Origin of the sequence: Phyllobacterium sp. 22229 (assembly GCF_052056495.1) — a bacterium.
GTDB classification, from domain to species: Bacteria; Pseudomonadota; Alphaproteobacteria; order Rhizobiales; family Rhizobiaceae; genus Phyllobacterium; species Phyllobacterium myrsinacearum.
Genome location: NZ_JBQEPA010000006.1, coordinates 1 through 56,702 on the forward strand (window position 1 = coordinate 1; position 56,702 = coordinate 56,702).

56 protein-coding genes (1 of these 56 running past the window's edge) are annotated in these 56,702 nt (G+C 58.3%); 25 read left to right on the plus strand and 31 right to left on the minus strand.

Annotation, left to right across the window (positions count from 1 at the left end; translation table 11 throughout):
- From ACTJJ7_RS08670 to ACTJJ7_RS08725, 12 genes are all read right to left on the minus strand, one after another.
- Positions 1-206: FAD-dependent oxidoreductase (locus ACTJJ7_RS08670; protein ID WP_440966582.1), on the minus strand; the 206-nt coding region annotated here is incomplete at its 3' end.
- 33 nt (positions 207-239) lie between these two features.
- A complete protein-coding gene (locus tag ACTJJ7_RS08675; protein ID WP_440966584.1) occupies positions 240-770 on the minus strand; it encodes a hypothetical protein in 531 nt (176 codons plus the stop codon).
- An 8-nt stretch (positions 771-778) separates the two neighbouring features.
- Positions 779-1,429 (minus strand): LysE family translocator, encoded by a 651-nt coding sequence (locus ACTJJ7_RS08680; RefSeq protein ID WP_440966586.1) that lies wholly within the window; start codon positions 1,427-1,429, stop codon positions 779-781.
- Between the two features lie 2 nt (positions 1,430-1,431).
- Positions 1,432-1,881, minus strand: a complete 450-nt coding sequence (locus ACTJJ7_RS08685; RefSeq protein WP_105734205.1) for a VOC family protein — start codon at positions 1,879-1,881, stop codon at positions 1,432-1,434.
- Positions 1,882-2,000: 119 nt separating this feature from the next.
- On the minus strand, positions 2,001-3,281 hold the full coding sequence (odhB, locus tag ACTJJ7_RS08690) for a 2-oxoglutarate dehydrogenase complex dihydrolipoyllysine-residue succinyltransferase (protein ID WP_105734204.1): 1,281 nt from the start codon (positions 3,279-3,281) through the stop codon (positions 2,001-2,003).
- 47 nt (positions 3,282-3,328) lie between these two features.
- Positions 3,329-6,331, minus strand: coding sequence for a 2-oxoglutarate dehydrogenase E1 component (locus ACTJJ7_RS08695; RefSeq protein ID WP_105734203.1), 3,003 nt, complete (start codon positions 6,329-6,331; stop codon positions 3,329-3,331).
- Between the two features lie 182 nt (positions 6,332-6,513).
- A complete protein-coding gene (gene sucD / locus ACTJJ7_RS08700; RefSeq protein WP_105734202.1) occupies positions 6,514-7,428 on the minus strand; it encodes a succinate--CoA ligase subunit alpha in 915 nt (304 codons plus the stop codon).
- Positions 7,429-7,440: 12 nt separating this feature from the next.
- Positions 7,441-7,926, minus strand: coding sequence for a DUF1579 family protein (locus ACTJJ7_RS08705; protein WP_440966589.1), 486 nt, complete (start codon positions 7,924-7,926; stop codon positions 7,441-7,443).
- Between the two features lie 11 nt (positions 7,927-7,937).
- Positions 7,938-9,131, minus strand: coding sequence for an ADP-forming succinate--CoA ligase subunit beta (gene sucC, locus ACTJJ7_RS08710; RefSeq protein WP_105734200.1), 1,194 nt, complete (start codon positions 9,129-9,131; stop codon positions 7,938-7,940).
- 65 nt (positions 9,132-9,196) lie between these two features.
- Positions 9,197-10,159, minus strand: a complete 963-nt coding sequence (mdh, locus tag ACTJJ7_RS08715) for a malate dehydrogenase (protein ID WP_130271272.1) — start codon at positions 10,157-10,159, stop codon at positions 9,197-9,199.
- A gap of 293 nt (positions 10,160-10,452) precedes the next feature.
- A complete protein-coding gene (zapE, locus tag ACTJJ7_RS08720; protein ID WP_105734198.1) occupies positions 10,453-11,634 on the minus strand; it encodes a cell division protein ZapE in 1,182 nt (393 codons plus the stop codon).
- Between the two features lie 63 nt (positions 11,635-11,697).
- Positions 11,698-12,249 carry a protease inhibitor Inh/omp19 family protein gene (locus ACTJJ7_RS08725; protein ID WP_105734197.1) on the minus strand — a complete coding sequence of 184 codons (552 nt, stop codon included), beginning with the start codon at positions 12,247-12,249 and terminating at the stop codon, positions 11,698-11,700.
- Between the two features lie 336 nt (positions 12,250-12,585).
- Between ACTJJ7_RS08725 and ACTJJ7_RS08730 the strand changes: the two genes are divergently transcribed.
- The 6 genes from ACTJJ7_RS08730 (at position 12,586) to ACTJJ7_RS08755 (ending at position 18,922) form a co-directional block, all read left to right on the plus strand.
- Positions 12,586-13,392 (plus strand): siderophore-interacting protein, encoded by an 807-nt coding sequence (locus ACTJJ7_RS08730; protein ID WP_440966843.1) that lies wholly within the window; start codon positions 12,586-12,588, stop codon positions 13,390-13,392.
- 71 nt (positions 13,393-13,463) lie between these two features.
- The gene (locus tag ACTJJ7_RS08735) at positions 13,464-14,480 is read left to right on the plus strand and encodes an NADP-dependent oxidoreductase (protein WP_440966593.1); all 1,017 of its coding nucleotides are present in this window, start codon (positions 13,464-13,466) and stop codon (positions 14,478-14,480) included.
- A 122-nt stretch (positions 14,481-14,602) separates the two neighbouring features.
- Positions 14,603-15,496: a diaminopimelate epimerase gene (gene dapF, locus ACTJJ7_RS08740; protein ID WP_440966845.1), complete on the plus strand. Its 894-nt coding sequence runs from the start codon at positions 14,603-14,605 to the stop codon at positions 15,494-15,496.
- Complete coding sequence (mtaB, locus tag ACTJJ7_RS08745; protein ID WP_440966595.1) at positions 15,496-16,779, plus strand: tRNA (N(6)-L-threonylcarbamoyladenosine(37)-C(2))-methylthiotransferase MtaB; 1,284 nt, start codon at positions 15,496-15,498, stop codon at positions 16,777-16,779. The genes dapF and mtaB overlap by 1 nt, the downstream gene beginning before the upstream one ends.
- Positions 16,780-16,802: 23 nt before the next feature.
- A complete protein-coding gene (ftsY, locus tag ACTJJ7_RS08750) occupies positions 16,803-18,254 on the plus strand; it encodes a signal recognition particle-docking protein FtsY (RefSeq protein ID WP_440966597.1) in 1,452 nt (483 codons plus the stop codon).
- A complete protein-coding gene (locus tag ACTJJ7_RS08755; protein ID WP_440966599.1) occupies positions 18,254-18,922 on the plus strand; it encodes a septation protein A in 669 nt (222 codons plus the stop codon). Before ftsY ends, ACTJJ7_RS08755 begins: the two co-directional genes overlap by 1 nt.
- A 6-nt stretch (positions 18,923-18,928) precedes the next feature.
- On the opposite strand, the gene ACTJJ7_RS08760 is transcribed toward ACTJJ7_RS08755, so the two are convergent.
- The 5 genes from ACTJJ7_RS08760 to ccmA all read right to left on the minus strand — a co-directional run bounded on the left by ACTJJ7_RS08760 (position 18,929) and on the right by ccmA (position 21,827).
- Positions 18,929-19,525 carry a DsbE family thiol:disulfide interchange protein gene (locus ACTJJ7_RS08760; RefSeq protein WP_105734190.1) on the minus strand — a complete coding sequence of 199 codons (597 nt, stop codon included), beginning with the start codon at positions 19,523-19,525 and terminating at the stop codon, positions 18,929-18,931.
- Positions 19,522-19,692, minus strand: a complete 171-nt coding sequence (gene ccmD / locus ACTJJ7_RS08765; RefSeq protein ID WP_130271284.1) for a heme exporter protein CcmD — start codon at positions 19,690-19,692, stop codon at positions 19,522-19,524. Before ccmD ends, ACTJJ7_RS08760 begins: the two co-directional genes overlap by 4 nt.
- Complete coding sequence (locus ACTJJ7_RS08770; RefSeq protein ID WP_105734188.1) at positions 19,689-20,459, minus strand: heme ABC transporter permease; 771 nt, start codon at positions 20,457-20,459, stop codon at positions 19,689-19,691. The genes ccmD and ACTJJ7_RS08770 overlap by 4 nt, the downstream gene beginning before the upstream one ends.
- Before the next feature lie 91 nt (positions 20,460-20,550).
- Positions 20,551-21,216: a heme exporter protein CcmB gene (ccmB, locus tag ACTJJ7_RS08775; RefSeq protein WP_105734187.1), complete on the minus strand. Its 666-nt coding sequence runs from the start codon at positions 21,214-21,216 to the stop codon at positions 20,551-20,553.
- A complete protein-coding gene (gene ccmA / locus ACTJJ7_RS08780; RefSeq protein ID WP_440966601.1) occupies positions 21,216-21,827 on the minus strand; it encodes a heme ABC exporter ATP-binding protein CcmA in 612 nt (203 codons plus the stop codon). The genes ccmB and ccmA overlap by 1 nt, the downstream gene beginning before the upstream one ends.
- Before the next feature lie 299 nt (positions 21,828-22,126).
- Here ccmA and acnA point away from each other — a divergent pair, with 299 nt between their 5' ends.
- The 3 genes from acnA (at position 22,127) to ACTJJ7_RS08795 (ending at position 26,557) form a co-directional block, all read left to right on the plus strand.
- Entirely contained in the window at positions 22,127-24,814 is a 2,688-nt protein-coding gene (gene acnA, locus ACTJJ7_RS08785; protein WP_105734185.1) for an aconitate hydratase AcnA, read from the plus strand.
- Positions 24,815-25,021: 207 nt separating this feature from the next.
- On the plus strand, positions 25,022-25,792 hold the full coding sequence (locus ACTJJ7_RS08790; RefSeq protein ID WP_440966604.1) for a DUF1223 domain-containing protein: 771 nt from the start codon (positions 25,022-25,024) through the stop codon (positions 25,790-25,792).
- 393 nt (positions 25,793-26,185) lie between these two features.
- Complete coding sequence (locus tag ACTJJ7_RS08795) at positions 26,186-26,557, plus strand: DUF2794 domain-containing protein (protein WP_105734184.1); 372 nt, start codon at positions 26,186-26,188, stop codon at positions 26,555-26,557.
- 5 nt (positions 26,558-26,562) lie between these two features.
- On the opposite strand, the gene ACTJJ7_RS08800 is transcribed toward ACTJJ7_RS08795, so the two are convergent.
- The 4 genes from ACTJJ7_RS08800 to ACTJJ7_RS08815 all read right to left on the minus strand — a co-directional run bounded on the left by ACTJJ7_RS08800 (position 26,563) and on the right by ACTJJ7_RS08815 (position 31,443).
- The gene (locus ACTJJ7_RS08800; protein WP_130271288.1) at positions 26,563-27,111 is read right to left on the minus strand and encodes a GNAT family N-acetyltransferase; all 549 of its coding nucleotides are present in this window, start codon (positions 27,109-27,111) and stop codon (positions 26,563-26,565) included.
- Positions 27,112-27,210: 99 nt separating this feature from the next.
- Entirely contained in the window at positions 27,211-27,987 is a 777-nt protein-coding gene (locus ACTJJ7_RS08805; protein WP_440966606.1) for a Bax inhibitor-1/YccA family protein, read from the minus strand.
- Between the two features lie 190 nt (positions 27,988-28,177).
- Positions 28,178-30,742: an ABC transporter permease gene (locus tag ACTJJ7_RS08810; protein ID WP_440966608.1), complete on the minus strand. Its 2,565-nt coding sequence runs from the start codon at positions 30,740-30,742 to the stop codon at positions 28,178-28,180.
- The gene (locus ACTJJ7_RS08815) at positions 30,739-31,443 is read right to left on the minus strand and encodes an ABC transporter ATP-binding protein (protein ID WP_440966610.1); all 705 of its coding nucleotides are present in this window, start codon (positions 31,441-31,443) and stop codon (positions 30,739-30,741) included. The genes ACTJJ7_RS08810 and ACTJJ7_RS08815 overlap by 4 nt, the downstream gene beginning before the upstream one ends.
- 70 nt (positions 31,444-31,513) lie before the next feature.
- Here ACTJJ7_RS08815 and ACTJJ7_RS08820 point away from each other — a divergent pair, with 70 nt between their 5' ends.
- Entirely contained in the window at positions 31,514-32,194 is a 681-nt protein-coding gene (locus tag ACTJJ7_RS08820) for an arylesterase (RefSeq protein WP_105734180.1), read from the plus strand.
- A gap of 219 nt (positions 32,195-32,413) precedes the next feature.
- Entirely contained in the window at positions 32,414-33,007 is a 594-nt protein-coding gene (gene thpR / locus ACTJJ7_RS08825; protein ID WP_105734179.1) for an RNA 2',3'-cyclic phosphodiesterase, read from the plus strand.
- Here thpR and ACTJJ7_RS08830 read toward each other — a convergent pair.
- The gene (locus tag ACTJJ7_RS08830; protein ID WP_440966612.1) at positions 32,959-33,429 is read right to left on the minus strand and encodes a low molecular weight protein-tyrosine-phosphatase; all 471 of its coding nucleotides are present in this window, start codon (positions 33,427-33,429) and stop codon (positions 32,959-32,961) included. The two genes, thpR and ACTJJ7_RS08830, sit on opposite strands and share 49 nt — an antisense overlap.
- Before the next feature lie 108 nt (positions 33,430-33,537).
- On the opposite strand from ACTJJ7_RS08830, the gene ACTJJ7_RS08835 reads away from it, so the two are divergent.
- From ACTJJ7_RS08835 to ACTJJ7_RS08855, 5 genes are all read left to right on the plus strand, one after another.
- Entirely contained in the window at positions 33,538-33,834 is a 297-nt protein-coding gene (locus tag ACTJJ7_RS08835; protein ID WP_440966614.1) for a 4a-hydroxytetrahydrobiopterin dehydratase, read from the plus strand.
- Between the two features lie 78 nt (positions 33,835-33,912).
- Complete coding sequence (locus ACTJJ7_RS08840; protein ID WP_105734176.1) at positions 33,913-34,293, plus strand: YkvA family protein; 381 nt, start codon at positions 33,913-33,915, stop codon at positions 34,291-34,293.
- Between the two features lie 295 nt (positions 34,294-34,588).
- Positions 34,589-35,092, plus strand: coding sequence for an invasion associated locus B family protein (locus ACTJJ7_RS08845; protein ID WP_440966616.1), 504 nt, complete (start codon positions 34,589-34,591; stop codon positions 35,090-35,092).
- Between the two features lie 179 nt (positions 35,093-35,271).
- Positions 35,272-36,453 carry a 23S rRNA (adenine(2503)-C(2))-methyltransferase RlmN gene (gene rlmN, locus ACTJJ7_RS08850; RefSeq protein WP_245421107.1) on the plus strand — a complete coding sequence of 394 codons (1,182 nt, stop codon included), beginning with the start codon at positions 35,272-35,274 and terminating at the stop codon, positions 36,451-36,453.
- On the plus strand, positions 36,450-36,887 hold the full coding sequence (locus tag ACTJJ7_RS08855; protein WP_440966618.1) for a hypothetical protein: 438 nt from the start codon (positions 36,450-36,452) through the stop codon (positions 36,885-36,887). The genes rlmN and ACTJJ7_RS08855 overlap by 4 nt, the downstream gene beginning before the upstream one ends.
- Positions 36,888-36,893: 6 nt before the next feature.
- Here ACTJJ7_RS08855 and ACTJJ7_RS08860 read toward each other — a convergent pair whose 3' ends face one another.
- Both ACTJJ7_RS08860 and ACTJJ7_RS08865 read right to left on the minus strand, forming a co-directional pair.
- Positions 36,894-37,535, minus strand: coding sequence for a LysE family translocator (locus ACTJJ7_RS08860; protein WP_105734172.1), 642 nt, complete (start codon positions 37,533-37,535; stop codon positions 36,894-36,896).
- A gap of 71 nt (positions 37,536-37,606) precedes the next feature.
- A complete protein-coding gene (locus ACTJJ7_RS08865) occupies positions 37,607-38,557 on the minus strand; it encodes a LysR family transcriptional regulator (protein ID WP_440966619.1) in 951 nt (316 codons plus the stop codon).
- Positions 38,558-38,716: 159 nt separating this feature from the next.
- On the opposite strand from ACTJJ7_RS08865, the gene tam reads away from it, so the two are divergent.
- The 5 genes from tam (at position 38,717) to ACTJJ7_RS08890 (ending at position 45,852) form a co-directional block, all read left to right on the plus strand.
- Positions 38,717-39,487, plus strand: a complete 771-nt coding sequence (tam, locus tag ACTJJ7_RS08870) for a trans-aconitate 2-methyltransferase (RefSeq protein ID WP_440966621.1) — start codon at positions 38,717-38,719, stop codon at positions 39,485-39,487.
- A 148-nt stretch (positions 39,488-39,635) separates the two neighbouring features.
- Entirely contained in the window at positions 39,636-40,484 is an 849-nt protein-coding gene (locus ACTJJ7_RS08875) for a phosphatase PAP2 family protein (RefSeq protein WP_105734169.1), read from the plus strand.
- Positions 40,485-40,593: 109 nt separating this feature from the next.
- The gene (locus ACTJJ7_RS08880; RefSeq protein ID WP_440966623.1) at positions 40,594-42,294 is read left to right on the plus strand and encodes an ArnT family glycosyltransferase; all 1,701 of its coding nucleotides are present in this window, start codon (positions 40,594-40,596) and stop codon (positions 42,292-42,294) included.
- Positions 42,295-42,413: 119 nt separating this feature from the next.
- Positions 42,414-43,637, plus strand: a complete 1,224-nt coding sequence (locus ACTJJ7_RS08885) for an argininosuccinate synthase (protein WP_440966624.1) — start codon at positions 42,414-42,416, stop codon at positions 43,635-43,637.
- A 163-nt stretch (positions 43,638-43,800) separates the two neighbouring features.
- The gene (locus ACTJJ7_RS08890; RefSeq protein ID WP_440966626.1) at positions 43,801-45,852 is read left to right on the plus strand and encodes a M3 family metallopeptidase; all 2,052 of its coding nucleotides are present in this window, start codon (positions 43,801-43,803) and stop codon (positions 45,850-45,852) included.
- 51 nt (positions 45,853-45,903) lie between these two features.
- On the opposite strand, the gene ACTJJ7_RS08895 is transcribed toward ACTJJ7_RS08890, so the two are convergent.
- Together ACTJJ7_RS08895 and ACTJJ7_RS08900 are read right to left on the minus strand one after the other, a co-directional pair.
- Positions 45,904-46,725, minus strand: a complete 822-nt coding sequence (locus tag ACTJJ7_RS08895; protein WP_440966627.1) for an alpha/beta fold hydrolase — start codon at positions 46,723-46,725, stop codon at positions 45,904-45,906.
- Between the two features lie 77 nt (positions 46,726-46,802).
- A complete protein-coding gene (locus tag ACTJJ7_RS08900) occupies positions 46,803-47,225 on the minus strand; it encodes an organic hydroperoxide resistance protein (RefSeq protein WP_105734165.1) in 423 nt (140 codons plus the stop codon).
- A gap of 139 nt (positions 47,226-47,364) precedes the next feature.
- Here ACTJJ7_RS08900 and ACTJJ7_RS08905 point away from each other — a divergent pair, with 139 nt between their 5' ends.
- A complete protein-coding gene (locus tag ACTJJ7_RS08905) occupies positions 47,365-47,835 on the plus strand; it encodes a MarR family winged helix-turn-helix transcriptional regulator (protein ID WP_440966629.1) in 471 nt (156 codons plus the stop codon).
- A gap of 16 nt (positions 47,836-47,851) precedes the next feature.
- Here the strand turns inward: ACTJJ7_RS08905 and ACTJJ7_RS08910 are convergent, their stop codons facing one another.
- The 3 genes from ACTJJ7_RS08910 to ACTJJ7_RS08920 form a co-directional block, all read right to left on the minus strand.
- Complete coding sequence (locus ACTJJ7_RS08910; protein ID WP_105734163.1) at positions 47,852-49,288, minus strand: sensor histidine kinase; 1,437 nt, start codon at positions 49,286-49,288, stop codon at positions 47,852-47,854.
- Complete coding sequence (locus ACTJJ7_RS08915) at positions 49,285-49,959, minus strand: response regulator (RefSeq protein ID WP_105734162.1); 675 nt, start codon at positions 49,957-49,959, stop codon at positions 49,285-49,287. The genes ACTJJ7_RS08910 and ACTJJ7_RS08915 overlap by 4 nt, the downstream gene beginning before the upstream one ends.
- A 117-nt stretch (positions 49,960-50,076) precedes the next feature.
- Positions 50,077-50,463: a hypothetical protein gene (locus tag ACTJJ7_RS08920; RefSeq protein ID WP_425350461.1), complete on the minus strand. Its 387-nt coding sequence runs from the start codon at positions 50,461-50,463 to the stop codon at positions 50,077-50,079.
- A 221-nt stretch (positions 50,464-50,684) separates the two neighbouring features.
- Here ACTJJ7_RS08920 and leuB point away from each other — a divergent pair, with 221 nt between their 5' ends.
- Positions 50,685-51,797, plus strand: coding sequence for a 3-isopropylmalate dehydrogenase (gene leuB, locus ACTJJ7_RS08925; RefSeq protein ID WP_440966630.1), 1,113 nt, complete (start codon positions 50,685-50,687; stop codon positions 51,795-51,797).
- A gap of 67 nt (positions 51,798-51,864) precedes the next feature.
- Here the strand turns inward: leuB and ACTJJ7_RS08930 are convergent, their stop codons facing one another.
- Complete coding sequence (locus ACTJJ7_RS08930) at positions 51,865-53,748, minus strand: MFS transporter (RefSeq protein WP_105734160.1); 1,884 nt, start codon at positions 53,746-53,748, stop codon at positions 51,865-51,867.
- 561 nt (positions 53,749-54,309) lie between these two features.
- Here ACTJJ7_RS08930 and ACTJJ7_RS08935 point away from each other — a divergent pair.
- Positions 54,310-55,344: an aspartate-semialdehyde dehydrogenase gene (locus tag ACTJJ7_RS08935; protein ID WP_130271313.1), complete on the plus strand. Its 1,035-nt coding sequence runs from the start codon at positions 54,310-54,312 to the stop codon at positions 55,342-55,344.
- Positions 55,345-55,422: 78 nt separating this feature from the next.
- Here the strand turns inward: ACTJJ7_RS08935 and leuD are convergent, their stop codons facing one another.
- Entirely contained in the window at positions 55,423-56,028 is a 606-nt protein-coding gene (gene leuD / locus ACTJJ7_RS08940; protein WP_105734158.1) for a 3-isopropylmalate dehydratase small subunit, read from the minus strand.
- A gap of 151 nt (positions 56,029-56,179) precedes the next feature.
- Here leuD and ACTJJ7_RS08945 point away from each other — a divergent pair, with 151 nt between their 5' ends.
- On the plus strand, positions 56,180-56,702 hold the 5' portion of the coding sequence (locus tag ACTJJ7_RS08945; protein WP_440966633.1) for an HpcH/HpaI aldolase/citrate lyase family protein. The gene runs 380 nt beyond the window's last position; only the first 523 of its 903 coding nucleotides appear in the window; the start codon lies at positions 56,180-56,182; its stop codon lies off the right edge, out of view.

Here is a 56,702-nt window from a genome sequence, read left to right on the forward strand (position 1 = left end):
AGCTTTGCATGGGTGTGGCCGGCCTCATGGAAGACTTCCGAAGCATGCAGCAATGCCTTGGAGGGAATGCAGCCGATATTGAGGCAGGTGCCGCCAAATGTATCGCGCTTTTCGATCACCGCAGTCTTCAGGCCGAGTTGTGCAGCCTTGATCGCACAGACATAGCCGCCAGGGCCCGTTCCGATGATGACGACGTCATATGACATGATTTAATCCTTCTCTTCTGACGCAACGCGAAACTATTGTTCGGGCACGCATTCTTTGAAACGGAAGACTTCCCACGGGAAAGTCTCCAAGGGCTTTTCAAGTTTGAAATTGAAACTGCTCATGGCGCCGGAGAAATCCGGCAAGAGCAATGCCTGGGCCGAGGGCTCCTTGGCCTTTGGCAGCAGCTCGGCATCGGCGCCTTCCTTCAAGGCGTAGACGACGCCTTTCCAGACGGTGCATTGCTGCAGCTCTGCACCTACCGCATCGCCTGCCGGGCACTTGTATGTGATGACGGCATTGGGCCTGCTACCATCCTTGTTCCAGGTGACAACACCGTCCATCTTCAGATCGCTGTCATTCATCTTGATGGTGAATTCATTGGTCGTGATCGCCGGCCCATCGTCGGGAACGCTTTTAAAGGTCAGCGTGTAGTCGTCATCCCGGTCCGTATAGACCGCATGGTCCTGCAGGCAGGCCGCGAAGGCTGGCGATGACAGGATCATGCCGAGCGCCGCAAGCAGGGCGACGCTGTTTCCAGGACGAAAGCTGGGCAATCTGATCATCCGTGTTCCTAGCTCGCCTGCTGCGTCGCGAGCTTGATGCCGAGGCCGATGAAAACCAGGCCGGTCACGCGGTTGAACCAGCGTCCCCACGCAACAAAACGGTCACGCACGGATTGCATGGTGAAGAACGTGGATACGGCGACAAACCAGGCAATAAGCGCGGTGGCCATGAACAGGCCGTAGGTTGCCTGCACCAGCGCCGGGGTTTCGTGGCTGACCAGCGCTGAAAACAGCGACAGGAAGAACAGGACCGGCTTGGGATTGAGCGCATTGGTGACAAATCCCATGAGAAAACAACGCCAGTCGGAAATATTCTTTTCCCCAGCGTCGCCGGCGATAGCTCCAGGTGCTTCCCCAGATGCTTCCATGCCGGGAGCGCGCAGAGCCTTGATGCCCAGATAGAACAGATAGGCAGCGCCTGCCCATTTCAGCATGCCGAAGAGAAACAGCGATTTGGACACCAGAAGGCCAAGGCCAAGAATGGTGTAGCTGATATGGAAGAGCAGCGAGGCACCGATGCCGAAGCTGGTCATGATGGCACTGCGGCGGCCATGCACGATGCTCTGGCGCACAACAATGGCGAAATCGGCGCCCGGCGAGACGATCATGATCGAGAAAACAGCCATCAGGCCGAGGAACTCATACATGTAGTGTGACATGCTTATTCTCCGGCAGGCGCTTCAAGCGCGGCGTTGAAGGCCCAGACATGACCAAAGGGATCACGAATACGGCCATAGCGGGCATTCCAGAACGTATCCTCAACGGGCATGATCACCGTCGCACCGGCCGCCACCGCACGGTTCACCGCCGCATCGACATCGGCGGGCTTGGCGAGATTGATGTTCAGCGCAACGCTCGCGCCGCCGCGGGTGACCGGCGATAAAACATCATTCTCACCGTCCGGGTTTTTGTATTCGGGAAATTCGTCATGCAGCATGATCGAGCCGCCAAACAGCGAGAGAGTGGCATGCAACACGCGCTTGCCATCATCGGTCAGTTGCCTGAAGGTATTTTCGGCACCAAAGGCCTTTTCGTAGAAGGCGATCGCTTCAATGCCGCCTTTCACGCAGATATGGGGTTCGACAGGTGGGAAATTCGGTGCAAAAGCCATTTTGAATCGCCTTTCATCACGTCAGTTTGTGATTGGGCCGCAAGACTAAATCAATCCGGTGCAATTCACCACACTGCAAAAACGGCCCTGCCCTGCCGGCAAGGCCGTTCTTCGCAATCTTACAGATCGAGAACCAGACGTTCCGGATCTTCCAGGCTTTCCTTGACCCGCACGAGGAAGGTCACGGCTTCCTTGCCGTCAACGATGCGATGATCATAGCTGAGGGCAAGATACATCATCGGACGGATAACGATCTGGCCGCCAACAACAACCGGACGGTCCTGGATCTTGTGCATGCCAAGAATACCGGACTGCGGTGCATTGAGGATCGGCGACGACATCAGCGAACCGTACACGCCGCCGTTGGAAATGGTGAACGTACCGCCTTGCATATCGGCCATCGACAGCGCGCCATCACGGGCAGCTCTGCCGAGACGGCCGATGTCCTTCTCGATTTCCGCAATCGACATCTGGTCGGCGTTGCGCACGACCGGCACGACGAGACCTTTGTCCGTACCGACGGCAACGCCGACATGGGCAAAGTTCTTGTAGATGATGTCAGTGCCATCGATCTCGGCATTGACCGCCGGGATTTCCTTCAGTGCATGCGTAACAGCCTTGGTGAAGAAACCCATGAAACCGAGCTTGACGCCATGCTTCTTCTCGAAGATTTCCTTGTAGCGGTTGCGCAGGTCCATCACCGCCGACATGTCCACTTCATTGTAAGTGGTCAGCATCGCAGCCGTGCTCTGGGCATCCTTGAGGCGGCGTGCAATGGTCTGGCGCAGGCGGGTCATTTTCACCCGCTCTTCACGTGAGGCATCATCAGCCGAAGAGGCCGGACGTGCCGCCTGCGGTGCCGGAGCAGCGGCAGGCTGTGCGGCAATGCCCTTGGCGACGGCATCAAGCACATCGCCCTTGAGAACCTGGCCGCGCTTTCCGGAACCCTCGACCTGCGAGACCGAAACGCCCTTTTCCGCCAGCAGCTTCGACGCTGCGGGGGACGCAGGCATCTCGCTCTCCTTGCGTTCCGTGATCGGCGTGTTGCCGGCAATCTGAGCAGCCTTGTTCTCGGCTTCTGCCGTTGACGACGCACCAGCGGCACCCGATGCCTGGGCGATGGCTTCGGGCTTGGCCTCTTCCTTCTTCGCAGAAGCGGCACCGGCACCGCCAATCATGCCGAGCAAGGCGCCAACCTCGACAGTATCGCCTTCCTTGGCGGTGATTTCCTCAAGGGAACCGGCAGCGGAGGCTGGAACCTCGATCGTTACCTTATCGGTCTCGAGTTCCACCAAAGGCTCGTCGACGGCAATCGCATCGCCGACTTTCTTGAACCATTTGCCAATGGTCGCTTCGGAAACGGATTCGCCCAGCGTTGGGACGCGGATTTCGGTTGCCATGATCTTGCTCTTCCGTTGATCTTCAGATGACTTCTGTTTGTTGTGGTTTAGGCGCCGAGGGCATCTTCAAGGAATGCTTCGAGCTGTGCAAGGTGTTTGGACATGAGGCCCGTTGCAGGCGATGCAGCGGCAGGACGTCCGGTATAGCGGACGCGCTGATGCTTGGCATCGATATGCGCCAGAACCCATTCCAGATAGGGGTCGATGAAGGCCCAGGCACCCATGTTCTTGGGTTCTTCCTGACACCAGACCATCTCCGCATTGCGGAAGCGGGACAGTTCCGTGATCAGCGCCTTGGCCGGGAACGGATACAGCTGTTCCACGCGCAGCAGGTAGACGTCATCGATGCCGCGCTTTTCGCGCTCTTCGTAGAGGTCGTAGTAGACTTTGCCGGAGCAGAGCACGACGCGGCGGATCTTGGAGTCCTTCTGCAGCTTGATCGGCTGATCCTTCAACAGCTGCGCATCATCCCACAGCAGACGGTGGAACGAGGAATCGCCGGTGAAATCACCGATGGAAGACACAGCCCGCTTGTGGCGCAGCAGCGACTTCGGTGTCATCAGGATCAGCGGCTTGCGGAAATCACGCTTCATCTGGCGGCGCAGGATGTGGAAGTAATTGGCAGGTGTGGTGCAGTTCGCCACCTGCATATTGTCTTCCGCACAGAGCTGCAGATAGCGCTCAAGACGCGCAGAGGAGTGTTCCGGTCCCTGGCCCTCATAGCCATGCGGCAGCAGGCAGACGAGGCCGGACATGCGCAGCCACTTGCGCTCACCCGAGGAAATGAACTGATCGAACACCACCTGGGCGCCGTTGGCGAAATCGCCGAACTGGGCTTCCCACAGGGTCAGCGCGCGCGGATCGGACAGCGAATAACCGTACTCGAAACCAAGCACGGCCTCTTCCGAAAGCATCGAATTGATGACTTCGTAGATGGCCTGGCCCTTCTGCAGGTTGTTGAGCGGGATGTAGCGCTGCTCGGTTTCCTGATCGTAGAGAACCGAATGACGCTGGCTGAACGTACCGCGTTCCACGTCCTGGCCGGACAGGCGGATCGGGTGGCCTTCGATAACCAGCGAGCCAAAGGCAAGAGCCTCGGCCATCGCCCAGTCGAACCCTTCGCCCGTTTCGATCATCTTGGCGCGGTTGTCCTGGAAGCGCTGGATCGTCCGGTGCACGTTGAAACCGGCGGGAACCTCAGACAGTTTCTTGCCGATTTCCTTGACCGTCTTCAAGGGAAGCCCGGTCTTTCCGCGGCGTTGCTCGTCGGCATTGTCGGCCGTGCGCAGACCGCTCCAGGCACCATCCAGCCAGTCGGCCTTGTTGGGCTTGTAATGCTGTCCGGCTTCGAATTCCTGTTCAAGCTTTTCGCGCCATGCGGCGCGCATGGCATCGACTTCCGCCTGATTGACCAGGCCTTCATCGATCAGCTTCTGCGAATAAAGCTGCACGGTGGTCTTCTGGCCACGGATCGTCTTGTACATCAGTGGCTGCGTGAACGCAGGCTCGTCGCCTTCGTTGTGGCCGAAGCGGCGGTAGCAGAACATGTCGATGACCACCGGCTTGTGGAAGGTCATGCGATACTCGGTGGCAATCTTTGCCACATAGACCACCGCTTCCGGATCATCGCCATTCACGTGGAAAATCGGCGCCTCGATCATCTTCGCCACATCGGACGGATAGGGCGAGGAACGCGACAGCCGCGGATTGGTGGTAAAGCCGATCTGGTTGTTGATGATGAAATGCACCGTACCGGCAACGCGGTGCCCGCGCAGGCCGGAAAGGCCAAGACATTCCGCAACCACGCCCTGGCCGGCAAAAGCGGCATCGCCATGCAGGAGCAGCGGCATGATCTTGGCGCGCTCGGACAAAGGCACCATGTCGTCGCGTTCGCGGCCGGCAAGGAGGTCCTGTTTGGCACGCGCCTTGCCCATGACAACCGGATTGACGATTTCGAGGTGCGACGGGTTCGCGGTCAGCGACAGGTGAACCTTGTTGCCATCGAATTCGCGATCCGAGGAAGCACCCAGATGGTACTTCACGTCGCCCGAGCCTTCGACATCATCGGGCGTATAGGAGCCACCCTTGAATTCATGGAAAATGGCGCGGTGCGGCTTGGCCATGAACTGGCTGAGCACGTTCAGGCGGCCGCGATGCGCCATGCCAAGGACGATTTCCTTGAGACCCATCGATCCGCCGCGCTTGACGATCTGTTCGAGGGCCGGAATGAGCGATTCGCCGCCATCAAGACCGAAACGCTTCGTGCCCTTGTACTTGACGTCAATGAACTGCTCGAAACCTTCAGCTTCGACCAGCTTGGAAAGGATGGCCTTCTTGCCTTCAGGCGTAAATGCGACGCCCTTGTCCGGGCCCTCGATGCGTTCCTGAATCCATGACTTTTCCACGGGATCGGAAATATGCATGAACTCGACGCCAATGGTCGAGCAATAGGTGCGCTGCAGGATGTCGAGCATCTGCGGGATCGTCGCATATTCGAGACCCAGCACATTGTCGATGAAGATCTTGCGGTCGTAGTCGGCGGGCGAGAAGCCATAGCTCTCGGGGGAAAGCTCGTTGTAATCTTCCTTCACCTCAGCCAGACCCAGCGGATCGAGCTTGGCATGCAGGTGGCCGCGCATGCGGTAGGCGCGGATCATCATGATGGCGCGGACCGAATCGCGGGCAGCGTGGATGATGTCCGCATCGGAAGCAGCCTTGGCAACAGGTGCAGCCGCGCCGTTGGCCGACTTTGCCTTCAGCTTGTCGGTGATGTGCTTTTCGACTTCACCCCAATTGCCGTCGAGCGCCGAAACCAGTTCGCCGTTGCCGGCAATCGGCCAGTTCGGCTTCTCCCAGGAAGCGCCCTGCGCGTTCTTGATGACATCGGCCTTGCTGTCGTTGAGGTTGGCAAAGAATTCCTGCCATTCGGGCCCGACTGAATTCGGATCCTGCTCATACTGCGCATGCAGTTCCTCGATATAGTGAGCATTGCCACCATAGAGAAATGATGTGAGCGCAAAAATGTCGTTGGCCTGTTCTTGACGTGCCATGTGTGTGACCGGAGCACCCGCTCCGTCTCCCTTGATGAGAGCATCCGGGACATCGTGTCCCGGAACACTCTGGGTTGAGGTTTCCGGCCCTTGCCGGGAAATCCCCCTGAATTGATCAGGGCGAAGAGCCGCCCCGATCCGTCTTGATCCTTGCCGCAGGCGGAAATCCGCCCGCTTGGGTTTTAGCCCTTGAGGACTTCAACCAATGTCTTGCCGAGCTGCGCCGGTGACGGCGACACACGGATGCCCGCCGCTTCCATGGCAGCGATCTTGTCTTCCGCGCCGCCCTTGCCGCCGGAGATAACCGCACCCGCATGGCCCATGGTGCGTCCGGGAGGAGCCGTACGTCCGGCAATGAAACCGGCCATTGGCTTCTTGCGGCCGCGCTTGGCTTCATCCGCAATGAACTGGGCTGCATCTTCCTCAGCCGAGCCGCCGATTTCGCCGATCATGATGATCGACTTGGTGGCTTCGTCAGCCAGGAACATTTCCAGGATGTCGATGAACTCGGTGCCCTTTACAGGATCGCCGCCGATACCGACTGCCGTTGTCTGGCCAAGGCCTTCATTGGTTGTCTGGAACACTGCCTCATAGGTAAGTGTGCCGGAGCGGGATACAACACCCACCGAACCCTTCTGGAAGATATTGCCCGGCATGATGCCGATCTTGCATTCTTCCGGGGTAAGCACGCCGGGGCAGTTCGGGCCGATCAGGCGCGAGGCGGAACGCTCGAGGCGGGCCTTGACGCGAACCATGTCGATGACCGGAATGCCTTCGGTGATGCAGATGATCAGCGGGATTTCCGCATCGATCGCCTCGATGATGGCTTCGGCAGCACCTGCCGGCGGCACATAGATGACCGAGGCGTTGGCACCGGTGCGATCCTTGCCTTCGGCAACCGACGCAAAGATCGGCAGCTGGGCGCCGGCACCGGTCGGCAACTTGCCTTCCCAGGTCTCGCCGCCCTTTTTCGGGTGGATACCACCAACCATCTGGGTACCGTAATAGGCCAAAGCCTGTTCGGTGTGGAATGTTCCGGTCTTGCCGGTCAGGCCCTGCACGAGAACCTTGGTGTCTTTGTTGACGAGAATGGACATACGAGACCTTTTCTATTGGTGATCGACAGGCACGATACGGCGGTAGACACCGCTGACGACGTCCTGCCAGATGTCGCTTCCGGCCGGTGCAAATTCCACACGCAACCGGAACCGGTCTTGATCTTCGAATTGATAGCGGCTGCGGGCCTTGCCGCGTGGTGACGACTTTTCCAGAACCAGTTCGTCGCCGGCCCATGTGCCCGTCGCCGGAGCGGGCGGGACAAAGCCGACGGTATCGAACTGATACAGCTTGTAGGTGCCGTCCTTGACATCGAAGCCGAAAATGTTCCGGGCTTCGAATGTCGTCTGGCCATCGCGAACCTGACGATAGGTCTGGTTCAGAAACAATCCGCCGAGATCGCTCTCGGCGGAAAGATATCCCTTCGCCGCCCCGGCACTGGTCCAGGGCGTGGCCGAAACCTGCTCGTCGCCTTCAAACGAACCCAGAAGGGCCTGAAGACGTTGATGCTCCGGTCGAAGGGGCGATGGGGTGGTCATCGGCGCGCTCTTTAGCCCTTGACTGCCTTGACGATCTTCTGAGCGGCGTCATCGAGATCATCGGCGGAAACGACGTTGAGGCCGCTTTCATTGATGATCTTCTTGCCGAGCTCGGCATTGGTGCCTTCAAGACGGACAACCAGCGGAACCTTCAGGCCCACTTCCTTGACCGCAGCAATCACACCCTCGGCAATCACATCGCACTTCATGATGCCGCCGAAAATGTTGATCAGGATGCCTTCAACCGCCGGATCGGCCGTGATGATCTTGAACGCAGCCGTCACCTTCTCCTTGCTGGCGCCGCCGCCAACGTCGAGGAAGTTCGCAGGCTCCGCACCATAAAGCTTGATGATGTCCATCGTTGCCATGGCAAGACCGGCACCATTGACCATGCAGCCGATGTTGCCGTCGAGAGCAACATAGGCCAGGTCATACTTGGAGGCCTCGATTTCCTTGGCGTCTTCTTCCGTGGTGTCACGCAGTTCAACCACGTCGGGATGACGGAACAGTGCATTGCCGTCGAAGGAAACCTTGGCATCGAGAACACGCAGACGGCCATTGGTCATGACGATCAGCGGATTGACTTCGAGCAGGCTCATGTCCTTCTCGGTGAACGCCTTGTACAGGATCGGGAACAGCGATTCACCATCCGTCCGGGCTTCGCCGGTCAGCCCGTACGCATCGTTGATCTTGTTTATGTCATCTGCCGTCACGCCCTTTTCGGGATCGATCGCCACGGTGATGATCTTTTCCGGTGTGTCGTGCGCGACAGCTTCAATGTCCATGCCGCCTTCCGTGGATACCACGAAAGCCGGGCGGCCGACCGTACGGTCAACGAGGATCGACAGATAAAGCTCGCGATCAATGTCCGCACCGTCTTCGATGTAAAGGCGGTTGACCTGCTTGCCGGCCGGGCCGGTCTGCTTGGTCACGAGCGTGTTGCCGAGCATTTCCTTGGCATTGGCAACAACTTCTTCGACCGACCTGGAAAGGCGGACGCCGCCCTTCGCATCGGGACCGAGTTCCTTGAACTTGCCCTTGCCGCGGCCGCCCGCATGGATCTGGCTTTTCACCACGTAAAGCGGACCCGGCAGCGTCTTTGCCCACTCTTCCGCCTGCTCGACGGAATAGACGGCAACGCCATTGGCAATCGGCGCACCGAAGGAGTGGAGCAGGCGCTTGGCCTGATATTCGTGAATATTCATCAGTTAACTTCCTCTACGAAAAATCCGGTGCGTGCACGGGATCGTTTCAGAACGTTCAGGCCGAATTACTTGAGGTTCGGCGCGATGGCGATGCAGGCTTCGCAAAGACCGGCGACAGAAGCCACCGAGTTTTCGAACGCCTTTTCTTCGGTCTTGTTGAGATCGATTTCGATGATGCGTTCCACGCCGCCGGCACCGATGATGACCGGAACGCCGACATACATGTCCTTGACGCCGTACTGGCCGGAGAGATGCGCTGCGACAGGCAGAACACGCTTCTTGTCCTTGAGGAAGGCTTCAGCCATCTGGATTGCCGACGAAGCCGGGGCATAGAAGGCCGAACCGGTCTTCAGCAGGCCAACGATCTCCGCGCCGCCGTCACGGGTGCGCTGAATGATCTGGTCGAGCTTTTCCTGGCTGGTCCAGCCCATCTTGACGAGATCCGGCAGCGGAATGCCGGCAACGGTGGAGTAACGGGCGAGCGGCACCATCGAATCGCCATGGCCGCCGAGAACGAAGGCAGTGACATCTTCCACCGAAACCTTGAATTCATCAGCGAGGAAATAGCGGAAGCGCGCGCTGTCGAGAACGCCAGCCATGCCGACGACCATGTTCTTCGGCAGGCCGGAGAATTTCTGCAATGCCCAGACCATCGCGTCGAGCGGGTTGGTGATGCAGATGACAAATGCGTTGGGCGCGTACTTCTTGATGCCCGCGCCAACCTGTTCCATGACCTTGAGGTTGATGCCGAGCAGATCGTCACGGCTCATGCCGGGCTTGCGTGGGACACCGGCGGTCACGATGACCACATCCGAACCCTCGATCGCCGAATAGTCATTGGCGCCGACGAGCTTGGCGTCAAAATCGTCAACCGGTGACGACTGGGCAATATCGAGCCCTTTGCCCTGAGGAATACCTTCTGCGATGTCGAAGAGCACGATGTCACCGAGCTCCTTGAGCCCGATCAAATGTGCCAATGTGCCACCGATCATGCCTGAACCGATGAGGGCGATTTTGTTACGTGCCATGCTGGTTACTTCCCTGATCTGAAGTCTGGACGGACGCCAAAGGACATCGACGACACCGGGCACAGCCCGCGATCATGCGCCTTTGCGTTGGGACGTTCGAATATTCCTCTTTCAAAAATAACTCAACCAAAAATTTTCCCCTCAATAAATTCAATCGTTTAGATTTGATGGGATTTACGTAAACGTCAATTGGATTTAGCTTGGGGAAGGTTTTTCTGGCATTATCTAACATAGGCAACATATCAAAATGATGAAATAAGGGCGACCCGTATCACAGTCATTTGATAGCCCGCTCAGGCTTCCGAGGATATCGGCATTTCCTGCGCCTGCGCTGCTTCGCTCAGGTACTCCTCGCTCTGCATTTCAAAAAGCCGGGATGCGGTGCGGTCGAACTCGAAAGCTTCGGTGCCGCGCTTGGCTTCATAAAGCTTGTCCGGTGACGCCGCCGCAGAAATCACCACATGCACGTGGTGATCGTACAAAATGTCGATCAGGATAATGAAACGCTTGGCCTCGTTGCGCCTGGCATAGTCGAGAATCGGCACATCATCGATGAAGATGGTCTGGTAGCGCGCAATGATGGCCGCATAGTCAAGCGCGCCCAAAGGCTTCGAGCAGAGATCGGCAAAGCCAAAACGCGCCGCATGCCGTGCCGCCCGCGGCACCATCACATTGTGGCCTTTGACTTTGAAATGGTCTTCTGAAACGGCAGCACCTTCGGTTGCGGTGTGCCAGGCTTCATCCATTCCCTGCTTTGTCGCGTCGGACAAAGGCGAGAGATAAACCGGCATGCGGTTGAGCTTCTCCAGCCGGTAATCCGTGCGGGCATCCAGATTGACCACATCGACATGGGTCTTGAGCAGGTCGATGAACGGCAGGAACAGCTGGCGGTTCAGACCATCGCGATAAAGATTGTCCGGCTCCACATTGGACGTCGCAATGAGCACAACACCGCGCTCGAACAGTGCCCTGAACAAACGCGACAGGATCATCGCATCGGCGATATCCGTGACGGTGAACTCATCGAAACACAAAACCCAGGCCTGTTCCGCCAGGGCATCGGCAACGGGCGGGATCGGATCGTCCTGCTTCGTCTCGCCGTTCTTGTGGGCCTTGCGATGCGCATTGATGCGCTCGTGCACATCAGCCATGAAGTCAAGAAAATGCGCCCGGCGCTTGCGCTTGGCCGGAACAAGCTGATGAAACATGTCCATCAGCATGGTTTTGCCGCGTCCCACCTCGCCAAAGATATAAAGGCCCTTGATTATCTCGTGCCGCGGCGAACGGCGGCTGAACAGCCAGCCCAGCGCACTGGACTTGGTGGCAAGCCGTTTTGTCGCCAGCTCGCGTATCAGCCGGTCGAAACGGTCCGCCAGTTGCTCCTGTGCCGGATCGGCAGCAATATCCCCCGCCTGCACCAGCGAATCGTAGCGCTCGCGCACGGAGGGAAACACTTTCAGATTATCGTGCGACATGCGGACTGCAGTCTCCGGACGTGTGCAGCCGCCGAATTCGCGCTGCACACTCCCATTTCGGGCTTAACGCGACAGGCTCAGATTCTGCCCGCCGGAGGTCTGGCCATCAAAGCGTGACGACCCTGAGGAGTAAAGCCGCGCGACCGTTCCACCTGCAGCATCATACAGGGTGAGCTGCTTGCCGCTCACGGCCCAGGACGAAAGATTGGCCAGTTCACCCGGGCAACGCAACGGACCGGCGCGATAACCCTGACCGAACTTGGTCTGCGGCGTTGCGATCTTGCAGGACTGACCGGCCAGAGAGGCGTTCCAGACGCCGGCCACACTGCTGGCCGTCACATCAGGGGCGTTTGCCGGCGGAAGCGATGCGACCTGCGTGCCCTGGGCGGCAGGCGCAGCACCGCTACCGGTGGTTGGTGCTGTTGGAAACTGATTGGCGCCGCCGGGCGGCGGTAGCTGGCTCTGGGTCACGGTTCCGGACGGCGCAGACTGCAAGGGCGCAGGCCGGGGCGTTACGCGGTCCATACCATCATTGTCAAAGCGCGTACTCTGGCAGCCTGCCAGAACCATGCCGACAGCGGCAACGGCCAGCAAATTGACGTTCAAAGTCCCCATAGTCTTACTCTCCATCTACGCATCAAACAGAAAAAATGCGATTCGACTTGGCATTGTCACCCGCGATACAAAGGATATCGCAGCGAAATTTCAACCCGCCAGACGGCAAAACAGGCCTGTTTCCGGCCCGCCGCCGCGGCAGAAGCATCAAAAACTCCCTGAACTGGTAATATCGCCACACTATCCAGAGCTATTCCCGTTCGGCCCGAAGCCATAACCTTACGCAAGTCAACCATTTTAAGGTGAATAAAGTCTTATGATGGCAATATGGGGTGATGACAGAAAAGTGTGAGGAGCCCCATTGAGTTCCGTTGGCGGCAGGAGTATTTCTTGAGTATGACACTCATGAATAAAACACCACAAAGAATTCGCCATGAAACGCGCCTGCGTCTTCTCGATGTGCAGGACGTGAAACATCTGACACCGCGCATGGTGCGCGTCACCCTTGCCGGCGACCAGCTGGAAGGATTTGTCAGTGCCGGTTATGGCGATCACATCAAGGTTTTCTTCCCACCTGCCGGCAGCGGGCCGATTGTTCCCGTGCTCGGCCCCGATGGGATCAGTTTTCCCGAAGATAAGCCGCGACCAGAGATGCGTGACTACACACCGCGCAGCTATCATAAGGCATCCAACACCCTTGATGTCGATTTCGTGCTGCATGGTGACGGCCCCGCATCCACATGGGCAGCCCAGGCCAAACCAGGCCAGCAGATCGTCATTGGCGGCCCTCGCGGATCGATGATCATTCCCGATGCCTATGACTGGTACTTCCTGGCAGGTGACGAGACGGCCCTGCCCGCCATCGGGCGCCGCCTCGAAGAACTGCCGGCCACGGCCCGCGTCGTCGCAGTGATTGAGGTCGAGGATAAAGCCGAAGAACAGGATCTCAAGACCAGCGCCAATGCCGGGATCGTCTGGGTCCACCGCAATGGTGCGGAGGCGGGTAACAATGAGCTGTTGCTGCGAACGATTGAAAGCCTGACATTGCCCGAGGGCGATTGCTACGCCTTCATCGCCTGCGAAAGCGGCATATCCAAATCCATCCGCAACCATCTGGTCGAGCAGCGCGGGTTCAACGGCGAGTGGGTGAAAGCGGCTGGCTACTGGTTGCGCGGCGTGGCGGACGCTCACGAACCCCACTGACAATCATCTTTGCGTTGCCGGGCTGAGAGGGCTGGGGTAGGGTTTATGCCCTCCCCACAAGGATCAAGACCATGTCCCAGCCGCAAAACACGCGCATCGTCCTCGCATCCAGGCCACAAGGTCCGGTAAAACCTGATAATTTCCGAATCGAAACCGTACCGGTTCCCGCGCCTGGCAATGGTGAGGTCCTGCTCAAGATTCTGTTCCTGTCTCTCGATCCCTATATGCGCGGCCGTATGGACGACGCGGTGTCCTATGCGGCTCCGGTTGCCGTTGACGGGGTCATGGAAGGCGGAACCGTTGCGGAGGTGATCGAGAGCAAACATCCCGGTTACAAACCTGGCGATATCGTTCTCTCCCATTCCGGCTGGCAGAGCTACGCCCTCTCCGACGGTACCGGTCTGCGCAAGCTCGATCCGGATGCCGCGCCACTGTCAACGGCTGTCGGCATTCTCGGCATGCCGGGTTTTACAGCCTATGCGGGACTCCTGACTATCGGCCAGCCCAAGCCCGGCGAAACCGTCGTTGTCGCCGCCGCCAGCGGGCCGGTGGGATCGACGGTCGGCCAAATCGCCCGAATCAAGGGTGCACGGGCTGTCGGCATTGCCGGCGGCGCAGACAAATGCGCATTCGTCCGCGACGAACTGGGGTTCGATGTCGCGATTGACCACCGCGCACCCGATTTTGCCGAACAGCTGCAACAGGCCTGTCCGAAGGGTATCGACGTTTACTTTGAAAATGTCGGCGGTGCAGTTTGGGACGCGGTTTTCCCGCTGCTCAACACGTTCGCGCGTGTACCGGTCTGCGGTCTGATCGCACAATATGACGGCCTTGACCTTTCCGGCAAGGATCGCCTGCCGGCGCTCATGCGCGACATCCTGAAGAAGAGCCTGACTGTACGCGGTTTCATCCAGCGTGAGTTCATTGATCAGCGACCGGTCTTCCTTGAAACCATGAGCGGCTGGCTGCGCAACGGCGAAGTCAAGTACCGTGAGGACATTGTCGATGGGCTCACCAATGCTCCGGAAGCTTTCATGGGGCTTCTGAAAGGGCATAATTTCGGCAAGCTGGTGATCCGGGTCGCCTGACGCCGGACAGGGTCGAATGCCGGTGATACAGCTTTGATACGGCTGGCACTGGCAATTCTTCACCTTTTCCGCCATATAAGCCCTCTATCGGCATCGGAATGGCTATACAGGCTGACGGAAGCATGGCAGTGCGCACGCAATTTGCAAAGATGAACGGGCTTGGCAACGAGATAATCGTTGCCGACATGCGTGGCCGTACGGATCATGTTACGCCGGGAGCCGCCATTGCGCTCAATGGCGATCCAGCCACCAAGTTCGATCAGATCATGGCAATCCATGCGCCGCGCACCCAGGGTACGGAAGCCTATATCGAGATCATCAACTCTGACGGCACCCAGGCACAGGCCTGCGGCAACGGCATGCGCTGTGTCGTCCAGGCGCTTGCCGCCGAAACCGGCAGGCGCGAATTTACCTTCGAAACCATCGCCGGAATTTTGACGGCTCATGAACATGCCGACGGCATGATTTCCGTCGATATGGGCAAGCCGCGTTTCGGCTGGCAGGACATCCCGCTGGCTGAAGCCTTCCACGACACGCGACAGATCGAATTGCAGATCGGGCCGATTGATGCGCCCGTCCTGCACTCCCCTTCCGTCGCAAGCATGGGCAACCCGCACGCGATCTTCTGGGTCAATCAGGATGTATGGACCTATGATCTCGAACGTTTTGGCCCGCTGCTCGAAAATCACCCGATTTTCCCCGAACGCGCCAATATCTCGATTGCCCATGTGACCAGCCGCAATGCCATGACCCTGCGCACCTGGGAGCGCGGTGCCGGGCTGACCCGGGCCTGCGGTTCGGCCGCCTGTGCTGCGGCCGTTTCCGGCGCCCGCACGGGCCGCACCGAGCGAACCGTGACAGTCACAGTGCCTGGTGGTCCCCTGGTGATTGAATGGCTGGACAACGACCATGTCATGATGACCGGACCCGCCGAATGGGAATTTTCCGGCTCGTTCGATCCACAGAGCGGTCAATGGCAGCGGGACGAAACAGCGCCATCGCAGGGAGCCGCCTGATGGCTGTGGATGTCGTCACATTTGGCTGCCGCCTCAACACCTACGAATCCGAGGTGATGAAGCGCGAAGCCGACGCCGCCGGGCTTGGCGCGCTGGAAAATGGTGCGATCATCTTCAACACCTGTGCCGTGACCAGCGAAGCCGTACGGCAGGCGCGGCAGGCAATCCGCAAGGCACGCCGCGACAATCCGCAGGCCCGCATCATTGTCACCGGCTGCGCCGCCCAGACCGGAGCCGACGAATTTGCCGCCATGGACGAGGTTGATCTCGTTCTCGGCAACGAGGAAAAACTCAAATCCAATTCCTATCGCATGCTGCCCGATTTCGGTGTCAACCAGTTCGAAAAGGTGCGCGTCAACGACATTATGGAGGTGCGTGAAACCGCATCGCACATGGTCGATGCCATCGAGGGCCGGGCACGGGCCTTTGTGCAGGTGCAGAACGGCTGCGATCATCGCTGCACCTTCTGCATCATCCCCTATGGCCGCGGCAATTCCCGGTCCGTACCGATGGGGGGCGTGATCGAACAGGTCAAGCGGCTCGTCGGCAACGGCTATAACGAAGTGGTCCTCACTGGCGTCGACATGACGAGTTACGGCCCCGACCTGCCGGGCAGCCTGCGCCTTGGAAAACTCGTAAAAACCGTTCTCGGCCAGGTACCCGACCTGAAGCGCCTGCGCCTTTCATCCATCGATTCGATTGAAGCGGATGATGATCTGATGGAGGCACTGGCTACGGAAACCCGCCTGATGCCGCACCTGCATCTGTCGCTGCAGTCGGGCGACAACATGATCCTGAAGCGGATGAAGCGTCGCCATTTGCGCGAGAACTCCATCGAGTTCTGCGAAAATGTTCGCAAGATCCGCCCCGATATCGTGTTCGGCGCGGATATCATTGCCGGTTTTCCTACCGAGACCGATGCAATGTTTGAAAACTCCATCGGTATTGTCGAGGAATGCGGCCTCACGCATCTGCATGTCTTCCCGTTCAGCCCGCGCGAAGGCACGCCTGCAGCGCGCATGCCGCAGGTGAACCGGCAGATCGTCAAAGCCCGCGCTGCCCGGCTGCGGGCGGCAGGCGAGGCCGCTTATCGCTCCCACCTCGACCGTCTTGTCGGCACGAACCAGCGCATACTCGTCGAACGCGAGGGGCTTGGCCGGACCGAAGGGTTTACCCTCGTCGGTCTGAATGGCGGGGCACCCGGCGAAATTATTGAACGGCCGATCAGCGGGCATGACGGCGACAGGCTGCTGGCCGCGGACAGCGACCGGCACGCAGCGTAATCACAACGAGCAAAGCAGCATTCATGGCTCTGGGTTTTATCAAAAAGATATTTTCATTCGGCAAGAAGGAAGTCGACGAGGTTCCGGCCGAAGCACCTGCCCCCGCGCTCGAGGCACCCGTTCATCCGACCATCGAACAGGTGTATGAGGACACGACGGCACAGGAAGCCCTGCCCGTTCCTGGCGAGGCAGAGCCGGTCGAGACCAAATTTGTTGAACCTGTGCCGGTTGAAGAACCAGCGCCGGTTGCGGCCGAGCCGGAACCTGAACCGGTTTTGGCGCCAATTGTACCGGAGACAATATTGGCCGAGCCTGAACCGGTTGTTCCGCCGGTCGAGGAAGAGCTGCCCATTCCGTTCAATGCCGCGGAAGAGCCGTTTGAACAGACGCTGGCAGAAGCGCTGACACCGCCCGTACATGTGCCGGAACCTGTCATCGACGTACCTGCACCGGTGGAGCCGGTTGCACCAGCCAAGCCCGCTTCATCAAAGGTAACGGTCACCAGGACCGTCGAGGAGAAGAAGGCCGAAGAGCAGGTCAGCGCCGAGCCAGAGAAGCGCCTTACCTGGTTCGAACGGCTGCGCAAGGGCCTGGCCCGCTCATCCCAACAGCTGGGCGATTCCATCGGCGGCATCTTTACGCGCCGCAAGCTCGATGAAGACACGCTGCAGGATCTCGAAGATGTGCTGATTCAGGCGGACCTCGGCATGGAAACCGCCATCCGCATCACCGGTTCCCTGAGCGCCACACGTTACGGCAAGGATATCAGTTCGGAAGAAGTCCGCACCATCATGGCAACGGAGATCGAAAAGGTCCTCGGGCCGGTTGCCAAGCCGCTGGAGCTCGACCTTTCGCACAAGCCGCATGTCATTCTGGTAGTCGGCGTCAACGGCACCGGCAAGACCACAACCATCGGCAAGCTAGCGGCCAAGCTCACCGCAGGCGGCCTCAGCGTCATGCTGGCGGCCGGCGATACATTCCGCGCAGCGGCGATCGAGCAATTGCATATCTGGGGCAAGCGCACCGGCGCACCGGTGGTTTCGTCGAAGCTTGGTGCGGATGCGGCCGGACTTGCCTATGATGCCTGGAAACAGGCGAAGGAGGCCGGAAGCGACGTCCTGATCATCGACACGGCCGGACGCCTGCAGAACCGGACCGAACTGATGGACGAACTTGCCAAGATCGTCCGCGTCCTCGGCAAGAACGATCCCGAAGCACCGCATACCGTGCTGCAGACACTGGATGCCACCACCGGTCAGAATGCCCTCAATCAGGTCGAGATTTTCAAGAATATCGCCGGCGTCAATGGCCTCGTCATGACCAAGCTCGACGGCACGGCGCGCGGCGGCATTCTCGTTGCCATTTCAGCCAAGCACAAATTGCCGGTCTATTTCATCGGCGTGGGCGAGCAGGTCGATGATCTCGAGCCCTTTGCCGCCAAAGATTTTGCCAAAGCCATCGCGGGAGTTGCATGATGGATCAATCCGTATTTGAACGGGATCCGTCCGATCCCAAGCGCAAGGAAGTCACACCCCTTCTCAAGCTGGTGCTGGAACTCGGACCGCTGATGGTCTTCTTCTTCGCCAATTCCCGCGGCGAATGGCTGATCGAACGCTTTCCCGTGCTGGCCAATATCGGCGGGCCGATTTTCATCGCCACCGCGCTGTTCATGATTGCAACCGTGCTGGCGCTTGCCGTGTCGTGGATATTGATCCGCAGCCTGCCGATCATGCCGCTGGTTTCAGGCATCGTGGTACTGGTGTTTGGTTCCCTGACGCTTTGGCTGCACGACGAAAACTTCATCAAGATAAAGCCGACCATCATCAATGCCCTGTTCGGAGTGATCCTGCTGGGCGGTCTCTATTTCGGCAAATCGCTTCTCGGTTATGTGTTCGACAGTGCCTTCAAGCTCAATCCCGAGGGCTGGCGCAAACTCACCCTGCGCTGGGGCATATTCTTCCTATTCCTGGCCGTTCTGAACGAAGTGGTCTGGCGCAGCTTTTCGACGGATTTCTGGGTTGCCTTCAAGGTCTGGGGCACCATGCCGATCACCTTGCTGTTCACCTTCGCGCAAATGCCGCTGGTGATGAAACACTCGCTTGAGCCACTCGCAGGCAAAGGCGCGCAGGGCAAGGAAAAATAGCCGGTCTTAAGGCTTCAGCGCCTTTTCAACAGCAGGCATCAGATCATCACGGATCGATGCCTCGCTGAAAGGTCCGACGTGCTTGTAGAGAATGGTGCCGGCGCGACCGACAAGGAACGTTTCCGGCACGCCATAGACACCCCATTCGATCCCGGCCCGGCCGCTCGCATCAACACCGATCATGTCGAACGGATTGCCAAGTTCACCCAGGAATTTCAGAGCGTTTTCGTCCTTGTCCTTATAGTTGAGACCGGCGATACGAAACCGCTTGTCCTTGGCAAGCTGCATCAACAGTGGATGTTCTGCACGGCACGGCACACACCACGAGCCAAAGACATTGACCAGTGTCAGTTGGCCCTTGAATGCGGAGGGATCGATACCCGGAACCGGTTGCCCGCCCCTGGTCAGTCCCGCCAGAGCCGGAAGGGTCAGGTTCGGAGCTGGCTTGCCGATCAATGCCGACGGGATGACGCTTTCGTCTCGCCCAAGCGCGAGCTGAAAGGCAAAGATACCGGCCAGAACCACAAAGAGCAGCAGGGGCAGGAATGCAAACAGCGAGAAGCGCCGGTGTGGAGCCTGCCCTTTAATATCCGGCCCGCTCACGATGCATTATCCGTTCGCGCCTCGGAGCGGCGGCGAACGCCGCGGGTTTCCAGTTCCTGCAGTGCGAGGCGCTGCGTGCGCTGATCGATCAGTATCCAGCCGACGAGTGCCACGAGGACCGCGATGGACACGCCGTAGGATGCAAGGACGAAAGCCGTATGGGTCATGATGACACTCCCCTCCGTTCCGCACTGCGAGCCGCAATGCGGCGCATGGCGACAACCCGTCTGCGCCAGATCTCATTGCGCATCGCCATGATGTGCAGGGTGAAGAACAGGAGCGTGAAGCCGACGGCCATCACGAGAAGCGGCCAGAGCAATGAAGGATGAATGGTTGGTCCGCCCATGCGGATAACCGACGCGGGCTGATGCAATGTGTTCCACCAGTCGACGGAGAACTTGATGATCGGAATGTTGATGAAGCCGACCAGCGTCAGGATGGCCGTGGCCTTGGAGGATTTTGCCGGATCGTCCATCGCACGGGTCAGCGCAATGATACCAAGATACATCAGGAACAGCACGAAAACCGACGTCAGCCGCGCATCCCACACCCACCATGTGCCCCACATGGGCTTGCCCCACAATGAGCCGGTAATCAGGGCGAGAGCCGTGAAAGCAGCGCCAATGGGTGCCGCTGCCTTGGCTGAGACATCCGCCAGCGGGTGACGCCAGACCAGCGTTCCGATGGCTGAAATGCTCATGACCGTATAGCACATCATCGACAGCCAAGCGAAAGGCACGTGGATGAACATGATTTTGACGGTCGAGCCCTGCTGGTAGTCATCGGGCGCCTGGAAAGACATCCACAATCCGGCAGCCAAAACCAGCAATGTGATCCCGACAAGCCATGGCAGCACGATCCCGGCAAAATTGATGAACCGGGTCGGATTGGCCAGATCGACCCAGCGTCCGGCTTTTGAAGCAGCGTCACTCATGGCGATTTCTTAGCTTCCCGGACTTAGTTTCGCAATTCACCATCACATGATCCTCCCAAGCCCGAAAAGATCGTGCGTCGCGCAGCCCATGTCAATCAGCCGATGATTTCAATGCGGCAGCAGCGGCCAGTGGCCCAATGACCGCAAAGAACAGTGTAATTGCAACGAGAATCAGAAAGGGCGCGACAAATGGCGCGGGGTCTTCCACCGCGCCATAGGCTGCGGACACCCCGAAGATCAGCACGGGAATGGTCAACGGCAGGATGATCACCGATACGAGCAGGCCGCCGCGCGGCAATGCCACGGCAACCGCGGCGCCGACTGCTCCGATCAGCGTAATGGCCGGTGTGCCGACGAACAGCGTCAGGGTTGTCGCCCCGATAGCCGCCGGCTCCATGTTCATGAACAAACCGAGCAAGGGGGAGGCAATGACCAGAGGCAGCACACATGTGCTCCAATGCGCCAGGCATTTCACCAGAACGGTCAACGCCAGCATGTGCCTGTCCGACGCCATGATCAGCAGATCGAGAGATCCGTCATCGCGATCGGCCTGAAACAGCCGGTCGAGACCCAGCAGCGTCGCCAGAAGCGCGCCGATCCACAGCATCGCCGGTCCAATTCGTGCAAGAAGCTTCAAATCCGGCCCGACACCGAACGGCACGACGGCGATAACGGCGAGAAAGAACAATATCCCGATCAGCACGCCCCCGCCGGCACGCAGACCCAACCGGGTGTCGCGGAGAAACAGCGCAAGCATCAGATGCCGTTCCTTCCCATCACGAGTTCCTGGGCACCGTCCAATCCCAGCGGCAGATGGGTCGCGGCGATGACGATGCCCCCGCCGGAAAGATGCGCATGCATGACACCGGCGAACTGACCCTCCGATCGCTTGTCGAGGCCCGCCGTCGGCTCGTCCAGAAGCCAGACCGGACGGCGGCTGATCAGAAGCCGCGCAATACTGGCACGCCGTTTTTGCCCGGTGGAGAGATAGCCGAACGGCAAATGGCCGATATCGCCGAGCTGGACGCGGTCCAGCGCTTCAGCAATTGTATAGTCGCCGATGCCGTTGAACGACTGCCAGAAGTGCAGATTCTCTTCGACGCTCAGGACGGGTTTCATGGCGTTGAGATGGCCGAGATAGTGGCAGGCGGAAACAAGCCCATCGAAACCCGCTGGCGCGTCGTCAAGCCGGATACGGCCTTCGGCTTTGTCCAGAAGTCCGCCGATGATTCGCAGGAGCGTCGACTTGCCGGCCCCGTTTGGCCCGGTGATCATCAGTGCCTCTCCGCCCGTGACGGCAAAGTTCAGTCCGGAAAACAAAATCTCCCCGCCCCGCTCCCCTGCCAGATTTTCGGCGACTAACCGCATGAAGTTCCCGCTCTTGTTAACCCCGACGTGCCGCCCGGAATGACCCTGTGCATTTCGACGCAGTCTCAAATTTTGACGAATGTCGGTCTGGCACAGATCGATGAAAATCTCTATATAGCAGTCAACCATGCCAGCGGTCGGTATGGAAACCATTTTTGGCCGATCTTCAATACAGGCGCCTTTACGGACCTGTAGCGGGACGGACAGCGGAAATGACTGCACCCGCACCTTAGCGCGTCCTTGAAACGCGGCAAAGGCGTTCGTCCCGGGTGAGGCCAGTAGCATAAGGACGACGCAACATGTCTCAAATCGACAGTTTCAAATGCCGTAAAACCCTATCCGTAGGGGATAAGGAATATGTCTATTACAGCTTGACCGAAGCTGAGAAAAACGGCCTGGAAGGCATTTCCAAGCTTCCCTTCTCCATGAAAGTGCTCCTCGAAAACCTGCTTCGCTTTGAAGACAACCGCTCGGTTTTCAAGAAGGACATCGAAAACGTTGCCAAATGGCTTGTTGATCGCGGCAGTGCGGGCGCTGAAATCGCCTATCGCCCAGCCCGTGTCCTCATGCAGGACTTTACCGGCGTTCCAGCGGTTGTGGACCTTGCCGCAATGCGCGATGCCATGGTCAACCTTGGCGGCGACCCGGAAAAGATCAATCCGCTCGTCCCGGTTGATCTGGTTATCGATCACTCGGTGATCGTTGACGAGTTCGGCAATCCGCAGGCTTTCAAACGCAATGTCGATCTCGAATACGAACGCAATGGCGAGCGTTACCGCTTCCTGAAGTGGGGCCAGCAGGCGTTCAAGAATTTCCGCGTTGTTCCTCCGGGCACAGGCATCTGCCATCAGGTCAACCTTGAATATCTGGCCCAGGCAGTCTGGACCAAGGAAGAAGACGGCGTCACCGTCGCCTATCCCGATACCTGCGTTGGCACTGATTCGCACACGACCATGGTCAACGGCCTTGGCGTTCTGGGCTGGGGCGTTGGCGGCATCGAAGCAGAAGCGTCCATGCTGGGCCAGCCGGTTTCCATGCTTTTGCCTGAGGTCATCGGCTTCCGCCTGACCGGCAAAGTCAAGGAAGGCGTAACAGCAACCGATCTCGTGCTTACCGTGGTTCAGATGCTGCGCAAGAAGGGCGTTGTCGGCAAGTTCGTCGAGTTCTTCGGCCCCGGTCTTGAGAGCATGACGCTGGCTGATCGTGCCACCATCGGCAATATGGGTCCGGAATATGGCGCCACCTGCGGCTTCTTCCCGATCGACCGTGAAACCATCAACTACATGCACATGTCCGGCCGCGACGAAGAGCGTCTGGCTCTGGTCGAAGCCTATTCGAAGGCACAGGGCATGTGGCGCGAACCCGGCTCGGCCGATCCTGTATTCACCGACACGCTGGAACTCGATCTTGGCACCGTCGTTCCATCAATGGCGGGTCCGAAGCGTCCGGAAGGCCGTATCGCCCTTGAGGGCATTGCCGCCGGTTTCCACGAATCGCTGCAGAAGGAATACAAGAAGACCACGCAGCTTGATGCCCGCTATCCGGTTGAAGGCGAAGACTATGATCTCGGCCATGGCGACGTCGCCATTGCGGCGATCACCTCCTGCACCAATACCTCGAACCCGAGCGTGCTGATTGCAGCCGGCCTTCTCGCCCGCAACGCCGCTGCCAAGGGTTTGAAGTCCAAGCCTTGGGTGAAGACATCGCTGGCGCCGGGCTCGCAGGTTGTTGCCGCCTATCTCGAGAACGCCGGCCTGCAGGTTGAACTCGACAAGCTCGGTTTCAATCTGGTCGGTTTCGGCTGCACCACCTGCATCGGCAATTCCGGCCCGCTGCCAGCACCGATCTCCAAGACCATCAATGACAAGGGTCTGATTGCTGCTGCCGTGCTTTCCGGCAACCGCAACTTTGAAGGCCGTGTTTCGCCGGACGTTCAGGCGAACTACCTGGCATCTCCGCCACTGGTTGTTGCCTATGCCCTGGCCGGTTCGGTCACCAAGGACCTGACAACCGAGCCGCTTGGCGAAGATCAGAACGGCAACCCGGTGTTCCTCAAGGACATCTGGCCGTCGTCGCATGAGATCCAGGAGTTCATCACCAAAAACGTCACCCGCAAGCTGTTCGCGTCCAAATATGCGGATGTGTTCAAGGGCGACCAGAACTGGCAGGACGTCAAGGTACCGGCTGGCCAGACCTATGCATGGGATGACAACTCGACCTATGTGCAGAACCCGCCTTACTTTGTCGGCATGGGCAAGACACCCGGCACCGTCAACGATATCAAGGGTGCGCGTATCCTCGGTCTCTTCGGCGACAAGATCACCACCGACCATATTTCTCCGGCCGGTTCAATCAAGGCAGCCTCGCCTGCGGGCAAGTACCTCACCGACCACGGCGTGGCACCCCTGGACTTCAACCAGTACGGCACGCGTCGCGGCAACCATGAAGTGATGATGCGCGGTACCTTCGCCAATATCCGCATCCGCAACCACATGCTTGGCGAAAATGGCCGCGAAGGCGGTTACACGATCCATTACCCCTCGAAAGAGGAAATGCCGATCTATGATGCCGCCATGCAATACCGCAGCGAGAACGTCCCGCTGGTGATCTTTGCCGGTATCGAATACGGCAATGGTTCATCGCGTGACTGGGCAGCCAAGGGCACGAACCTTCTCGGTGTTCGCGCTGTGATTTCCCAATCCTTCGAGCGTATCCATCGTTCGAATCTCGTCGGAATGGGTATCGTCCCCTTCGTGCTGGAAGAGGGTACAAGCTGGCAGTCGCTTGGTTTGAAGGGCGACGAGACGGTTTCCATCGAAGGCCTAGCCACGATCCAGCCGCGTCAGAAAACCCATGCCACGGTGACGTTCGCCGATGGCACGGTCAAGCAGGTGCCATTGATCTGCCGTATCGATACAATCGATGAGCTGGAATACCTCAAGAACGGCGGCATCCTGCAATACGTGCTGCGCGATCTCGCCGCCTGAAGCAGCGAAAATCTCTGAAATCATGGGCCGCCGGGCAACCGGCGGTCTTTTTTTCGCGATTTTGCCAATAATTATATGGTTTTGCCTGTAAACGTGATCGAATTCACCTCAAAGTGACTTCCTCTTGATAAAACGCATCCCTATCAATTGTCTGGCAATCACTCTCACACAAGATCAAAGAAAAATTCGGGAAGAAAGCTCGTACCCTTGACCCTGCGCACTCTGTTCAAAGCCATTCTGATCGCCTGCCCGCTTCTGGCAGCGGCGGTGGTCGCTTGGCCGGTCTATGCCGGGAGCATCGGCACGAAACCGGATGGCGTGGTCGAGCTCTATACCTCGCAGGGCTGTGGCTCCTGCCCGCCGGCGGATGCCGTCCTCAAGCAGCTGGTTTCGGAAGGAAAAGTCGTCGCGCTGGCCTTCCATGTTGATTACTGGGATTATCGCGGCTGGGTCGACAATCTTGCCCTGCCCGAAAACACCGCGCGGCAGAACGCCTACCGCAAAGCACTCGGGCTGACCGGTGTCTACACCCCCCAGGCAATCCTCAATGGCCGCGAGCACGTGAATGGTCAGGACGGCGGCAAAATCCGGCGGCGAATCGATGAGATGCGCAATGCTGATTCTGGCCTGACAATTCCCGTATCGATCGAAAAAACCTCGCCGGATCGTCTGCTCATCAATATTGGCGATGGGCCTGCCGCAAAAAATCCTGTGCGTGTTCTTCTCGCCTATTTCAACAAGGAAACCATTGTTTCCATACCCGATGGCGAAAACGGCGGACGCAATGTCAGCTATGCCAACAGCGTCCGTGCAATGGAAACCGTCGGCATGTGGGACGGCAAATCACAGAAGATCGAAATTCCGCTGACCGAGATCGCCAGCAAGAAGGCATCCGGCTGCGCCGTCCTGTTGCAGGAAATGCTGGGTGAAGGCAAACCGGGGCCGATCATTGGCGCCTCGATCATGACAAAGCCCTGATTTTAAAGAGCATTTCTGCAGACAAGAAAAAAGGCTGGTAAACCAGCCTGAAGTCTTGGGGCTTATTGTTGCCGGAGACTGAATGGTTCGACCAGAACAACCCGTTTGGGCGGGGGGCTTGGGGTATCGGGCCGCTCAAGGCCGAACCGTCTCAGACAACGGGCTGAAGGTGGGTCTGAAATCCGGCGGCAATGCGAGTGCAACATGGCGAAACTGTGGCCCGGCATCACCAATGGAAACAGCGCGTATTCCTTTGTGAAAAGCACAGAAGCAGCGAGATTTTTGCGTTCAATTGCGCGTGCCCTGACACTTACAGGCTTGTAAATACGGGCGGAACAGGTCACCCTTCTGTCATCCAGTTGTCATACGGCAAATCTAAAGGCGGATTGATTGATGGACAGCAATGCAGGTGGCGACGAATCGCAACAGCAGGCGAAACTCATTTCACTCTCCAGCGCACGTGATCTCCCCGTTACATTCAACCGGCGGGAACTTGATCAAATCCTCAGAATATACGGCTTCATGGTTTCATCGGGCGAATGGCGCGATTATGCCATTGACCATCTGAATGACCGGGCGGTGTTTTCGGTGTTTCGCCGGACCAGTGAAGTACCGATGTTCCGGATCGAGAAAAATCCGCGGCTGGCCCGCAAGCAAGGCGCCTATAGCGTGATTGCCGCAAGCGGCCTTATCCTCAAGCGCGGCACCGAACTCGACAGAGTGCTCAAGATCTTCGATAAATCCCTGCGGGTCGTGCGGAGCTAAGACGCTTATCCTTTCAGAGGTGCTGGCCCCGGCAGGGTAGCGGTCCCGCCATTCATATCAAGCTGCATGAGAACCGTATCCAGCCAGCGGCCGTGCTTGAAACCCGATCCCTCGATGGTTCCGCAATGCCTGAAGCCACAACGCGCATGCAGGCGGACCGACGCCGACGCATCGTGACCATCACCGATGACAGCGATGAACTGGCGAAATCCGAGCGCTGTGCAATCGCTGATCAAGCGTTGAAGCAGGGCCTTACCCATGCCTTTGCCCTTGGCTTGCGGCGCAATGTAAATCGAATCCTCGACGCTCCACCAATAGGCCGGGCGGGTGCGGAAATAACTGGCATAGGCATAGCCGCTCACGATGCCGTCCATTTCTGCAACGCTATAGGGGAAGCCGTCGCTGGTGATCGCATGGAACCGCTTGGTCATCTCCGCCAGATCGGGCGGTTCGATCTCGTAGGTCGCCGTCCCATGCAGAACAGCATCGCGATAGATTGCGGTAATGGCGGGCAGATCAGCGGGCTGCGCCGGGCGGATATGGATGCTTGTCATGGCCGCCATCGATCGCAAAAATACCGGATGATTGCAATGCCGCCACAAAAAAGGGCAGCGTTACCGCTGCCCTTTTCCATGCGTTCTTATTGTCCAGGATCAGTTGCGGTTGCCGAGGAACTGCAACAGGAACATGAACATGTTGATGAAGTCGAGATAGAGACGCAGCGCGCCCATGATCGCCTTGCGGCCATAGGTGTCCGAGCTGTCGCCTTCGTAGTACATTTCCTTGATGCTCTGGGTGTCATAGGCCGTCAGGCCTGCAAAGACCAGAACGCCGATCGCAGAGATTGCAAACTGCAAAGCACTGGACTGCAGAAAGATGTTGACCAAGCCGGCAAGAAGAATGCCGATCAGACCCATGAACAGGAACGAACCCATTCCGGAGAGATCGCGCTTGGTCGTGTAGCCGTAGAGCGACAGCGCACCGAAAGATGCGGCGGTGATGAAGAACGTCTGCACGATGCTTCCCGACGTATAGACAAGGAAGATCGACGACAGCGAAAGACCTACAAGCGCCGCATAGACCCAGAAAGTTGTCTGAGCAGCTGAAACGCTCATCTTCTCGATGCGGAAGCTCAAAAAGAACACTGCAGCGAGTGGGGCGAGCATGACAATCCACTTCAACGGCGACGTGTAAAAGACCACGCCGAAGCTCGTCAGCATTTTGCCATTTGGCAGCGTCACTACGGAAAGGGCGGGGTCTTGAGTGGTTGCGAGATAAACGATTGCAAGCGCGGCAAGACCGGTCACTGCGAGACCGATCCCCATCAGATTGTAGACCTTCAGCATGTAGCTGCGTAGACCTTGATCGATCCCCGCGTCCACACGCACTCCGGCCGATGTACGGGCCTGGATGTTGCGATAGTCAGCCATGGTTTTCCTCATTGCTTCGTCCCGTCGGGTGTCGGGGGTTATTCCCAGGCGCCGCTGGCGGGACCCCAGCATGCCTTGCGTGAATTATGGGGATTCAACAGGGCGATAACAAGACCTGTTTTACTCAAGATCGTGTGTTTGGCGGCCAAATGCGGGCAAAATGCCCGCATATTACGCTTTTTTAACGATTTCAGAGGTTTCGCAGGATCGGAGCTGCCTTTTGGCCAAGGATTCTCCAGGTTCCCGCAAGGCCAAATCCGACTGTCAGAACAAGCGCAAGGACCAGCGTGGAAACGGCCACTTCCGGCTGGAACGATGCAGGCAGCTTCATCACCCGCACAATCACGTACCAGGCCGCCAATCCGCCCGCCAGGAGCGCGAAAGTCGCTGTCGCCAGCCCCAGGATGACATATTCGTAGCTGAAGGCCTTGATCAGGGTGCGCCGCGTGGCGCCAAGGGTTTTCAGGACCACCGCGTCGTGCACGCGGGCGCGATTGCCGGCCGCAAGTGCGCCGCCGAGCACAAGGATGGAGGCGATCAAAGCCACCGACGCCGCGGCGCGGATCGCAACGGCCAGCTGCCCGACCAGTTCATTGGCAATGCTGATGGCGTCTTTCACCCGCACGGAGGTAACAGCGGGAAAGGCACGCGTCACCTCACGCATGACCGTGGCTTCTTCCTGCGTTGTCGCGGAGGGATCGGTGAGCGTGGCAAGCCAGGCATGCGGGGCACCGGCAAAAGCATTGGGCGAGAACACCATGACGAAATTGATCGCAAGCGATTCCCACTCCACTTGCCGGAAGTTGGCAATGCGCGTTGTGATATTGCGGCCGAGTGCATTGACGGTGACCGTATCACCAAGCTTGAGGCCAAGGTTACGCGCTTCTTCAGCCGAGAAGGACACCAGCGGCTCGCCGGTGTAACCCTCCGGCCACCAGTTACCTGCCGTCAGCACCGAGTTTTCCGGTATCTTCTTCGCGTAGGTAATGCCGCGATCCCCGCGCAAGACCCATGCTCCTTCCGGCGGTATGGTCAGCTTGCCGACATCCGTGCCGTTGAAGGCGACGATGCGGCCGCGCAGCATTGGCGCGCTGACAATCTTGCCCTGCGGCGCGGCCTTCTGCAGAAGGCTGGTGAATTGATCGACCTGCGTGCTCTGGATATCGACAAAGAAAAAGTTCGGCGCCCGTTCCGGCAAGTTGCCGGCGAGCTGCTGGCGCAAGCTGCCATCAATCAGCGCCAGCGTCACCAGGAGTGTCAGTCCCAATCCGAGGGACAGGACGACCGACGGCGTCAACGCGCCGGGCCGGTGAATATTGCCGATGGCAAGGCGAAGCGCCGTGGAGCGCACCCGCGGCGCGCGGCGCGCCAGCCACTGCACGAGGCTGGAGACAGCGCGCAGCACAAGGAACGAGAAGGCGACCGCACCAATGAACGTGATGGCGATACGCCGGTCATAGGCGAACACCACCGCCAGGATGCAAAGCGTGGCGACAAGAAGGGCGGCCACCGCGATATAGACGGGTTTTGGCCAGCCGCGCTGATCGAAACCCTGTTCGCGGAACAAGGCCGTGGCTGGAATATCGCGTGCCCGGCCCAGGGGCAGGATGGCAAAAGCCAATGTGGTCAACAGGCCGAACAGCGCGGCCCACGCCAGCGCGCCCGGATAGAAGCCGCCCTTGGCCGCAATGGGCAGCACGCTCTGCAGGGCATAGCCTGCAACATAGGGAATGATTGCAGCCAGGATCAGGCCAGCCGCTATACCGAGCAGCGCGATCAGAATGATCTGGATAAGATAGACGGCAATGACAAACCAGCCCGGTGCACCCAGCGACTTGAACGTGGCAATGACACCGCGTTTTGCGTCGAGATAGGCCCGCACCGCATTGGCAACACCGACACCGCCGACGATGAGGGCCGTCAACCCGACCAATGTCAGGAACTGCGAGAACCGCTCGACATTGGCACTCAGCGACGGCGCAGCGTTGGAGCGGCTGCGAATGGTCCAGCCCGCCTGCGGGAATTTCTCCTGCGCTTCATTGCGAATGGTTGCGATATCCGCTTCGCTGGCACCCGCCCGCAGGGCAATCTTGTAGCTGTGCTCCACCAGGCTGCCCGGCTGAACCAGGCCAGCGGCGCGCAACCCTTCGAGCGAGATAAGAAAACGCGGTGCAAATCCAAAACCGTCCGACAATACATCCGGCTCGTTGCTGATCACCGCCCGCAATTCGAATGTGGCTGAGCCAAGCAAGACCCGGTCACCGAGCTTCAGATTGAGCCGGTCGAGAAAAATCTGGGCGATGGCAGCGCCGAATGCACCCTCTCTTTCAGCGAAGAGTCCGCTCCGGTCCAGCTTCGGCTCGGTGTCCAGCGATCCGTAAAGCGGATAGGCATTGTCGACGGCTTTTACCTCGACCAGAGACTGATCGGAGCCATCGGCCAGACGGGCCATGGAACGCATGTTGGCAGCGACCGCCACACGGCCCTTGCTCTCAACAAAGGCACGTTCTTCCGCATTCACCTCACGCTGATTGAGCTGAAAGCGGATATCTCCGCCAAGTATGCCCTGCCCTTGCGTGGAAATGCCCGATGTGACCGAATTGGCGACCGAATTGACGCCGCCGATCGCGGCTACGCCCAAGGCGATGCAGGCAAGGAAAATATAGAACCCCGACAGGCCATTGCGCATTTCACGCAAAGCAAAACGCAGGGCGAGCTTGAGGGACGGCGACGCAGCGGAACCGTTGGCACTCATGCGGTTTTCTTCAGTTGCGGGGCATCTTCATCTGCCTCGATCAATCCTGAACGGACCCGGATTTCGCGATCGCAGCGGGCCGAAAGTGCCGGATCATGGGTAACCAGCACCAGGGTGAGACCGAGATCCTTCTGCTTCTGGAAGAGCAGATCGGCGATCTGACGGCCGGTCGTCGTATCCAGATTGCCGGTTGGCTCATCGGCGATCAGGATTTTCGGTGACGGAGCAAGAGCACGGGCGATGGCCACGCGCTGCTGTTCGCCGCCGGACAGTTCACCGGGATAGTGGGTTATCCGGTCCGCAAGGCCGACCGCAGCCAATTCGCGCTTGGCGATGGCAAAGGCGTCGGGATGACCGGCAAGCTCCAGCGGAACAGCGACATTTTCCAGTGCGGTCATGTTGGGAATGAGGTGGAAGGACTGGAAAACGATCCCGATGTTCTTGCCGCGAAAGGCTGCCGTTGCGTCCTCGCTCATCGTTTCCAGTTTTTGCCCGGCAATCTCGACCGAGCCGGAATCGATCCGCTCAAGTCCGGCCAGTACCATCAGCAAGGTCGACTTTCCCGAGCCCGAAGGCCCGACGATGCCCACCGATTGCCCGCCGACGATGGCAAGGGATATGCCTTTGAGCACATGAACCGAGGAAGCACCCGTCCCGAGAGTCAACTCAATGTGATCGAGTGTGATGACAGATTTAGTCACGAATGCAGATCCTTTACGCTATGGTCGACACAGACTTAAGTCGCATCCGGTCAGATATGGGTACCCGAAGATGATATTCAAACCATTGATAAAGATCGTTGTGTCGCTCGGCCTTGTTGCCCTGCCCTCTCTGACCTTGGCCAATCAAAATCCCGTGTCCGGCCATGCCCTCTCCGTGGTCGGGTTCGGCGACAGCCTGATGTCCGGTTTCGAGCTTCCCGTGCAGGATTCCTTTACCGCACAGCTGGAAAAATCCTTGAAAGACAAGGGCGTCGACATTTCGATCGCCAATGCCGGAGTTGCTGGCGATACCACCACCGGCGGCCTTGCCCGCCTTGACTGGTCTGTCCCGGATGGCACCGATCTGGTCATCCTTGAGCTGGGCGCCAATGACGCATTGCGCGGCATCTCGCCGGAGATCAGCGAAAAGAACCTGGCCGAAATGATCGAGAAGCTGCAGAAGCGCAAAATTCAGGTGATACTCGCCGGAATGCTTGCCCCGCCGAACATGGGCGGCGACTACGAAGAAAAATTCAACGCGATCTTCCCTGATCTCGCCAAGAAATACGATGTTCCGCTTTATCCGTTCTTCATGGAGGGTATCGCGACAAAAGCCTCGCTGCTGCAGGCGGATGGCATGCATCCGACTACCCAAGGCGTCGCTGTCATGGTGAAGGGCTTCCTTCCCATCATGCAGAAGACCATCAAACAGCCGACGGTTACCTCGGACACATCCGACACCGAGCAGTAAGGCTTTCGCTGTAGAGCCTTGGGCAAGACCGGCCCAGGGCCTATTTGATCACTCCGGTGCCCTTAACCTCAAGGGCAAGCTATCCACATTGTTGTCATCTTCACACCACATCTTGCGTGTCTTATTTGTCGCGGCGCAAAAGAATGTGAAATTGTGCCTTGCTCTTGGACTCATTCAATGATTCCCTGAGGTTACAACTCGATTCGGGGAGGATGCCTTATGCCGCGTCTCTTTACTGCCCTCGAGATCCCGAGGGACGCCGCTCTCTCACTGTCGCTCCTGCGCGGCGGTTTGCCAGGCGCCCGATGGATCGATGTTGAAAACTATCACATCACGCTGCGCTTCATCGGTGATGTCGAAGGCCACGTGGCCGATGAGGTCGCCAACGCACTCGACCGGATACGCCGGCCGGAATTCACGCTCCAGCTTTCAGGCGTCAATGCATTCGGGTCCAAGAAACCGCACAGCGTATTTGCGGCCGTGTCGCCCTCTCCGGATATCCAGGCGCTGCATGCGGAAATCGAGCGCATCTGCCAGCGGCTGATGCTGCCGGCCGATCCGCGGAAATTCACACCGCATGTCACGCTGGCGCGCCTGCGCAATGCCCGCAACGAAGAAGTGGCGCACTATCTCGCCTCGCGCGGCAACTTTTCCACCATGCCCTTCACCATCGGACGCTTTGTTCTGATGTCATCGCGCGATTCCGTCGGCGGCGGCCCCTACATCGTCGAGGAGGCCTGGCCGCTGGAATCGGCGCGGACCTATCAGAAGCGCTTCGAGAGGCCTCTGGAGGCTTTGAGAACCATCCGGTAGACCCGTTCGAAATCGGCCTCCTCGCCGTAATAGGGATCGGGTATCTGGCTGGCTTCACCCAGTGCAATGTCGCTGAAGAGCCCGGTTCCGGCAGTCGCGTTGGCCGGGCGCCGGGCCAGGATAGCGGCAACATTGGCGCGGTCCATGCCAAGGATCATGTCAAAACTGACGAAATCCTCCGCCTTGAGCTGCCGGCAACGCTGGCCGGAAATGTCGATTCCATGCTGTCTCGCGACGAGAATCGAGCGGTCGTCCGGCGCTTCCCCGGTGTGGTAGCTATTGGTTCCGGCGGAATCGATATGGACGCCCTGGTCTTTTCCTTCCGCCGCAAGAACCGACCGGAACACACCTTCCGCCAGCGGCGACCGGCAGATATTGCCCAGACAGACAAAGAGGACAGAGCGAAGTGGATGGGTTTTCATGGGCCGTTGCTCCAGAGCCTTTCCTGCTTAAAAAGAGCCAGTACTGTTTAAGCAGGAAAGGCTCTAGTGTCGGACGCAACGCAATGACCGTATATGAGGAAACATACCATGGTGCGCAACCGGTTAAATCCGAACGAACTCGACCAGACACTGCAGGAGCTGGCCGGCTGGTCCAGGACAAGTGACCGTGACGCGATCAACAAATCCTTCAAATTCAAGGATTTCAACGCGGCGTTCGGCTTTATGACTCGCGTGGCCCTCATCGCCGAAAAGATGGACCATCATCCCGAATGGTTCAACGTCTACAATCGCGTTGATGTTACCCTTGCCACCCACGACGCTGGCGGCGTCACCGGCCTTGATATCACGATGGCCCGGGCGATGGACCGTTTCGCCGCTCTTTGACGATAATATCGGTAGAACTCTTGCAGCAACGGGCATGTCTTCCCATGTTCATCCCTGAACAGACCTGAAGGAAGAGGAATGGACGACGTCAAGATTGGTGAAATTCTGCGGCCGGGCAGCACGTATGAACAGCGCGCCCGCGAAGAAACCGTGCGTGCCCGGTTCTGGAAAACCGCGCGCAAGGCCGCCAAGTCCATCCCTTTCCTCGACGAGGTGATTGCCGGGTATTACTGCGCCCTTGATCCGGCAACACCCACATGGGTCCGCGGTACGCTCCTTGCCGCGCTGGCCTATTTTGTCATGCCGTTTGACATCATTCCCGATTTTATTGTCGGTCTTGGCTTCACCGACGATGCTGCGGTGCTCATGGCAGCACTGAATGCCATTCGCAACCATGTGACACCAGCGCATCGTGAGGCGGCAAAGAAAGCAATCGCGGATCTGGACAAGGATAACTAGGATATCGGGCGGCAAGTCTGGAGAATCCGGAGCCGTTGCCAGCCGTTTTTGCATCACATCCGCGTGATGGGATGAATTGTCAAAGTGTCGCCGCTTTTATTCCGCTGGAGTGCCACCGTGGGATTTTGCACGGACAACGTGATCTTCCCGCTGACAAAATCGCTTTTTTGACCCCGTCTTCACCGTTTGGTAACCCAGATTAAGTCAAATTAAGAGAAAGCGAACTGGACAGTGGGGCCTGGCGGCTCTTGCCGGTTCGTCAGTTATGAAATGAACGATAGAACTGGTAGGTAACATGTTTGGAAAATCAATCGCAGCGACCTCTATGCTCATGCTTGGGCTGACAGGGACGGCTCTTGCCCAGACCCCGAGTCAAATCAGCCAGTTTAACGCATGGGGCGCCTATAGCTACCAGCAGGGCAAGGGCAAGGTTTGCTATGTCCTGTCGGTGCCAGTCGATAAGCAGCCCGCGAAGATTGATCACGGCGACAACTTCTTCATGGTCAGCCAGAAACCCGGCCAGAACGTCAGCTTCGAACCGCAATTCAAGGCCGGATATGACCTCCAGGTCAATTCAAAGGTAACGGTCACCATCGATTCACGCAGCTTCTCCATGTTCACCAACGGCAGCCATGGGTGGATGGAAAACGCAGCGGAAGAGCCGCAACTTGTGGCAGCACTGCGTACCGGCCATACCATGTCCATCAATGCGGTGTCCAAGCGCGGAACCAAGACCAGCTACACCTATTCGCTCAAAGGTGTGTCTGCGGCGCTCAAAGCCATCGCCACCTGCAAGTAACTCCAGCAAACCTTGCTTTTTGCAAAGGCCGGACAGCATGTGTCCGGCCTTTTTGCTTGTGGAGGTGACGGCACGGCCAGAACATGGTATGAGCCGCGCTTCACTAGAGAACGTTAGAAAACCCAATGTCCGTTTTGCCTGAGACTCAGTCCTTCGCCCGGGAGAAATCCCGTGATGCCATGCTTGCCGCCATGAATGGCAAGCCGACACTGATCGGCCTGTCCCGCGCCGAGATGGGTGAGGCTTTGACCGAAATCGGCGTGGCCGAGCGTCAGGTAAAGATGCGCGTTGCGCAGCTCTGGCACTGGCTCTACGTTCGCGGTGTGTCGGATTTTGCCGATATGCTCAACATTTCCCGCGATATGCGCGAGCTCCTCGACCGGCATTTCACCATTGCCCGGCCGGAAATCGTCGAGGAACAGATTTCTACTGACGGCACGCGCAAATGGCTCTTCCGCTTTCCGCCGCGCGGTGCCGGACGGCCGGTAGAGATTGAAACCGTTTACATTCCCGAGGAAGGTCGCGGCACGCTGTGCATTTCCAGCCAGGTCGGTTGCACGCTCACATGCTCCTTCTGCCATACAGGCACGCAGAAACTGGTCCGCAACCTGACGGCGGAGGAAATTCTCTCGCAGCTGTTGATTGCCCGCGACCGGCTCGGCGATTTCCCGGACCGGAACACACCGGACGGTGCCATCGTTCCGGCGGAAGGCCGCAAGGTCTCCAATATTGTCATGATGGGCATGGGTGAGCCGCTCTACAATTTCGAGAACGTCAAGAAGGCACTCCTGATTGCATCCGACGGTGATGGCCTGTCGCTGTCGAAGCGCCGCATCACCCTGTCGACGTCGGGCGTCGTGCCTGAGATTTACCGCACCGGTGAGGAAATCGGCGTCATGCTCGCCATTTCACTGCATGCGGTGAACGACGACCTGCGCGATATGCTGGTGCCGATCAACAAGAAGTATCCGCTCAAGGAACTACTGGACGCTTGCCGGGCCTATCCAAGCCTGTCGAATTCCAAGCGCATCACTTTTGAATATGTGATGCTCAGGGGGGTGAACGACTCGCTGGCTGATGCCAAGGAACTGGTGCGCATGCTGAAAGGCATCCCCGCCAAGATCAATCTCATTCCTTTCAACCCATGGCCTGGTGTCAATTACCAGTGCTCGGAATGGGAGCAGATCGAGAAATTCGCTGATTACGTCAACAATGCAGGTTATGCTTCACCCATCCGCACCCCCCGCGGCAGGGACATTCTGGCCGCATGCGGTCAGCTGAAGTCGGAATCGGAACGCATGAAGAAGACAGAGCGTTTGGCATTTGAGGCTGCCATGATCGCCGGGCACGGTGAAGATTGAGCCAGATCGCCTTCTATATCTTCCGCTTTGCCCTGATCGTTTTCGGTTTCGTTTGCGCAACCTTTGCCGCATCGCTGTTTCTCAATCTTCTTTGGCTTGGCAGCACGGAAGTCATCGGCAGCGAAGGTCCATTCCTGTATTCCACGGTTCCGATCTTTGCCACGATGATTGGCTACAGCGTCTTCATTCCTGCCTGTATCCTCATCTTGTTTGCTGAGCTGACCGCATGGCGGGATTTGCTGTTCTATGCCCTTGGCGGCGCAGCGACCGCCGTTGTCATCATCGTCTGGAAGTGGCGGCCGCAGACCGAAGATATCGACACATTCGCGGCCATCCTCGCCACCGGCGTTGTCGGAGGCTTTGTCTACTGGCTTGTCTCGGGGCGAAGCGCCGGGCTGGTGATGCCCCCGCGCCCCGGCAGCCCCGCCGCATAGAGGCGTCTACTTCGCCTGGGCCATCAGGATTTTTGCTGCAAAGGCTGAAAACACCCCGGCAAACAGCCAATCGGTCACCCGCGTAACCGTCGGATTCTTCTTCAGGAGACCGGCAAACCGGTCAGCCGCCAGAATCATCGGCGTCACCACCGGCAGCGACAGCGGAATGAACAGCAGGCCAAGAAAGAAAAGCTTGCCCGGCGCATGCGGGTCGCTTGCCGACACGAACTGCGGCAGAAACGTCATGAAAAACAGGATGATCTTCGGGTTGAGCAGGTTGATGCCGATCCCGGTCAGCCAGTTCTGAAACAATGTGTGTGCGGCGCCGCTTTTCTTCTCCGGAGAAAAGGCTGATCCCTTGCGGATAGCCTGAAAGGCAAGCCACACGAGATATCCTGCACCGACGATTTTCAGCACGAGGAATGCGGACGGCGATGCGATAATCAGCGCGGAAAGCCCGAGTGCAACCATCGTCGTATGCACCACAATCCCGCAATTGGCCCCGGACAGACAGGCGAACCCGGCCGCCTTTCCCTCGGACAGGGCCCGCCCCACGAAAAGTGTCATATCGGGACCCGGGGTGATCGAGAGAACAAAGGTCGCAATCGCAAATTGCAGGATAATCGGCCATTCGGGAATGAAGGTCATGGGAAGCTCCGACGAAAAACTGGCGGAAGCTAACGCGGAACCACCCTTTTGGCCACACGATTCTGAGAGATCTAGCGATTTCCCCGATCCACTCCGGCATCAGCCGGATTGGCTGCGCGCATTTCCGCTGTCATGCGCTGCACGAGACCGCGAAACCGCGCAAGGGCCGGCGCCGGATGCGTCTGCCGCATGGCCAGGAGCAACGGGGCTATCAGTTTGGAACTGCCCGCAACAGCGCGGTAGGCGATGTCATCGCCGCCAAGGCGCCGCATCGATGCAGGCACGAGGGAAATACCGAATCCTGCGGCCACCAGGCTCAGCGTTGCAGTCAAGCGCGGCGCCTCCTGCGCCACAATCGGGCTGAACCCCGCTTCCCGGCATGCGGTCAGAATGGTGTCATAGAGGCCAGGTCCCGCCATGCGGCGATAGAGAATGAAAGGTTCGGTCGCCAATTCTGTGAGCAGCAGCCGCGAGGCAGTGTCCCGCGCGAACCTATGCCCCACGGGCAGTGCGACAAGCATTGGTTCCTCCAGCACGGCATCGATCCGCAGGCCTGGCGTCCGTCCGACCGGAGAGCGAATGAAGGCTGCGTCAAGCCGCTCATGCATGAGCGCATCCACCAGTTCTGCCGTACCAGCTTCTTCCAGCACGACAGAAAGTTTTGGCAGGCTTTCATGGAAAGCCCGCAACGCTTTCGGCACGAAAGGATGCAGGGCGGCAGAGCTGGTGAAACCGATGGCCAGGCGGCCCTGTTCGCCGCGCGCTGCCCGGTGAACCATGTCGGCAACGCCACCGGCACGCTCCAGAATGATCCTGGCTTCATCAAGCAGCACGTTTCCGGCCTCGGTGGGACGAACGCCGCGCGGCATGCGGTGCATCAGGAGCACACCCAGTTCCGCCTCCAGCCCCTGCAGAAGCCGCGTCAGCGGTGGCTGTTGAATGCCCAGCCGTTCGGCGGCCCGCGTCACATGGCCTTCCTCTGCCAAGACAACAAATGCGCGAAGGCGCTTCAGATCGATCATTGCCATACCATGAAAGTATTGAAATCGTAAAAAGCATGCATTGGAAATCATATAGAGGAAAGCCTATTCTGCCAATATGCCGCTTTGGGGCCAAGCCATCAGCCATGACTCGCCCCTATCGTCCCTGCCTATCCGGCGGGCAACAAAAGGAAAACCGTCGTGAGCTGGTCAGCTGAACAATATGTGAAATTTGAAGATGAGCGGACACGCCCGGTCCGCGATCTCCTGGCAGCAGTTCCTGGTGTGTACGCCCGATCCGTGATTGATATCGGTTGCGGCCCCGGCAATTCGACGGAAGTTCTCATCGCCCGCTTTCCCAGGGCCGTTACAACAGGAATGGACAGCTCCGAGGACATGGTCCAGGCAGCCCGCAAACGGCTTCCTGAAATCCGCTTTGACGTCGCTGATATCGCCCGGTGGAATGCACAGGGTCCCTATGATGTCATTCTTGCCAATGCGGTGCTGCAATGGCTTCCGGACCATGCCGCCCTGTTGCCGGCCCTTGTCAGCAAACTGGCCGTGGACGGCAGCCTTGCCATCCAGATTCCGAACAATCTAGATGAACCCACACACCGTCTGATGCGGGAAATAGCTGGTGAAGGCCCATGGGCTGCCAAATTGGCGCGAGCGGCGGGGCAAAGGTCGCCGCGGCAGAGCGCGGAGTGGTATTACCGAATCCTGCGGCCGATAGCGTCCAGGGTCGATATCTGGCAAACCACCTACCACCATCCGCTTGCCGGAGGAGCCCCGGCAGTGGTCGAATGGTTTAAGGGAACGGGGCTCCGGCCATATCTGGACCTGCTCAATGAAACGGAACAGGCGTCCTATCTCAAACGGTATACGGACGCGGTGGCTCAAGCTTATCCAGCTCTGCCTGACGGCACGGTCCTGTTGCCATTCCCGCGGCTTTTCATGGTGGCGACCCGCTAAAGCGGCAATCGCACACCATCCGAAGCACGGATTTCCAGTACCTTTGGCGGCTTAACGGCCGCTATTTGTATTCAGGACATCAAAATACTGACATTGCGCGGCCTTAATTAAATACTTTTCTGCAGTCACTGGAAAAGTATGCTCTGTAATGACACTGCAATCATTGCACGCCAGAACAGGCAAGTTTTTCAGCCTTGAGAGCCGCATGGTCTATTACCGAACAACATCTGCTTCATGCGGTAAGGCGCTCTATGGCTTCGGTGTCTGGAGTCAGCCGGCCCTTGCGGTCAGCCTTATCCTCGTGTGGGCGGCCCTGGCCATCCTGTTTAACCGTGCGCCTGAGATCGACAAGGCCGTTTCGTCGTTCTTCTTCCTCAGTTCTGACTGTATCGCCACCGCGACCGCAAAAATTTGCGGCGATTTTCCCGCCGCATCGGTGCCACTTTTCAAGACGCTGCGCCGTGTCTTCTATGCCCTGCCCATCGTGGCTGCTTCAGTGGTCGTCACCATTGCCCTGCGCGATGTCGCCTCCGGCCTTCGCTGGAATCATGAACGGATTCGTATTTCGATTGTCTCGCTCCTTACGCTGGCCATTGGCCCCGGCCTCCTGGTCAACGCGTTCATGAAAGAGTTCATCGGCCGGCCCCGCCCCGCCAACACATGGCTTTTCGGCGGCGACCAGCCCTTCGTGGCAGCAGCTGAATGGTCACACGTCTGTCAGCACAATTGTTCCTTTATTTCCGGGGAAGCGGCCGGGATCGCCTGGCTTGTCTGTCTTTTGCCCTTGTGGCCGCACCAGACAAGGAAAAAGCTCATCTGGCCCATCGCCGCCATCATCATAACCACTGATTTCCTGCGTGTTGCCTTTGGCCGTCACTATCTTTCCGATGTGGTGCTCGGGTCTCTTTCCACCGTGATTGTCTTCTGTGTGCTGACCTCCATTAGCGAATTATGGACATCGCATTGGCACCGCACGACAGAACAGCAGACGAAGTAACGGCTGAAACTGTACAATGCGTCATCTGTTGAAGACGCAATTTTTTATTGGCACTACTGTTCGTTCGCGTTATGAAAACTGAGGGGACAACAAGCGCGACAATCAGACGATGCTTCAGAAGAATCCAAGCCTGAGCATTTTGGACGATGCGGCGGATTGGGCGCCGGGACGCTATATGGCGATCCTGCTGGCCATCGCCCTGATATTGAGCCTTCTCCCGCTTGCCAGCAGCCTGATCACACATTTTCCCGATGAACGCCATTACTCCAATGGTGCCGTCATCATGCTGCATACGGGCGAATACCTGACGCCGCATACGGCCGAAGGCAATGTCCGGCTGAAGAAACCGCCCTTCACATACTGGATGAGCGCAGCCGGCATGAAGGTTTTCGGGATTTCCGTGCTCGGGTCGCGTTTCCTGTGGCTGGTTGCAGGGGCTGCAACACTGTTGATCACCTTCTCCTTGACCCGGATCATAACCCACAATGACCGGACCGCATTGCTTGCGGCTTCGCTTCTGGCAACGAATGCCGTCTTCCTGCGCGCCTGTATCAATGCCATTCCCGACATGCCCCTGACCATGTTCATGCTCATCGGCATGCTCGGCTTTGTCGGTCTTCTCTTTCGCGACGGCCACCGCCATGTCTATGGCATTCTCGCCTATGCAGGCACGGGATTGGCGATCCTGGCCAAAGGCCTCCTGCCCGTGGCGATGCTCGGCTATATGCTGGTCTACTGCATGGCAATGCCGGCCCTGCGCCAGCGCCGCCATCGCCTGTGGCAACCCGTGACCATCACCGTGTGCCTTGGGATTGTCGGTACCTGGTTCATCTATCAGTCCCTGCACACAGCGAGCATGCTTTCGGCCGATTTCGTTGCCGACCAGATTTCAGACAAGATCAATTTCAATCCCGATATCATCGCGATGGGATTGATCCACAGTTTCGCCGGTCTCGTGGGGCCGACATTTGTCTGGCTGGGGCTGCTTTTCTATGGCGCCCGGAAAGCGGGACGACGGCCGGATATGGATTCGCTCAACGGCATAACCCCCTTCTTCCTCGGCTGGATCATAGCCGTTTCGATCATCTTTTCTCTCAATAGCCTTCCTTCCCACCGCTACGTCATTCCCGTCATACCGCTGCTTTGCGTGCTTCTCGCCTGCGGGTTCCAGGAGGTGACCGGTCCAGGTTTCGAAAGACTGGTCCAGCGGGTGTTGCGCGTCATCATCCTGATCGCAGCCATTCCCATCACGGGCGTGTTCTTGATCGGCATGCAATTGCTGCCGCCATTGTACGTGGCCGGTCTGGCTGCGGGGATCGCGGGCGTCATGGCGACGCTGTGGGTGGTTAACACCCGATTGAAAATGCACGGCCTGGCAGCCTCCGCCGCCTTGCTTGCCACGGCAAGCATAGTAACCGTTGCACCCGTTGCAAAGGCCCTGCTCGTGCCCGATATCGGCAAGCCGCTGGCGGCCAGGATCAACACAATGCATCTCTCGGAAAACGAGGTCCTTTTCGTCGGACCCGTTCTGGACGCCGCGAAAATCCGGCTTCATGCCAATTTTGATGCACAGTTCAAACAGACGGCCGCGCTGCCGTCCAAAGAGATTGATCCCGGCGTGAAAGTCATCCTCATGACCGACAAGCACCTTGCCGATGCATTGGCGGCGCAAGGTTTTGCCGTGGAAGAGGTCACGGCTGGCTGGCGGCGCATTCACCTGCAGGATTTCATTTCGGCACTGAAGACAGGAACACTGTCCGAGGCTCGTGACCGGTATGGCGAGCGCGGATACGTGGCCATCCGCAGCTGATTTGCCCGGCAGGACCGCTGCGCAGCCAAAGCCGATCTTGCCAACATTCCCTCACCTGATAAAAGAACGTCCATCTTCACCAAACGATAGCGAGACTGCGCAGCGGTCAGGGAAACAGAATGAACAAGTGGAAAGACGTCAAGAAAGTCGTGCTGGCCTATTCCGGCGGTCTCGATACATCGATTATCCTCAAATGGTTGCAAACGGAACTGGGTGCGGAAGTTGTTACCTTCACCGCCGATCTGGGCCAGGGCGAAGAACTGGAACCGGCCCGCAAGAAAGCCGAGATGCTCGGCATCAAGGAAATCTATATCGAAGACGTGCGTGAAGAATTCGTCCGCGACTTCGTGTTCCCGATGTTCCGTGCCAACGCGGTCTATGAAGGCGTCTACTTGCTCGGCACGTCCATCGCGCGGCCGCTGATTTCAAAGCACCTGGTTGAAATCGCGGCCCGCACCGGAGCCGATGCTATTGCCCACGGGGCAACCGGCAAGGGTAATGACCAGGTTCGTTTCGAACTGTCCGCCTATGCGCTGAACCCTGACATCAAGGTCATCGCCCCGTGGCGCGACTGGACATTCAAGTCACGCACCGATCTTTTGGAATTTGCCCGCGAACACCAGATTCCGATCGCCAAGGACAAGCTCGGCGAAGCACCTTTCTCCGTCGACGCAAACCTGCTGCACTCTTCCTCCGAGGGCAAGGTTCTGGAAGATCCATGGCAGGAAGCGCCCGAATATGTGCACCAGCGCACGATTTCTCCGATGGAGGCGCCTGACAAGGTAACCGAGATCGAGATTGCCTTCGAGAAGGGCGATGCTGTTGCTATCGACGGCAAACCGCTTTCGCCGGCAACATTGCTGAAAACCCTCAACGATCTCGGCCGCGACAATGGGATCGGGCGCCTGGATCTGGTCGAAAACCGCTTCGTCGGCATGAAGTCGCGCGGCGTCTATGAAACCCCTGGCGGCACGATCCTGCTCGCAGCCCACCGCGCCATGGAATCGATCACGCTGGATCGCGGCGCCGCACATCTCAAGGATGAGTTCATGCCGCGCTATGCGGAACTGATCTACAATGGCTTCTGGTATTCGCCGGAACGCGAAATGCTGCAGGCCATGATCGACAAGAGCCAGGAAGATGTCGAAGGCGTGGTGCGCCTCAAGCTGTACAAGGGCAATGTCATGGTGTCCGGCCGCAAGTCGAAGAAGTCGCTTTACTCCGACGCGCTGGTGACTTTCGAGGACGATCGCGGCGCCTATGACCAGAAGGACGCCGCGGGCTTTATCCGTCTCAACGCCCTGCGCCTGCGCACGCTGGCTGCCCGCAAGCGCAACAGCTGATCCCGCAAATACGGGCTGAGAACGGGGCGCAAGCCCCGTTTTTTGTTGGCTGGCCATTGGATATGCTTTCGTGCCGCGCTTTCTGTACCTGCCGACTTGTGATCACTCCGTTGCAGGCTTAGATGTTAAAGCCAGAGTTCATCAGCCATGACGGAGCCTTCCCATGTCCCCACAGAAACCAGCCATCAACACCGCACTGACGGACTGGACCGGACCGCTCGGACTTCCCGACTTCACTGCCTTCACGGACGACGATTTCGCCCCGGCCTTCGATGCGGCGCTTGCGGCTGATCTGGCCGATGTCGACGCGATCATCAACCACCATGAGGCGCCGACCATCGACAATACGCTGAAAGCCCTGCAGCTTTCCGGCGAGGGTCTCGATCGTGTCTCCTCCATTTTCTGGATGCGGGCCGGAGCCAATACCAACGATACCATCCAGGCATTGGAGCGCGTTATCGCGCCCAAGATGTCCCGCCACTATTCGTCCATCATGATGAATCCGCAGCTGTTTGCCCGTATCGACTCGCTTTACCAGCAGCGCGATTTCCTCGGCCTCGATGCCGAAACGGATCGCGTTCTTGAGAAGACATGGAAAGGCTTCGTGCGCAGCGGCGCGCGGCTGGATGATGAGGGCAAGGCACGCCTTGCGGACATCAATGAGAAGCTGGCGGGGTTTGGCGCGCAGTTTGGCCAGAATGTCCTGAAGGACGAAGCCGACTGGGCGCTTTTCATCACCGACGAAGCGCACATGAAGGGCCTGCCCGATTTCGTTCGTGCCGCCATGCGCGGTGCCGCCGAGGAGCGCAATCGGCCGGATGCCTGGGCAGTCACCCTTTCCCGCTCGATCATTGAACCGTTCCTGTCCTTCTCCGAAGACCGAGGCCTGCGGGAAAAGGCATTTCGCGCCTGGGCCGCGCGCGGCGAGAATGGCGGCGCAACCGACAACCGCGCAATTGTTGCCGATATGGTGGCGCTGCGCGCGGAAAAGGCCAAGCTGCTCGGCTATCACAGTTTTGCCGCCTACAAGCTCGATGACACCATGGCCAAGACACCCAAGGCCGTCATGGACCTGCTTGAACCGGTCTGGGACAAGGCGCGCAACCGCGCTGCCGAAGAAGAGATTGATCTGGAGCGCCTGATCGCCGCCGAGGGGCGCAACCACAAGGTTGCTCCTTGGGATTGGCGGTTCTATGCGGAGAAACTGCGCAATGAGCGTTTTGCGTTTGACGAGGCGGAGCTGAAACCGTACCTGCAGCTGGAAAAGATCATCGAGGCCTGTTTCGACGTGGCAACCCGCCTCTTTGGTATCCGCTTTGAAGAGAAAAATGGCATTCCAACCTGGCATCCCGATGTGCGGGTGTGGGAGGTGCAGAATGCGGACGGCAGCCGCCGCGGTGTGTTCCTGGGCGATTATTTCAACCGTCAATCCAAACGTTCCGGCGCCTGGATGAGCGCATTGCAATCGCAGCACAAGCTCGACGGCGGCCAGACGCCGATTATCTACAACGTCATGAATTTCGCCAAACCGCCAAAGGGCGAGCCTGCACTGCTTTCGCTGGATGGTGCACGCACCCTCTTCCACGAATTCGGGCACGCCTTGCATGGCCTCCTGTCCGATGTGACCTGGCCTGCGGTATCGGGTACATCGGTATCGCGCGACTTCGTGGAGCTGCCGTCACAGCTGTACGAACACTGGCTGACAGTGCCAGCGGTTCTAGAAAAATACGCGGTCCACTACCGCACAGGCGAAACCATGCCCAAGGCGCTTCTCGACAAGGTTTTGGCGGCCAATACATTCAATGCCGGGTTCAACACCGTGGAGTTCACCTCTTCGGCGCTGGTTGACATGGCGTTCCATGCGGACGGCGTTCCTCCGGCAGATCCCATCCAGTTCGAGGCCGATACGCTGAAGAGCCTTTCCATGCCGGACGCGATTATCATGCGTCACCGCACCCCGCACTTCACCCATGTCTTCTCCGGCGACGGCTATTCCGCCGGATATTATTCCTACATGTGGTCGGAAGTGCTGGATGCCGATGCTTTCAAGGCATTCGAGGAAACCGGCGACGTGTTCAATGCCGACCTCGCCAAGAAGCTCAAGCAATATATCTATTCGGCTGGCGGCAGCCGCGACCCGGAGGAGCTTTACAAGGCTTTCCGCGGCAAGATGCCAACACCCGATGCGATGATCGAAAAACGCGGCCTCGCCTGACAGAATAAACCCGCCGCACTCTTCCGAGTACGGCGGGTTTCGCTTGCAGGATCAAGCCTGGGCGAAGGCCAGAAGGTCCTTGTTGAGTTGATCCTTGTGGGTTGCTGCCAGACCATGCGGCGCGCCCGGATAGATCGTCAGTTTGGAGCCTTCGACCAGCGTCGCGGCGATTCTGGCTGCATCATCGATCGGCACGATTTGATCGTCGTCACCGTGGATGAACAGGGTTGGTACGTCAAATCTCTTCAGATCTTCGGTAAAATCCGTCTCCGAGAACGCCTTTATGCAATCGAGTTCATTCTTCAAGCCGCCCTGCATACCCTGATACCAGAACGCATCGCGCATACCCTGCGAGACCGCCGCGCCGGGACGATTGGCACCGTAAAACGGTATGGTCAGGTCCTTGAAGAACTGCGAGCGATCGGCGGCCACACCGGCGCGGATGCCGTCAAACACTTCGATCGGCAGCCCCCCGGGATTGGCGGCGGTCTTCAGCATCAGCGGCGGAACGGCTCCTACCAGTACAGCCTTGGCGACACGCTTGGTGCCGTGGCGGCCGATATAACGGGCCACTTCACCACCACCGGTGGAATGGCCAACCAGGATGGCATCTTTCAGGTCCAGCTTCTCGATCAGCTCAGCCAGATCGTCGGCATAGGTGTCCATCTCATTGCCATTCCAGGGCTGGCTGGAGCGACCGTGACCGCGCCGGTCGTGCGCTATGGTCCTGTAACCGTTGGAAGCCAGGAACACCATCTGGTCTTCCCAAGCATCGGCGTTGAGCGGCCAGCCGTGACTGAACACAACGGGCTGCCCCCTGCCCCAGTCCTTGTAGTAGATACCGGTGCCGTCTTTGGTCGTGAATGTGCTCATGATCTCATGTCCTTTCACTGGTTCTGTCTGTGCGGGTTTGCTGATTTTGTCCGCCATACCCGCACCAACGCAAAAGCTTAGTTGATCGATATGCGGACGTTCAGATTGCTGCGCGTGGCTTCCGAATAAGGGCAAACGACGTGTGCAGCATCCACGATTTCGCGCGCGGTCGCCGCGTCAATGCCGGGCAAGCTGACGGCGAGCGCGACATCGAGGCCAAAGCCCTTGCCGTCATCGCGCGGGCCGATGCCCACGGTTGCCGTCACCGATGTGTCATCGGAGAGCTTGATTTTCTTCTGCGAGGCGACAAATTTCATCGCACCAATAAAGCATGCGGAATAACCCGCACCAAAAAGCTGCTCCGGATTGGTGCCTTCGGCGCCATTGCCGCCCAGTTCCTTTGGTGTCGATAGCGTAACCTTCAGGCGACCGTCTTCGCTCGATGCATGGCCGTCACGTCCGCCTGTTGCTGTGGCTTTGGTGGTGTAGAGAATGCTCATAGTAGACTCCTTGGATTGCTTCAATTGCTCGACGTCAAATAGATTGCACACAATTAAATTATACGCAATACAAAATTAAATGATGCGCAATTTAATTGCTTTGAGTATAATACCCGCGAGCGCAGACGGAGTGATGACAATGGACAAGGCAGGCACGAGCAATCAGGAATCGCTTCTTAAATTGGAGAATTTCCTGTGTTTCGCCATCTATTCGACGGCAAACGCAGTGACACGGGCTTATCAGCCTCGTCTTGCGGCGCTGGGCCTGACCTATCCGCAATATCTTGTGATGGTTGTCCTCTGGGAGGAAGAAAATCAGACCGTCAAAGCGATTGGCGAGAAGCTCAGCCTGGACTCTGGCACGCTCACGCCGCTGCTTAAGCGGCTGGAAACGGCTGGTCTGATCACCCGCCGCCGCGACACGGTGGACGAAAGGCAGCTCTTGATAGGCTTGACTGCGGACGGCCGCGCCATGCGTGCGCGCGCAGAAGCCGTACCGGTCGCCATGGGCAAGGCTTTCGGCTGCAGCATGGACGAGGCAAAATCCCTGAGATCGGAACTGATCAGCATGCGCGACAATCTGGTCGACAGCATCGAAGAGGTGAAATAGCCGTCCGGCTATTGTCTCAGGCCGGCTTGTAAAGCGGTAATTCAAGCCGGATTCGCGCGCCGCGCCATGGCCCGGTCAATATGTCGACGCGTCCGCCGTGCAGCCGCGCGATCTGCCGGGTCAGGTTAAGACCAAGACCGGCACCGCTGGAACGCGGCCGCAGGCGATAAAACGGCTCGAACACGTGTTCATGCTCTTCCTCGGGAATACCCGGCCCCTCATCGCGAACCTCGATGCCGCCCGCTTCGTCCACCAGCACGGTGATTGTTCCCTTTCCATCGCAATGTTCGATAGCGTTGCGGATGAGGTTGGCGACAGCCTGCTCGATCTGCAGCGCATTGACCTGGGCATGGACACTCTTTGATGCCGGTTCGAATGAAAGATCATAGCCGGCGGCAATTGCCAATGGCGCAAAGTCCGCAACGATCTGGCCGGTCAGTTCGACCAGGTCAACCACTTCGCCTGGCCCAACCGGCTGGTCAAGCAATTGCCGGTCGAGCAACTGCTGCGCCAGATGCGACAGGCGCTCGATGTCCTGCAGCAAACGGGCGCTTTGCGGATCTTCCGTGAGAAGCTCGGCACGCGTGCGCAGAATGGCAATAGGAGTCCGCAGTTCGTGCGCCGCATCCGTCAGGAAGCGATTGTGCTGGTCATATCCCTGGCCAAGGCGTGCAAGCGCGTGGTTGAAAGCCTGGACCAGCGGCGTGATTTCCAACGGCACCTGTTCGATCGGCAATTGCATGGCGCGGTTGTTGATATCGATGCGCCCCGCCTGGCTGGCGGTGGCAACCAGACCAGCCAGGGAGCGCCGCACCACGGCTGGCGTTGTTACCAGCGTCGTCACGCCCATGACGATGATGATGGGCAGAAGCAGCGCTATGATGACGATGATCAGAACCGGAATAACCCTGATCCAGGCTGTAGTTCCATCCGGATTGCGGGCCATGTCGACCTGCATGTCGATATTGACTTCGAGGCCCTCATTCTCGTCGCGCGATGCGCGGGTTGAGGTAATGACCTGTATCGGTCCCGCCTTCGTATCAATCTTCGAAACCACCGCTTCGGGCCGCAGATCGCCCTCTCGAAAGCCGAGCGTCGCATGATCCACGGCTTTCAGGAGGTCACTCGTATCGTTGCCATAACCGATGGGAATATCACCGCGCTGCACAGCCTGACCATTTGTGTCTCGCGCTATGTACCAGAGCTTGGGAAATTCCTGCAGGAAGGTCTTCAGCTCCTGCGTCTCGTGCACGATCAGCTTGCCATTGGCATCCCGGTCGATTGCGCTCTTCAGGATGGCCACCGCCGCCTCATTGTCGATGAGCAGCCGCGGATTGGCCACCCACAGCACCAGTGTGAACAGGCCGATGAAGATGAGCAACGTCGCCGCCTGCAGCAAAATGAGCCTGCGTACCAGAACCCATTGCAATGAGCGCGGGCGGATTTTCTTCATGGAGTTGCCCGTAACAGATAGCCGAGATTACGTATAGCCCGTATCTCGACACCTGCCGACACATCCTCCAGTTTGCGCCTCAACCGCGACACATGAGCGTCGAGTGCATTGGATCCGATTTCATCGTCCATGGCATAGACGGATTCTTCAAGTGTCGCGCGCAGGACTGTTCGGCCGGGGCGGCGGATCAGCGTCTCGAGCACCAGCCGTTCGCGCCGCGGCAGCTCCAGCGGCTGGTCTTCTATCAGCGCTTCCCGATGGCGAAAATCATAGGTAAGGCGGCCGACAACCGTTTGCTCCGCACGCAGCGTGAACGGACGCCGGTGCAATGCCCGCAACCGGGCCATCAGCTCTTCCGTCGCGAAGGGTTTGACCATGTAGTCATCGGCCCCCGCATCGAGGCCGGCGACCCGGTCATTCAGGCTGCTCATGGCGGTCAGCACAATCACCGGAGCGTCGACATGCAGTGCCCGCAGCCTTGGGATCAGACTGAGGCCTTCGCCATCCGGCAATCGCCGGTCGAGGACGATGGCATCGTAGGGACCGAACTTTGCCATGGCCTCGGCGTCGGCCAATGTCGATACATGATCGACGACCACATCGCGACGCTCCAGCGCGGCCTTCAGGACCGAGGCCATTTCCGGCTCGTCCTCAAGCAGCAAGATGCGCATTTGAATTCTCCGTTCGTAGAAAGTCGGCAGCAATGCCGATTGTGGCGGTCAAATCTTTATCATGCCTCGCAAGTAAAAGCAGTGTCGCTCACTCGGCATGGCCGCCAGCGAACACGATTACTCGCACTCCAGTTTTGGCTTGCGGAAATTGGTGATGTACCAGCGTCCGCCCGACGATCGCGCATAGAAGGTGTAGAAACACTCCTTCTGCTCGACATAGCCCGGCGTTTCCGTTTCGACATACCGCCTGCCGTGCCTTGTATCGCGAATCTCGCCCGTGGACGTACCGGATACGGCATTGGTGGATATCTTGCGCCACTGGTATGCACGCTCACCGGGTCCCAGATCGAGAACTTCGGTCGGCGGCCCGTAGTCGATAACCACGGTTTCCAGCGGCTGCCCGATGTAATTCTTCATGATATCGGACGCACACCCGGCCAGTCCCACGGTAGCCAATATCAAGCCCGCTCCGATTACCCGCATGTAATTACGGGCATTGCGCATGGACATGTGGAAAATCCCCATCAATAATATTCATGACCGGCAACTAGGATGCGAAGATTGCACCGACATTACCGGAGGGTTGCGGAGGCCTGACCGTAGCTTCACAAATCATTGCAGGGCGTATCAGCTATCGGAAAATTTCGCAGAAAGCTTTCCATCTTTGCTGAACTTGCGCTAAGGAACCGCCATCCCTTTCAAACGCTCCTAGAGGTTTCCCCGAAATGGCATCGAAAAAGCTCCTTCTTCTTCCCGGCGACGGCATCGGACCGGAGGCAATGGCCGAAGTTCGCAAGATTATCGCCTACATGAACGCTGAACTGAAAAGCGGCTTTGAACTCGAGGAAGGCCTTGTCGGCGGTTCGGCCTACGACGCCCATGGCAAGGCGATTTCCGATGCGGACATGGCCAGGGCCATGGCCGCTGACGCGGTTCTCTTCGGCGCCGTCGGCGGACCGAAATGGGATAGCGTTGCCTACGACGTGCGCCCGGAGGCCGGCCTTTTGCGCCTGCGCAAGGACATGGAACTGTTTGCAAACCTGCGTCCCGCCATCTGCTACCCTGCACTGGCGGATTCCTCATCCCTGAAAAAGGACGTGGTTGAAGGTCTGGATATCCTGATCGTGCGGGAACTGACCGGCGGTGTGTATTTCGGCGAACCGAAGGAAATCATTGACCTCGGCAATGGCCAGAAGCGCGGCATCGATACGCAGGTCTACGACACCTACGAGATCGAACGTATTTCGGGCGTCGCCTTTGAATTGGCGCGCACACGCCGCAACAAGGTCACGTCGATGGAAAAACGCAACGTTATGAAATCGGGCGTTCTGTGGAACGAAGTCGTCACAGCAACCCACAAGGCGCGCTATTCCGATGTTCAGCTCGAGCATATGCTGGCCGATGCCGGCGGCATGCAGCTCGTGCGCTGGCCCAAGCAGTTCGACGTGATTGTCACGGACAATCTCTTCGGTGACATGCTGTCTGACATTGCCGCCATGCTGACCGGTTCTCTCGGCATGCTGCCCTCCGCCTCGCTCGGCGCGCCAGATGGCAAGACCGGCAGCCGCAAGGCGCTTTATGAACCGGTGCACGGATCGGCTCCCGATATTGCCGGAACCGGCGCGGCCAATCCGATTGCCATGATTGCCTCCTTTGCCATGTGCCTGCGCTATTCCTTCAACATGGTGGACGAAGCGGACCGGCTGGAAGCGGCGATTGCCGGTGTGCTCGGCGACGGCATCCGCACCGCCGACATCATGTCGGAAGGCAGCACCAAGGTTGGAACCACCCAGATGGGCGATGCGATCCTTGCCAAATTCAAGGCACTCGCCGCCTGATCACGCTCATCTGGATAAAGAAAGCCCGGCGCGATCGCTCGCGCCGGGCTTTTTCTTGAGCCGTCAACTACTTGATGTCGTGCAGATCCTCGCCTTTGGTTTCACGGACAAAGATCAGGCCGATCACCAGCGTCATGGCTGCAATGATGATCGGGTACCAGAGGCCATAATAGATATCGCCCTTGGCGGCGCTCATAGCAAACACCGTCGCCGGAAGCAGGCCGCCGAACCAGCCATTGCCGATGTGATAGGGCAATGACATGCCAGTATACCGGATGCGGGTCGGGAACATCTCGACCAGGATCGCGGCAATCGGGCCATAAACCATCGTCACGTAAAGCACGAGGATGAACAGGATACCGATGGTCACCGGCCAATTCACGGCTTTCGGATCGGCCACCATGGTGAAGAGGCCGCCATTGGGAACGGTGTAAACGGCCATATCCGTGGCACCGGCAGCCTGTTCCGGTGTAATGAGCTTCGCCTTGACCAGGTCAGCCACCGGCGTAACCGTCTTTTCGCCGGCGCGAACGGCGGCGGCATCGAGGTTCAATTCCGGATTGGCCTTGATGAACCCGTCGAGTTTGGCATCGGCAACCTTGGCAGGTGCCCGCACGAGCGGGAAACCGGCCTTCTGCAGCGCCAGGTTCAGATCATGGGTGAGTACCGCGCCTTTGGCGGCAGCATCGGCACCAGCGGCCACCGCATCATAGGACGGAATGACCGTATCGCCGATCTTGACCGTGGCTGGCTGTCCGGCAGGACCGGCAACCACCTCGTAAGGCACCGAGCTGCGGGACAGGAACGATGTCGCAATGTCACATGAATTGTTGAACTTGGCTGTACCGACCGGGTTGAACTGGAAGGTGCAGTCGCCCGGAGCGGCGGTCACCGTGGCACGGACTGTCGCTTCCGCCTGGGCCAGCGCCGGATTTGCGGCATGCGTGAGTGCCTTGAACAACGGGAAATAGGTGAGGATTGCCAAGGCAAGGCCCGCCATGATGATCGGCTTGCGGCCGATCTTGTCGGACAGCCAGCCAAAGAAGACAAAAAAGCCGGTGCCAAGCAGGAGCGCGATTGCGATCATGATATTGACCGACTGGCCGTCTACTTTCAGCACGTTCTGCAGGAAGAACAAGGCATAGAACTGGCCGGAATACCAGACGACGGCCTGACCGGCGGTAAGGCCGAACAAGGCGAGCAGTGCAATCCGGGCGTTCTTCCATTGACCGAAAGCTTCCGATAGCGGTGCCTTGGAGCCCTTGCCCTCTTCTTTCATCTTCTTGAACGCCGGCGATTCACTCAAGGAGAGCCGAATCCACACCGATACACCCAGAAGAACGAATGAGAGAATGAAAGGCACGCGCCAGCCCCAGGCCGCGAAGGCGTCCTTGCCAAGCCAGTTCTGGACGATGAGGATAACCACCAGGGACAGGAACAGACCGAGTGTTGCGGTGGTCTGAATCCAGGAGGTGTAATAACCGCGGCGATTGTTCGGCGCATGTTCAGCCACATAGGTGGCAGCACCGCCATATTCGCCGCCGAGAGCCAGGCCCTGCAGCATGCGCAGCGCAATCAGGATGATGGGTGCAGCGATGCCCCAACTGCCCGATCCGGGAAGAATACCCACCAGGAAAGTCGACAGGCCCATGATCAGAATGGTGACGAGGAACGTGTATTTGCGGCCGACGAGATCGCCGATCCGTCCGAAGACCAGGGCACCGAAGGGGCGCACGAGAAAGCCCGCGGCAAACGCCAGAAGCGCAAATATGTTGCGCGTTGCCTCAGGATACTCACTGAAAAACGCTGCGCCGATAAAGGCAGCCAATGAGCCATACAAGTAGAAATCGTACCATTCGAAAACAGTTCCGAGCGAGGAAGCGAAGATAACTTTCTTCTCTTCTCGCGTCATACCCCGGCTGGCAGCACCAGCCACAGAAGTGGTCGCCATTTGTATTCCTCCCAGAAAACAGCATTTACGCCGGAACCCGGTCAGCCCAACGGCTGGCCACGTCCCTCGGATTTGTCACTGCGTATAAATCAATGGCCGCGTCCTGCAGGACGTCCACTCATCCTACGCCGGTGAATGTCCTCCGGAACTCTCCCCCCAAAGGTCATGCACCCCATGCACCGCCCAAGTGTTGAACAAATATTCGCGAAAGCAAAGACCGCTTTTTACGGCACAAGTCCAAAATTGTGCGTAACGCGACATATTCTTCTCTTTTGAATGGACAATTGACTCTTTTTGGAAAGCGGATACAAGCATGTGAGGTTAAGGAGACGCCCCGTGAGCAGCGAATCAACTGCACACTTTTTGACGAGCGGTTCCGGCATGCGTGCCGGATGCGCAGGCGCGTCTGTTCTTTCCACCAAAATGCCGGCCAAAACGACCACCAAAACGGTCTGATTTCCCTTGGCCTGCTCGCCCCCTCCCGGGTCCGGCCCGGGGGAAAAGACCCGCAATGGCCAGCGGGTTTTTGCAAAGAGCGGTGAGGGACAGGAGATAATACAGATGAGTTTCAAGGTTGCGGTTGTAGGCGCCACAGGCAATGTGGGCCGCGAGATGTTGACAATACTGGAAGAGCGCGGCTTTCCGGTCAGTGAAGTCGTGGCGCTCGCCTCGCGCCGGTCCCAGGGCACGGAAGTTTCCTTCGGCGACCGCACGCTAAAGGTCAAGGCGCTCGATTCCTATGATTTTTCCGATACCGATATCTGCCTGATGTCGGCAGGCGGCAACATATCCAAGGAATGGTCGCCGAAGATCGGCGCACAGGGTTGTGTCGTTATCGACAATTCCTCCGCCTGGCGCTACGACTCGAATGTGCCGCTGATCGTGCCGGAAGTAAATCCGGACGCGATTGTCGGTTTCTCCAAGAAGAACATCATTGCCAACCCGAATTGCTCGACCGCCCAGCTTGTGGTGGCGTTGAAGCCGCTGCATGACAAGGCCAGGATCAAGCGTCTTGTGATCGCCACCTACCAGTCCGTTTCCGGCGCCGGCAAGGACGGCATGGATGAGCTGTTCCAGCAGTCACGGGCCGTGTTCGTTGCCGATCCGGTGGAAGCCAAGAAGTTCACCAAGCGCATCGCTTTCAACGTCATCCCACACATCGACGTCTTCATGGAAGACGGCTACACCAAGGAAGAGTGGAAGATGGTCGCCGAGACCAAGAAGATGCTCGATCCCAAGATCAAGCTCACGGCAACATGTGTCCGCGTGCCCGTCTTCATCGGCCATTCGGAAGCCGTGAACATCGAGTTCGAAAGCCCGATGAGTGCGGAAGAGGCCCGTGAGATCCTGTCGGATGCTCCGGGCTGCCTGGTTATCGACCGGCATGAGGATGGCGGCTACATCACCCCCTATGAAGCAGCGGGCGAAGACGCCACCTATATTTCGCGCATCCGTGAAGACATCACTGTCGAGAATGGCCTGTCACTCTGGATTGTTTCGGACAATCTGCGCAAGGGTGCAGCCCTCAACACCATTCAGATCGCCGAGCTTCTGGTCGCACGCGGGCTCATTCAGCCGAAGCAGCTTGCTGCCTGAAACCTGGCATATAACCAAAATAGAAAAGGGCGCAGTTTCTGCGCCCTTTTTCGTTGCAACAATTGCCGCGGCCTGAACTCAGGCCCAGGGATGCCTTTGGGCGTTGGCTGCCTCAAAGCTGTCGATCTTCGCCGCCTTTTCCATGGTCAGGCCAATGTCATCAAGACCATTCAGCATGCAGTAGCGGCGGAACTCGTCTAGATCGAAACTGATCTGGCCGCCATCCGGCCCCTTGATCGTCTTCTCTTCCAGATCGATCGTCAGCGTTGCATTGGCACCGCGCTGCGCATCGTCCATCAACTTGTCCAGGTCTTCATGGCTGACGCGGATCGGCAGGATGCCGTTCTTGAAGCAGTTGTTGTAGAAAATATCGGCGAAGCTGGTCGAGATGACACAGCGGATGCCGAAATCGAGCAATGCCCATGGCGCATGCTCGCGGCTGGAGCCACAGCCGAAATTATCGCCGGCCACCAGAATCTGGGCCTTGCGATAGGCTGGCTTGTTGAGGACGAAGTCCGGATTTTCCGAACCGTCCTCATTGTAACGCATTTCGGCAAAGAGCCCTGTGCCAAGACCGGTGCGCTTGATCGTCTTCAGATAATCCTTCGGAATGATCATATCCGTGTCGATATTGATGATCGGCAACGGTGCGGCAACGCCGGTGAGCTTGGTAAACTTGTCCATGATCTCTGCCTGTAGTGTTCGGTAATACGGGTGTCTTCGCTTTACACCAGCTTGGCAGCGAATCAAAGACTTTCCCCCTGTGGCAGATTGGGGCAGGCCACACCGCATGATTGCGCTTGTCTTGCCCCTTCGTTCAATGCAAAAAAGTGCCATGCGCAAAACATCTCGCCCTCGCCGCTCGGTTCTCTATGTTCCCGCCTCGAACGCCAAGGCTCTTGCCAAGATTGCAGGCCTTGACGCGGATGCGGTTATTTTTGATCTTGAGGATGCCGTTGCTCCTGAAGCCAAGGAGGATGCCCGCGAAGCGCTGCGTGATTATTTTCTTGCCAATCCGGCCAATCCGGCCAATCCGGCAAGCAAGACCGAACGGATCATCCGCATCAATGCGCTTGCCAGTGAATGGGGTGCCGAGGATCTTCTCGCGGCACGCGCCTGCAAGCCTGACGCCATCCTTCTACCCAAGGTGGAAATACCGCAGGACGTAACCGGCGTGACTGAAATACTTGAGGAAACCGATGCATCCGAGAACATTCGGCTGTGGGCGATGATCGAGACGCCGCGCGGTATCCTCAATGCGGACGAGATCGCCGAGTTGGGTTTACGATCCACCGGGCGTCTGGATTGCTTTGTCGTCGGAACGAACGATATCGCCAAGGAAACCGGTACCGGCATGG

Excerpts from the sequence above, each read along its gene's own strand:
- ACTJJ7_RS08725 (WP_105734197.1), bottom strand. The coding sequence starts at position 12,249 with ATGGGGACTTTGAACGTCAATTTGCTGGCCGTTGCCGCTGTCGGCATG.
- ACTJJ7_RS08795 (WP_105734184.1), top strand. The coding sequence starts at position 26,186 with ATGGACAGCAATGCAGGTGGCGACGAATCGCAACAGCAGGCGAAACTC.
- ACTJJ7_RS08880 (WP_440966623.1), top strand. The coding sequence starts at position 40,594 with ATGCTTCAGAAGAATCCAAGCCTGAGCATTTTGGACGATGCGGCGGAT.
- dapF (WP_440966845.1), top strand. The coding sequence starts at position 14,603 with ATGGCAGTGCGCACGCAATTTGCAAAGATGAACGGGCTTGGCAACGAG.
- ACTJJ7_RS08755 (WP_440966599.1), top strand. The coding sequence starts at position 18,254 with ATGGATCAATCCGTATTTGAACGGGATCCGTCCGATCCCAAGCGCAAG.
- ccmD (WP_130271284.1), bottom strand. The coding sequence starts at position 19,692 with ATGACCCATACGGCTTTCGTCCTTGCATCCTACGGCGTGTCCATCGCG.
- odhB (WP_105734204.1), bottom strand. The coding sequence starts at position 3,281 with ATGGCAACCGAAATCCGCGTCCCAACGCTGGGCGAATCCGTTTCCGAA.
- ACTJJ7_RS08675 (WP_440966584.1), bottom strand. The coding sequence starts at position 770 with ATGATCAGATTGCCCAGCTTTCGTCCTGGAAACAGCGTCGCCCTGCTT.
- ACTJJ7_RS08810 (WP_440966608.1), bottom strand. The coding sequence starts at position 30,742 with ATGAGTGCCAACGGTTCCGCTGCGTCGCCGTCCCTCAAGCTCGCCCTG.
- ACTJJ7_RS08730 (WP_440966843.1), top strand. The coding sequence starts at position 12,586 with ATGACACTCATGAATAAAACACCACAAAGAATTCGCCATGAAACGCGC.
- leuD (WP_105734158.1), bottom strand. The coding sequence starts at position 56,028 with ATGGACAAGTTTACCAAGCTCACCGGCGTTGCCGCACCGTTGCCGATC.
- ACTJJ7_RS08885 (WP_440966624.1), top strand. The coding sequence starts at position 42,414 with ATGAACAAGTGGAAAGACGTCAAGAAAGTCGTGCTGGCCTATTCCGGC.
- ACTJJ7_RS08800 (WP_130271288.1), bottom strand. The coding sequence starts at position 27,111 with ATGACAAGCATCCATATCCGCCCGGCGCAGCCCGCTGATCTGCCCGCC.
- ACTJJ7_RS08915 (WP_105734162.1), bottom strand. The coding sequence starts at position 49,959 with ATGCGCATCTTGCTGCTTGAGGACGAGCCGGAAATGGCCTCGGTCCTG.
- ftsY (WP_440966597.1), top strand. The coding sequence starts at position 16,803 with ATGGCTCTGGGTTTTATCAAAAAGATATTTTCATTCGGCAAGAAGGAA.
- ccmA (WP_440966601.1), bottom strand. The coding sequence starts at position 21,827 with ATGCGGTTAGTCGCCGAAAATCTGGCAGGGGAGCGGGGCGGGGAGATT.
- rlmN (WP_245421107.1), top strand. The coding sequence starts at position 35,272 with ATGCTTGCCGCCATGAATGGCAAGCCGACACTGATCGGCCTGTCCCGC.
- ACTJJ7_RS08770 (WP_105734188.1), bottom strand. The coding sequence starts at position 20,459 with ATGAGTGACGCTGCTTCAAAAGCCGGACGCTGGGTCGATCTGGCCAAT.
- ACTJJ7_RS08895 (WP_440966627.1), bottom strand. The coding sequence starts at position 46,725 with ATGAGCACATTCACGACCAAAGACGGCACCGGTATCTACTACAAGGAC.
- ACTJJ7_RS08905 (WP_440966629.1), top strand. The coding sequence starts at position 47,365 with ATGGACAAGGCAGGCACGAGCAATCAGGAATCGCTTCTTAAATTGGAG.
- ACTJJ7_RS08860 (WP_105734172.1), bottom strand. The coding sequence starts at position 37,535 with ATGACCTTCATTCCCGAATGGCCGATTATCCTGCAATTTGCGATTGCG.
- ACTJJ7_RS08685 (WP_105734205.1), bottom strand. The coding sequence starts at position 1,881 with ATGGCTTTTGCACCGAATTTCCCACCTGTCGAACCCCATATCTGCGTG.
- acnA (WP_105734185.1), top strand. The coding sequence starts at position 22,127 with ATGTCTCAAATCGACAGTTTCAAATGCCGTAAAACCCTATCCGTAGGG.
- ACTJJ7_RS08805 (WP_440966606.1), bottom strand. The coding sequence starts at position 27,987 with ATGGCTGACTATCGCAACATCCAGGCCCGTACATCGGCCGGAGTGCGT.
- ACTJJ7_RS08735 (WP_440966593.1), top strand. The coding sequence starts at position 13,464 with ATGTCCCAGCCGCAAAACACGCGCATCGTCCTCGCATCCAGGCCACAA.
- ACTJJ7_RS08900 (WP_105734165.1), bottom strand. The coding sequence starts at position 47,225 with ATGAGCATTCTCTACACCACCAAAGCCACAGCAACAGGCGGACGTGAC.
- leuB (WP_440966630.1), top strand. The coding sequence starts at position 50,685 with ATGGCATCGAAAAAGCTCCTTCTTCTTCCCGGCGACGGCATCGGACCG.
- ACTJJ7_RS08890 (WP_440966626.1), top strand. The coding sequence starts at position 43,801 with ATGTCCCCACAGAAACCAGCCATCAACACCGCACTGACGGACTGGACC.
- ACTJJ7_RS08935 (WP_130271313.1), top strand. The coding sequence starts at position 54,310 with ATGAGTTTCAAGGTTGCGGTTGTAGGCGCCACAGGCAATGTGGGCCGC.
- ACTJJ7_RS08680 (WP_440966586.1), bottom strand. The coding sequence starts at position 1,429 with ATGTCACACTACATGTATGAGTTCCTCGGCCTGATGGCTGTTTTCTCG.
- ACTJJ7_RS08840 (WP_105734176.1), top strand. The coding sequence starts at position 33,913 with ATGGACGACGTCAAGATTGGTGAAATTCTGCGGCCGGGCAGCACGTAT.
- ACTJJ7_RS08865 (WP_440966619.1), bottom strand. The coding sequence starts at position 38,557 with ATGATCGATCTGAAGCGCCTTCGCGCATTTGTTGTCTTGGCAGAGGAA.
- ccmB (WP_105734187.1), bottom strand. The coding sequence starts at position 21,216 with ATGCTTGCGCTGTTTCTCCGCGACACCCGGTTGGGTCTGCGTGCCGGC.
- ACTJJ7_RS08695 (WP_105734203.1), bottom strand. The coding sequence starts at position 6,331 with ATGGCACGTCAAGAACAGGCCAACGACATTTTTGCGCTCACATCATTT.
- ACTJJ7_RS08835 (WP_440966614.1), top strand. The coding sequence starts at position 33,538 with ATGGTGCGCAACCGGTTAAATCCGAACGAACTCGACCAGACACTGCAG.
- ACTJJ7_RS08875 (WP_105734169.1), top strand. The coding sequence starts at position 39,636 with ATGACACTGCAATCATTGCACGCCAGAACAGGCAAGTTTTTCAGCCTT.
- ACTJJ7_RS08920 (WP_425350461.1), bottom strand. The coding sequence starts at position 50,463 with ATGCGCAATGCCCGTAATTACATGCGGGTAATCGGAGCGGGCTTGATA.
- ACTJJ7_RS08830 (WP_440966612.1), bottom strand. The coding sequence starts at position 33,429 with ATGAAAACCCATCCACTTCGCTCTGTCCTCTTTGTCTGTCTGGGCAAT.
- ACTJJ7_RS08820 (WP_105734180.1), top strand. The coding sequence starts at position 31,514 with ATGATATTCAAACCATTGATAAAGATCGTTGTGTCGCTCGGCCTTGTT.
- mdh (WP_130271272.1), bottom strand. The coding sequence starts at position 10,159 with ATGGCACGTAACAAAATCGCCCTCATCGGTTCAGGCATGATCGGTGGC.
- ACTJJ7_RS08845 (WP_440966616.1), top strand. The coding sequence starts at position 34,589 with ATGTTTGGAAAATCAATCGCAGCGACCTCTATGCTCATGCTTGGGCTG.
- mtaB (WP_440966595.1), top strand. The coding sequence starts at position 15,496 with ATGGCTGTGGATGTCGTCACATTTGGCTGCCGCCTCAACACCTACGAA.
- ACTJJ7_RS08705 (WP_440966589.1), bottom strand. The coding sequence starts at position 7,926 with ATGACCACCCCATCGCCCCTTCGACCGGAGCATCAACGTCTTCAGGCC.
- zapE (WP_105734198.1), bottom strand. The coding sequence starts at position 11,634 with ATGTCGCACGATAATCTGAAAGTGTTTCCCTCCGTGCGCGAGCGCTAC.
- ACTJJ7_RS08910 (WP_105734163.1), bottom strand. The coding sequence starts at position 49,288 with ATGAAGAAAATCCGCCCGCGCTCATTGCAATGGGTTCTGGTACGCAGG.
- sucC (WP_105734200.1), bottom strand. The coding sequence starts at position 9,131 with ATGAATATTCACGAATATCAGGCCAAGCGCCTGCTCCACTCCTTCGGT.
- ACTJJ7_RS08930 (WP_105734160.1), bottom strand. The coding sequence starts at position 53,748 with ATGGCGACCACTTCTGTGGCTGGTGCTGCCAGCCGGGGTATGACGCGA.
- thpR (WP_105734179.1), top strand. The coding sequence starts at position 32,414 with ATGCCGCGTCTCTTTACTGCCCTCGAGATCCCGAGGGACGCCGCTCTC.
- sucD (WP_105734202.1), bottom strand. The coding sequence starts at position 7,428 with ATGTCCATTCTCGTCAACAAAGACACCAAGGTTCTCGTGCAGGGCCTG.